The sequence below is a fragment of the Nocardia iowensis genome (assembly GCF_019222765.1).
Taxonomy (GTDB): Bacteria; Actinomycetota; Actinomycetes; order Mycobacteriales; family Mycobacteriaceae; genus Nocardia; species Nocardia iowensis.
The window spans coordinates 2064452-2121870 of record NZ_CP078145.1 but is presented as its reverse complement, the minus strand read 5'-3'; the positions used below and the strand labels follow the sequence as shown (position 1 = coordinate 2121870).

53 protein-coding genes (2 of these 53 running past the window's edge) are annotated in these 57419 nt (G+C 67.5%); 23 read left to right on the top strand and 30 right to left on the bottom strand.

Annotated elements, in window-relative coordinates; genetic code table 11:
- Together KV110_RS09610 and KV110_RS09605 are read right to left on the bottom strand one after the other, a co-directional pair.
- Positions 1-1119, bottom strand: partial view of an AMP-binding protein gene (locus tag KV110_RS09610; protein ID WP_218475239.1) — the beginning only. Its footprint begins 2364 nt before the window's first position; only the first 1119 of its 3483 coding nucleotides appear in the window; its start codon is at positions 1117-1119; the stop codon falls past the left edge of the window.
- Positions 1109-3808 carry a phosphoenolpyruvate synthase gene (locus KV110_RS09605; protein WP_246634431.1) on the bottom strand — a complete coding sequence of 900 codons (2700 nt, stop codon included), beginning with the start codon at positions 3806-3808 and terminating at the stop codon, positions 1109-1111. The genes KV110_RS09610 and KV110_RS09605 overlap by 11 nt, the downstream gene beginning before the upstream one ends.
- Before the next feature lie 215 nt (positions 3809-4023).
- Between KV110_RS09605 and KV110_RS09600 the strand changes: the two genes are divergently transcribed.
- The 3 genes from KV110_RS09600 (at position 4024) to KV110_RS09590 (ending at position 6313) form a co-directional block, all read left to right on the top strand.
- A complete protein-coding gene (locus KV110_RS09600; protein WP_218475237.1) occupies positions 4024-4728 on the top strand; it encodes an ESX secretion-associated protein EspG in 705 nt (234 codons plus the stop codon).
- 92 nt (positions 4729-4820) lie between these two features.
- Complete coding sequence (locus KV110_RS09595; protein WP_218475235.1) at positions 4821-5195, top strand: hypothetical protein; 375 nt, start codon at positions 4821-4823, stop codon at positions 5193-5195.
- On the top strand, positions 5192-6313 hold the full coding sequence (locus KV110_RS09590) for a hypothetical protein (RefSeq protein WP_218475233.1): 1122 nt from the start codon (positions 5192-5194) through the stop codon (positions 6311-6313). Before KV110_RS09595 ends, KV110_RS09590 begins: the two co-directional genes overlap by 4 nt.
- Positions 6314-6419: 106 nt before the next feature.
- Here the strand turns inward: KV110_RS09590 and proB are convergent, their stop codons facing one another.
- The 11 genes from proB to KV110_RS09535 all read right to left on the bottom strand — a co-directional run bounded on the left by proB (position 6420) and on the right by KV110_RS09535 (position 20474).
- Positions 6420-7517 carry a glutamate 5-kinase gene (gene proB, locus KV110_RS09585; RefSeq protein WP_218478300.1) on the bottom strand — a complete coding sequence of 366 codons (1098 nt, stop codon included), beginning with the start codon at positions 7515-7517 and terminating at the stop codon, positions 6420-6422.
- A gap of 195 nt (positions 7518-7712) precedes the next feature.
- Entirely contained in the window at positions 7713-9167 is a 1455-nt protein-coding gene (obgE, locus tag KV110_RS09580; protein WP_218475231.1) for a GTPase ObgE, read from the bottom strand.
- A 158-nt stretch (positions 9168-9325) separates the two neighbouring features.
- A complete protein-coding gene (gene rpmA, locus KV110_RS09575) occupies positions 9326-9592 on the bottom strand; it encodes a 50S ribosomal protein L27 (RefSeq protein ID WP_040732806.1) in 267 nt (88 codons plus the stop codon).
- Between the two features lie 22 nt (positions 9593-9614).
- On the bottom strand, positions 9615-9926 hold the full coding sequence (gene rplU / locus KV110_RS09570) for a 50S ribosomal protein L21 (protein ID WP_218475229.1): 312 nt from the start codon (positions 9924-9926) through the stop codon (positions 9615-9617).
- 335 nt (positions 9927-10261) lie between these two features.
- Positions 10262-13315 carry a translation initiation factor IF-2 N-terminal domain-containing protein gene (locus KV110_RS09565; protein ID WP_218475228.1) on the bottom strand — a complete coding sequence of 1018 codons (3054 nt, stop codon included), beginning with the start codon at positions 13313-13315 and terminating at the stop codon, positions 10262-10264.
- A gap of 427 nt (positions 13316-13742) precedes the next feature.
- Positions 13743-14159 carry a nucleoside-diphosphate kinase gene (gene ndk / locus KV110_RS09560; protein ID WP_218475227.1) on the bottom strand — a complete coding sequence of 139 codons (417 nt, stop codon included), beginning with the start codon at positions 14157-14159 and terminating at the stop codon, positions 13743-13745.
- A 125-nt stretch (positions 14160-14284) separates the two neighbouring features.
- Positions 14285-14557 carry a hypothetical protein gene (locus tag KV110_RS09555; RefSeq protein ID WP_218475225.1) on the bottom strand — a complete coding sequence of 91 codons (273 nt, stop codon included), beginning with the start codon at positions 14555-14557 and terminating at the stop codon, positions 14285-14287.
- Positions 14558-14694: 137 nt separating this feature from the next.
- Entirely contained in the window at positions 14695-15036 is a 342-nt protein-coding gene (locus KV110_RS09550) for a DUF4233 domain-containing protein (RefSeq protein WP_246634708.1), read from the bottom strand.
- A 65-nt stretch (positions 15037-15101) separates the two neighbouring features.
- Complete coding sequence (folC, locus tag KV110_RS09545) at positions 15102-16571, bottom strand: bifunctional tetrahydrofolate synthase/dihydrofolate synthase (protein WP_423710193.1); 1470 nt, start codon at positions 16569-16571, stop codon at positions 15102-15104.
- Positions 16568-19243, bottom strand: a complete 2676-nt coding sequence (locus KV110_RS09540; protein ID WP_218475222.1) for a valine--tRNA ligase — start codon at positions 19241-19243, stop codon at positions 16568-16570. Before KV110_RS09540 ends, folC begins: the two co-directional genes overlap by 4 nt.
- A 307-nt stretch (positions 19244-19550) precedes the next feature.
- A complete protein-coding gene (locus tag KV110_RS09535) occupies positions 19551-20474 on the bottom strand; it encodes an NAD(P)/FAD-dependent oxidoreductase (RefSeq protein WP_218475220.1) in 924 nt (307 codons plus the stop codon).
- Positions 20475-20644: 170 nt separating this feature from the next.
- On the opposite strand from KV110_RS09535, the gene KV110_RS09530 reads away from it, so the two are divergent.
- Positions 20645-21238 carry a helix-turn-helix domain-containing protein gene (locus KV110_RS09530; protein ID WP_218478296.1) on the top strand — a complete coding sequence of 198 codons (594 nt, stop codon included), beginning with the start codon at positions 20645-20647 and terminating at the stop codon, positions 21236-21238.
- Positions 21239-21365: 127 nt separating this feature from the next.
- The gene (locus tag KV110_RS09525; protein WP_246634430.1) at positions 21366-22076 is read left to right on the top strand and encodes an AAA family ATPase; all 711 of its coding nucleotides are present in this window, start codon (positions 21366-21368) and stop codon (positions 22074-22076) included.
- Positions 22077-22087: 11 nt separating this feature from the next.
- Here the strand turns inward: KV110_RS09525 and KV110_RS09520 are convergent, their stop codons facing one another.
- Positions 22088-23035, bottom strand: a complete 948-nt coding sequence (locus KV110_RS09520) for a diacylglycerol kinase (RefSeq protein ID WP_218475216.1) — start codon at positions 23033-23035, stop codon at positions 22088-22090.
- A complete protein-coding gene (locus KV110_RS09515) occupies positions 23032-24609 on the bottom strand; it encodes an FAD-binding oxidoreductase (protein ID WP_218478294.1) in 1578 nt (525 codons plus the stop codon). Before KV110_RS09515 ends, KV110_RS09520 begins: the two co-directional genes overlap by 4 nt.
- Positions 24610-24748: 139 nt before the next feature.
- On the opposite strand from KV110_RS09515, the gene KV110_RS09510 reads away from it, so the two are divergent.
- Positions 24749-25378, top strand: a complete 630-nt coding sequence (locus tag KV110_RS09510) for a TetR/AcrR family transcriptional regulator (RefSeq protein WP_218475214.1) — start codon at positions 24749-24751, stop codon at positions 25376-25378.
- Positions 25375-26925, top strand: coding sequence for a glycerol-3-phosphate dehydrogenase/oxidase (locus KV110_RS09505; RefSeq protein WP_218475211.1), 1551 nt, complete (start codon positions 25375-25377; stop codon positions 26923-26925). Before KV110_RS09510 ends, KV110_RS09505 begins: the two co-directional genes overlap by 4 nt.
- Positions 26926-26945: 20 nt before the next feature.
- Here KV110_RS09505 and KV110_RS09500 read toward each other — a convergent pair whose 3' ends face one another.
- Together KV110_RS09500 and KV110_RS09495 are read right to left on the bottom strand one after the other, a co-directional pair.
- Positions 26946-27500, bottom strand: coding sequence for a GNAT family N-acetyltransferase (locus KV110_RS09500; protein WP_393539111.1), 555 nt, complete (start codon positions 27498-27500; stop codon positions 26946-26948).
- Between the two features lie 8 nt (positions 27501-27508).
- Positions 27509-28180, bottom strand: a complete 672-nt coding sequence (locus tag KV110_RS09495; protein WP_218475210.1) for a TetR/AcrR family transcriptional regulator — start codon at positions 28178-28180, stop codon at positions 27509-27511.
- Positions 28181-28343: 163 nt separating this feature from the next.
- On the opposite strand from KV110_RS09495, the gene KV110_RS09490 reads away from it, so the two are divergent.
- Both KV110_RS09490 and KV110_RS09485 read left to right on the top strand, forming a co-directional pair.
- Positions 28344-29174, top strand: a complete 831-nt coding sequence (locus KV110_RS09490; protein ID WP_218475208.1) for an NAD(P)H-binding protein — start codon at positions 28344-28346, stop codon at positions 29172-29174.
- A 305-nt stretch (positions 29175-29479) separates the two neighbouring features.
- Entirely contained in the window at positions 29480-30724 is a 1245-nt protein-coding gene (locus tag KV110_RS09485; RefSeq protein WP_218475206.1) for an FHA domain-containing protein, read from the top strand.
- Between the two features lie 107 nt (positions 30725-30831).
- Here KV110_RS09485 and KV110_RS09480 read toward each other — a convergent pair whose 3' ends face one another.
- From KV110_RS09480 to KV110_RS09470, 3 genes are read right to left on the bottom strand one after another with little or no spacing between them, the layout of a single operon-like run.
- Positions 30832-32967 (bottom strand): serine/threonine-protein kinase, encoded by a 2136-nt coding sequence (locus KV110_RS09480; RefSeq protein ID WP_218475204.1) that lies wholly within the window; start codon positions 32965-32967, stop codon positions 30832-30834.
- A complete protein-coding gene (locus KV110_RS09475; protein WP_218475203.1) occupies positions 32964-33800 on the bottom strand; it encodes a lamin tail domain-containing protein in 837 nt (278 codons plus the stop codon). Before KV110_RS09475 ends, KV110_RS09480 begins: the two co-directional genes overlap by 4 nt.
- On the bottom strand, positions 33797-34144 hold the full coding sequence (locus KV110_RS09470) for a hypothetical protein (RefSeq protein ID WP_218475201.1): 348 nt from the start codon (positions 34142-34144) through the stop codon (positions 33797-33799). Before KV110_RS09470 ends, KV110_RS09475 begins: the two co-directional genes overlap by 4 nt.
- Before the next feature lie 8 nt (positions 34145-34152).
- Here KV110_RS09470 and KV110_RS09465 point away from each other — a divergent pair, with 8 nt between their 5' ends.
- The 4 genes from KV110_RS09465 (at position 34153) to KV110_RS09450 (ending at position 38982) form a co-directional block, all read left to right on the top strand.
- A complete protein-coding gene (locus KV110_RS09465) occupies positions 34153-34359 on the top strand; it encodes a hypothetical protein (RefSeq protein WP_218475199.1) in 207 nt (68 codons plus the stop codon).
- A gap of 882 nt (positions 34360-35241) precedes the next feature.
- The gene (locus KV110_RS09460) at positions 35242-37536 is read left to right on the top strand and encodes an FdhF/YdeP family oxidoreductase (protein WP_218475197.1); all 2295 of its coding nucleotides are present in this window, start codon (positions 35242-35244) and stop codon (positions 37534-37536) included.
- Complete coding sequence (gene fdhD, locus KV110_RS09455) at positions 37533-38372, top strand: formate dehydrogenase accessory sulfurtransferase FdhD (protein WP_218475195.1); 840 nt, start codon at positions 37533-37535, stop codon at positions 38370-38372. The genes KV110_RS09460 and fdhD overlap by 4 nt, the downstream gene beginning before the upstream one ends.
- Before the next feature lie 79 nt (positions 38373-38451).
- Positions 38452-38982, top strand: a complete 531-nt coding sequence (locus KV110_RS09450) for a hypothetical protein (RefSeq protein ID WP_218475193.1) — start codon at positions 38452-38454, stop codon at positions 38980-38982.
- Between the two features lie 187 nt (positions 38983-39169).
- Here the strand turns inward: KV110_RS09450 and mihF are convergent, their stop codons facing one another.
- The gene (gene mihF, locus KV110_RS09445) at positions 39170-39484 is read right to left on the bottom strand and encodes an integration host factor, actinobacterial type (protein WP_029895202.1); all 315 of its coding nucleotides are present in this window, start codon (positions 39482-39484) and stop codon (positions 39170-39172) included.
- 552 nt (positions 39485-40036) lie between these two features.
- On the opposite strand from mihF, the gene KV110_RS09440 reads away from it, so the two are divergent.
- From KV110_RS09440 to KV110_RS09410, 7 genes are all read left to right on the top strand, one after another.
- Positions 40037-40414: a nuclear transport factor 2 family protein gene (locus KV110_RS09440; protein ID WP_218475191.1), complete on the top strand. Its 378-nt coding sequence runs from the start codon at positions 40037-40039 to the stop codon at positions 40412-40414.
- Between the two features lie 192 nt (positions 40415-40606).
- The gene (locus KV110_RS09435; RefSeq protein WP_218475189.1) at positions 40607-41422 is read left to right on the top strand and encodes a hypothetical protein; all 816 of its coding nucleotides are present in this window, start codon (positions 40607-40609) and stop codon (positions 41420-41422) included.
- 119 nt (positions 41423-41541) lie between these two features.
- On the top strand, positions 41542-42753 hold the full coding sequence (locus tag KV110_RS09430) for a hypothetical protein (protein WP_218475188.1): 1212 nt from the start codon (positions 41542-41544) through the stop codon (positions 42751-42753).
- The gene (locus KV110_RS09425) at positions 42684-43493 is read left to right on the top strand and encodes a DUF3558 domain-containing protein (RefSeq protein WP_343224173.1); all 810 of its coding nucleotides are present in this window, start codon (positions 42684-42686) and stop codon (positions 43491-43493) included. Before KV110_RS09430 ends, KV110_RS09425 begins: the two co-directional genes overlap by 70 nt.
- 84 nt (positions 43494-43577) lie before the next feature.
- Entirely contained in the window at positions 43578-43889 is a 312-nt protein-coding gene (locus KV110_RS09420) for a hypothetical protein (RefSeq protein ID WP_218475184.1), read from the top strand.
- Positions 43886-45187 (top strand): PPE domain-containing protein, encoded by a 1302-nt coding sequence (locus KV110_RS09415; protein WP_218475182.1) that lies wholly within the window; start codon positions 43886-43888, stop codon positions 45185-45187. The genes KV110_RS09420 and KV110_RS09415 overlap by 4 nt, the downstream gene beginning before the upstream one ends.
- A 2-nt stretch (positions 45188-45189) precedes the next feature.
- On the top strand, positions 45190-45969 hold the full coding sequence (locus tag KV110_RS09410; protein WP_218475180.1) for an ESX secretion-associated protein EspG: 780 nt from the start codon (positions 45190-45192) through the stop codon (positions 45967-45969).
- Positions 45970-46023: 54 nt separating this feature from the next.
- On the opposite strand, the gene KV110_RS09405 is transcribed toward KV110_RS09410, so the two are convergent.
- Positions 46024-46614: a DinB family protein gene (locus KV110_RS09405; RefSeq protein ID WP_218475179.1), complete on the bottom strand. Its 591-nt coding sequence runs from the start codon at positions 46612-46614 to the stop codon at positions 46024-46026.
- Positions 46615-46825: 211 nt separating this feature from the next.
- Here KV110_RS09405 and KV110_RS42040 point away from each other — a divergent pair, with 211 nt between their 5' ends.
- Positions 46826-47071 (top strand): alpha/beta hydrolase, encoded by a 246-nt coding sequence (locus KV110_RS42040; protein ID WP_218475177.1) that lies wholly within the window; start codon positions 46826-46828, stop codon positions 47069-47071.
- 70 nt (positions 47072-47141) lie between these two features.
- Here the strand turns inward: KV110_RS42040 and KV110_RS09395 are convergent, their stop codons facing one another.
- Positions 47142-47759 (bottom strand): LysE family translocator, encoded by a 618-nt coding sequence (locus KV110_RS09395; protein ID WP_218475176.1) that lies wholly within the window; start codon positions 47757-47759, stop codon positions 47142-47144.
- Between the two features lie 110 nt (positions 47760-47869).
- Here KV110_RS09395 and KV110_RS09390 point away from each other — a divergent pair, with 110 nt between their 5' ends.
- A complete protein-coding gene (locus KV110_RS09390) occupies positions 47870-48322 on the top strand; it encodes an Lrp/AsnC family transcriptional regulator (RefSeq protein ID WP_218475174.1) in 453 nt (150 codons plus the stop codon).
- A gap of 29 nt (positions 48323-48351) precedes the next feature.
- On the opposite strand, the gene KV110_RS09385 is transcribed toward KV110_RS09390, so the two are convergent.
- The 7 genes from KV110_RS09385 to KV110_RS09355 form a co-directional block, all read right to left on the bottom strand.
- On the bottom strand, positions 48352-48633 hold the full coding sequence (locus KV110_RS09385) for a ribosomal protein bL12 (protein WP_246634428.1): 282 nt from the start codon (positions 48631-48633) through the stop codon (positions 48352-48354).
- Positions 48634-48669: 36 nt separating this feature from the next.
- Positions 48670-49059, bottom strand: a complete 390-nt coding sequence (locus KV110_RS09380) for an STAS domain-containing protein (RefSeq protein WP_246634427.1) — start codon at positions 49057-49059, stop codon at positions 48670-48672.
- A 334-nt stretch (positions 49060-49393) separates the two neighbouring features.
- Positions 49394-50674 (bottom strand): ATP-dependent Clp protease ATP-binding subunit ClpX, encoded by a 1281-nt coding sequence (clpX, locus tag KV110_RS09375; protein ID WP_218475172.1) that lies wholly within the window; start codon positions 50672-50674, stop codon positions 49394-49396.
- A gap of 448 nt (positions 50675-51122) precedes the next feature.
- Positions 51123-51791 (bottom strand): ATP-dependent Clp protease proteolytic subunit, encoded by a 669-nt coding sequence (locus KV110_RS09370; RefSeq protein WP_218475171.1) that lies wholly within the window; start codon positions 51789-51791, stop codon positions 51123-51125.
- 67 nt (positions 51792-51858) lie between these two features.
- Complete coding sequence (locus KV110_RS09365) at positions 51859-52449, bottom strand: ATP-dependent Clp protease proteolytic subunit (RefSeq protein ID WP_218475169.1); 591 nt, start codon at positions 52447-52449, stop codon at positions 51859-51861.
- Between the two features lie 272 nt (positions 52450-52721).
- Positions 52722-54128: a trigger factor gene (tig, locus tag KV110_RS09360; RefSeq protein ID WP_357940301.1), complete on the bottom strand. Its 1407-nt coding sequence runs from the start codon at positions 54126-54128 to the stop codon at positions 52722-52724.
- Between the two features lie 172 nt (positions 54129-54300).
- On the bottom strand, positions 54301-54873 hold the full coding sequence (locus tag KV110_RS09355) for an FKBP-type peptidyl-prolyl cis-trans isomerase (protein WP_218475166.1): 573 nt from the start codon (positions 54871-54873) through the stop codon (positions 54301-54303).
- A 240-nt stretch (positions 54874-55113) separates the two neighbouring features.
- Between KV110_RS09355 and KV110_RS09350 the strand changes: the two genes are divergently transcribed.
- Positions 55114-57419, top strand: partial view of a phosphoketolase family protein gene (locus tag KV110_RS09350; protein WP_218475164.1) — the 5' portion only. 163 nt of this gene lie beyond the right edge of the window; the window shows 2306 of its 2469 coding nt (coding positions 1-2306); it begins with the start codon at positions 55114-55116; its stop codon lies beyond the right edge, outside the window.

Genomic DNA, 57419 nt, shown 5'->3' with positions numbered 1-57419 from the left:
GATCCATCCCGCGCCGTCGACGCGGTGGGTGTCATCGAGCAACTGCTCTTCGAGGACCGTGACGGGTTCGCCGAACCGCAGCGTCGCGGTGTCGAGGCGCAAGGCGGTGATGGGTCGGTGCCGCGCCGAGGAGGTCACCATCAGCGTCGCCTCCGCCAACCCGTAGGCCAGCGTGTAGGCGTCCATCGAAAATCCGCGCGGGCCGGTGAGTTTCGCGAACGACTGGAGATCGGCCACCTCCACGGGCTCGGATCCGACGGCGAGCGTGCGCCAACCGGACAGGTCGAGGTCGGCGATCTCCTCGGGCGAAACCCGGTGCGCCACATAGCCGAGCGCGAACGATGGCGACGGGGAGTGCTGAGCGTGCGCCATCGCCCGCAGCCAGCGCACGGGTTCGCGGACGAACTGGTCCGGGCGCATGAGGTACAGATCGCCCTGGTTGGTGACGGTGGTGAGGAACGCACCGACCAGACCCATGTCGTGATAGAGCGGCAGCCAGGAGACCATCGCCTCGCCGCGGCGCCACTCGACCAGCGCGGAGATCATCGCGATGTTGTTCGCCAGGTTGTGCCAGCTCACCCGCACGCCGCGCGGGGCGGCGGTGGACCCGGAGGTGAATTGCAGCAGCGCGCATTCGTCGGGCGCACCGAATACTCGCTCGGCGGGCGGGCACGGGTTCAGCGTCGCCGGGTCGATCACCAGTGGTTCGTCGGTGCGTCCGGCCGCCGTCGCCGCCTGCCGCACCAACTGCTCGAATTCGGTCGAGGTGACCACCAGCCGGGGATTCGCCTGGGTCAGGATCGCGGCGATGTGGGCGATGATCTGGTCCAGGTCACCGAACATCGGCGGTGCGACCGGCGTGAACACTCCGCCGCACGCCCATACCGCGTAGAACGCGGCGACGCAGGGGAAGCCGGTCGGCATGATGACGCAGGCGCCGTCGCCGCTGCCCATCCCGTGCTGCCGCATCAGTGCGGCGATGGACCAGGTCTGCTCGGCCAGTTCGGCGTAGCTCCGGTACTCCCAGCCGTCGGCCTCGTCGGCCAAGTGGATCCCGGCCTGTCCGGCCCGGCCGGCTAGCCAATCCCGGACGGCCGCAACGTCTTTGTCATGATCCATCGCGGACATCTCCTTCGGCCAGCACGGTAACGGTCCCATGGGTGCCATCGACCCGGATCCGCATACCGGTCCGGACCCGTTTGGTCACGTCTTTCACCTGCACCACCGTCGGCACCCCGAGTTCCCGCGCCACGATGGCGACGTGGGTGAGCGGGCTGCCGCGCTCGATGACCAGGGCCGACGCGGAGGGCAGCGCGGCCACCCAGCCGGGATCGGTCCGGTAAGCCACCAGGATGCCACCCGCGACGTCGCGCGGCTCGTCCACGACGACGGCCACCCCCTCGACGATCCCGGACGCCGACGGCGTACCCGCGAGCACGGTCCCCGCCTCGGCGGCCGGGGTGTCGGTGATCGGCACCCAGCCCTGGCTCGCCAGTTCGGCGCGGCCGAACGTCGACCCCGTGGTGACGAACCGGGCCGGAGCCACCAGCTCGGCGTCCTTGGCGCGCTGTGCCTTTCGCGCCGCGACGAGCTCGCGCAGCGCGGCGGTATCGGCGTCTTCGTAGCAGCCGCGCAGCTCCTGCACGGTCAGGTAGAAGACATCGGCGAACTCGTCGATGACGCCGCGCTCGGCCAGGTCGCGACCCATCACCCGGATCATCCGTTTGACCATGCCGAAGGCCCTGGTCCGGCAGAACCGCAGCCGTTCGCGGTGTGCGGCACACCGGGAAACCTTGCCGCGCAGCAGTTCATAGATCCGGCGCCGGAATCCGTGCAGGTGCGCGTCGAGATATTCCTCGGCTTCGTCACGGTGCCCGAGCGGCGCGTCCGGCATGGCGCTGCGCAGCATGACGAACAGGCTCGCCGGATCTTCGCGCAGGTCGGGTGTTTCCAGCTTGAGTTCGTCCAGGCTGCGGTAGCCGTAACGATCGACGTAGGCGTCGACCTCGGCGCGGAAGTCCGGCCGGTCCGCCAGCGCCGGGTAGATTTGTTCCGGCGCTGTCGAATTCACCAGTGCGGTCAGTTCGGGGTCGGCACGCACCTTGTCGGCGAGTGCCTTCATCGCGCGGGCGGGTTCGGCGGATTCGACATCGGCGCCGGGGCCGACCACCGCGTACAGGAACCACTCCGGCGCCTTCGGCAGCAGCAGTTTGGTCAGCAGGAACATCAATCCGGTGCAGGTCAGCAGGATCGCGTCGAGCACCATCAGCGGGCCCCAGCGCTCGACCAGGTCGCGGTCCACCTTCCGGTATGCCGCGTAGGCTTGCGCGCCGGTCAGCGTGGTGTAGTCGATGGCCTCGTATTCGTCGTAGACGCGATAGAAGTCGGTCATGAACTGTTCGACGATGTCATCGATGCCGAACAGGCGGCGCAGATAGGTCAGCGTGGTCACCGACCGTGACCGCAGCCTGCGCACTGGGTTGTCGAAGGTGAACGGGCGCAATGTCTTCGCGACGTCGTCGGGTAGCGGCTCGTCCACGCCGAGCGCGGCCTCGAGCACCTTGCGATTCAGCGGGTAGCCCGGCGCGATGCCCACCATCCGGTACCAGTGCAGCAGGTTGTAGTAGACGCGACCGTGAAAGTAGCCGAGCAGCACCGGAGTCCACTGCTCGGTCTGCCGCACCTGCTCGTCGGGTACCCGCAGAGATTTCGCGTAGCCGTGGTACACGCGGCCGTAGATGTCGGCGGCGGTGGTGTAGGTCAGCGGCGAGGTGAGGCCGTTGAAGCTCTCGATGATGTTGGAGTTGTCCCAGATTCGTTGTTCGCCATCCGGAACGACCTCGCCCGCGCCACGAATGAGCGCGCCGGGACGGACACCGAGCGCCGTGGTGATCGGCCGCGATTGCAGGAACCAGAGCCCGTCGTCATCGATGGCCCACTCCACGTCTTGCGGCGCATCGAATTCCGCCTCCACCTTGCGCCCGAGTTCGGCCACCTCGGCGATCTCGGCGTCGATCAGCACGGGCAGTTCCCGCCGCGCCGGATCGATTTCGCTGATGGCACAGCCCTGATCGCCCGCGACCACATACGAGCGGTCCTTGTCGCCCACCACGGTTTCCAGCACCACGCCGGAGGATTTGTCGACCACCACCGAGTCCGCATCCACCGCGCCGGACACCAGGCCCTCACCGAGCCCGTAGACCGCGCTGATCACCAGTTCGTCGCGCGCGCCGCTGATCGGATTCGCGGTGAACATGACGCCGCTGGCCCGCGCCACGATCAGGCGTTGCAGCACAACGGCGACCGCGGACGCCCGCGGCTGTTTGTTCGCGAAGGCATAGCGGAGCGATCGCTCGGAGAATGCCGACGCCCAGCAGTCGCGCACCCGGTCCAGCACCGCGTCGACGCCGTTGACGTTCAGGAAGGAATCGAACTGGCCCGCATACGAGTGCTCCGGCCCGTCCTCCGCGACGACGGACGAGCGCACCGCGATCGGTCCGCCGCCGAGCCGCTCGTAGGCGTCGACGATCAACTCGCGAATCTCCTGCGGCAGCGGTGTCGCGCGAATCCGGGCGCGCAATTCAGCACCTGCTCCGAGTGCCGCGTCGAGCTCGTCCAGCCCTGTGACCTCTATCACTGCCCGCTCGAGCTCGTCTTCGGCGGTGAACCGCGCGAAGACATCGGTGCCGAGCACGGTCCAGTCCGGGACCCGAAACCCGCACTGCCCCAGGCTGTGCAAGCCGCGCGCTTTACCGCCGCCAACGGCGGCGATCGTCGCGATATCGGTCCACGGTCCAAGCACCTGCACGGCATACTCCCATTCACCCCTTGGTCGTCGTCCGGAGCACAGCGCTCCGGCACGGGTGGGCCAGCAAACTAAAGGGGTTGTTTGGATATATCCGAGAATTCACCGCAGCGTTAGCCCACAATCCTAGGTGCTCGGTGCGGCGGCCGCCGTCGCCCGCGGCGGCCGTTAAGCTACGAAGCAGTTTCCGTGGGTTCGGTGAGGATGTGATTCGGGCGGTGAGTTGGACCTTAAGTCCGGACGAGTTCGCCCACGTCTGGCGCGAAACCGACCTCGATCGGCACCCGTATCCGCTCCGCATTCTGGAAACGCCGCGCACCGAGGACGAGGCCGATCGGCTGCGCGCCACCCTCGACGAACGGCTACCGCTCGGCGCCGACCCCGACCTGAGCGCCTGCCTGCGCATCCTGGCGGCACCACACACCAGGATCGTCGCGATCGGCGGCGCGCACACCGCGGGCAGCGAGATCCGGTTGCTGGCCGCGGCGATCTACGACCGGGCCGTACTCGCCGTGCAGGAACCGGGCTCGTCCCCGGATTTCGGTGGCCGGGTGCGCCTCACCATCGGGCACAGCGGCAAACTGGGCGCCCGGATCGCCGGTCTGCTGCCCGATACTCCGCCCGGCCGGGAACCGGCCAGGGTGGCGCCGACAGCGGCCGTCCGCGACGAGGAGGTCGTGGTCGCGCAACAGCCGACCGCGCCACGCATCCGCAAGCTGCTGCTGAAACCGCATAGCGCGGAAGGCCATATCCGGATCGAGTCCAGGCTGGACCAGCAGACACCGGCACCGCCGGTCCACTACACCTGGTTCGACGTCAAGGGCGACGGCCGCTACCTCATCAGGGCGGGCGCGGAAGTTCACCTCACCCCCGCCTCGACCGAACAGATCGCCGCGCAACTACAGAAACGCATTCAGGCGTGAACCCGTTCTTCGATGCCAACCGATAACCACTGCTGCCCGTTGGCTCCACTTCGGGCTAGTCTGAGGCTGACCGACCATCTCAGGGGTGTGCGATGACGATCGAGACCAGCCGAGCCGATATCGTCCGGTTCAAGCAAGCGGCCCAGGCAGGCACCGTCCAATTCGATCCGGCCGCGGCGCGACGATGCGCCGAGATGTACGACCGGCAGGCTGAGCGGTTGATCTACCTGCAACAACGTCTCGAAACCGCCGCAGAGCTCGGCGGATTCGGCGGATTCGTCTCGGCGCAGCAGTTACAGGCCGGGTTCAATCACAAAGCGCGGGATGCCGCAGCGTTGCTGGATCACTACATCGAGGCTGCCTACCGCCTGAAAGAGGCGTTTCTGATCAGCGGCGGGTTACTCGACGAGGCCGATGCCGCCAACGCCGCCGCCCTGCGCGCCGTCGCATCGAGGCTCCCCCGATGAGCGGCACCGATCCCGACTACATCAGCTCGATGGAGCACTTCGAGTCGATGCGGCACGAAGAGATCTACGCCAAGACCCAGCAGATCAACGCCGCCGAGGTGCTGCAGGCCTCGGTCGCCTGGCTGGAGGTGGCAGCCACGCTCAGCACCTCGTTCCCGCTTACCCGCGGCAGCGTGGACCGGGTGATGAACTCGATGGAGTGGAAGGGTGCGGCGGCCGAGGCGGCGTACGCGAGCACTCGCAGCTTCGCGTCCTCGGTGGATGAACTCGCCGCGATCATGGGCCAGGTCGGCGCGAGGCTCGGCGGCGTCGCCGCGGCGGCCGAAGCGGTCAAGATCGCGGTAGCACCGCCTGGCTCGTCCGGTCCGATCGGCGCGGTCGCGCGACTACTCGAGGCCGCGCACGTCATCGACGCGAAGATGGCCGAGGAGACGATGCGCCAAGAGGCGGTGCTGGCGATGAACATGGTGTACAAACCGGCCTACGGGATGGCGGGCAAAGCTGTTCCCGCGCTGCCGCCGCCGCCCGAGTTGCCCACCGACGTCAAGCCCGCGCCGTTCGTGCCACAGCAACGGACGGTGCCGCCGACGGAGTACACGCCGCAGCAGCCCAGTCAGCCGGACGGCAAGCAGCCGAACGTTCATCCGACCGTGCCCGCGCCCGCACCTTCGGCGCCGGAATCGCAAGCGCCACCGAGCACTACGACTCCGCCGCGGCCCGTGCCGGACCCGACGCCAACGCCGACGCCGACTCCAACTTCACCCCCGACGACTCAGCAGGCGCCACCTTCCGCGACGCCGACTCCGGAAGCGCCCCCGACTCAGCAGGCGCCTCCCCCACCGCCGACCACACAGGCACCACCGCCCCCACCCCCGACCACCCAGGCACCGCCTCCATCGCCGACCGAGCAGGCACCTCCCCTACCGGAGCCCCCTGCTCAGCCACCCCTGCCCGAACCGCCACCCCAACCGCCGATCCCCGGCCCAGCGGAACCGCCTGTGCCCCTTCCTGATCCGGGCGGTCAGCCAGGTGTCACCGGCCCGATCCCCGAGGAAGACGAACAGCCGCAACCTCCGTCGACCACCAACCAACCAGGCGTGGTCCCCTCACAGAAATAGGTGTCAGCGCGCCAACTTCCGTTGGCGCGCACTTCAACAAATCAGCAGCTGTGCGGCTACCGCTCGGACTCGTCACGCTGGAGCCGTACGGCGGGTATCGGTGCGGCTAGACCTTCACCAGGTCGTCGGCGTGAATCACCGGGCGCTGCATAGTGTCCGGCAGTTCCGCGGTGGAACGCCCGAGCATGCCGGACAGCTCGGTGCTGTCATAAGCGACTACGCCGCGTGCGACGACGATATTGTCGCTGCCAACGAGATCAACGACATCGCCGCCGTAGAACCGCCCACGCAATCCGGTGATACCCGCCGCGAGCAGCGAACGCCGGTCGGCGACAGCACGCACCGCGCCGTCATCGATGAGCAGCGCACCACGACTGTCGGCAGCGTGCCGGACCCAGAACTTGCGGGCGGACAGGCGAACCGGGCGCGCCGCGAATGCCGTACCCACCTTGCCGCTGGTCAATGCCTCAGCGGCGGAGGTGGCCGCGGCGAGCAGTACGGGAACGCCCGCATCGGCGGCGAGCCGCGCCGCGGACAACTTCGAGGCCATCCCCCCGGTGCCGAGCGCCCCACCGCTGCCCGCGATCACGCCGTCCAGGTCGGCGCTGCTGCGCACCTCGGGAATGAAGCTCGCCGCGCCCTTGCGCGGGTCGCCGTCGTAGAGTCCCTCGACATCGGACAGCAGCACCAGCGCGTCGGCCCCGACCAGGTGAGCGACCAGTGCGGCGAGCCGATCGTTGTCGCCGAACCGGATCTCTTCCGTTGCGACGGTGTCGTTTTCGTTCACTACGGCGATCGCGCCGAGCGACCGCAATCGATCCAGGGTGCGCTGCGCGTTGCGGTGGTGCTCACGGCGCGCGAAATCGTCCGCGCTCAACAGGACTTGGCCGACGGTGCGGCCGTAACGCGCGAACGAGGTGCCCCACGCGTGCGCCAACGCCAGCTGACCGACGCTCGCGGCGGCCTGCTTGGTGGCGAGGTCCCGGGGGCGGGTGCTCAGGCCGAGCGGCGCGATACCCGCGCCGATCGCGCCCGAAGACACCACCACCACATCGGATCCCGCGCGCATCCGCGCCTCTACCGCATCGGCGAGCCGATCGAGGCGCGCCGTATCGAGCCCACCCGCCAGGCTGGTGAGCGCCGACGATCCGATCTTCACGACCACCCGGCGCGCCGACGCGATCGCTCGCCGCGCCTCACTCAGCTCCGAATCCACCTCGGTAACACCCGAATTCACCGTCATAGCCCCTGAACTCCCTGCACAGCAATCGAATCCGCCGAACCAATCGTCCCGGCCGACGGTTCCCGTACCCCGGGCCGATTCGGCGGACCAGCTACCCGAAACGACGGGCGATCCAGGTCGGCCGCGATGATGGGCAATCCGGACCGGGCCACTGGCTTACTCCTCGTCGTCCTTGACCAGACCGCGGCGCACCCGCGAGGCGTGCTTGCGCTCGGCGGCGCTGATGCGCTCGTCCTGTTCCAACCGGATATCGGTGCCGCGGCCGGTGGGCACCCGTTCGATGCCCGCCGCGATCATCGGCTCCCATTCGAAGGTGACGTTGCCGATGGTCACCGGGGCACCCGGCTCCGCACCTTGCTTGACCAGCTCGTCTTCGACACCGAGGCGGGCAAGCCGGTCCGCGAGGTAACCGACGGCCTCGTCGTTGTCGAACTGCGTCTGCTTCACCCAGCGCTCGGGCTGCGAGCCGCGCACGATGAAGCCGCCCGGCTCCTGCGGGTCCGCGATCACGCTGAAGCCGGACTGGTTCACCGCGATCGGCCGGATCACCGGACGCGCCGGCGCCGCCTTGGGATGTGCCTCACGATACTGGAGCACCAGATCCGCGAGCGCGAAAGTCAAGGGCCGCAAGCCCTCTCGGCTCACCGCCGAGATCTCGAAGACCGGCCAGCCGCGCGCGGTGAATTCGGGGGTGACCATTTCGGCCAGCTCGGCGGCATCGGGTACGTCGATCTTGTTCAGGATCACCACGCGCGGGCGGTCGGCCAGGTCGCCCAGGGTCGCATCGGCGCTCAGCGCCGGTTTGTAGGCCGCGAGTTCCGCTTCGAGCGCGTCCACGTCGGAGACCGGGTCACGGCCGGGCTCGAGCGTGGCGCAGTCCACGACGTGCGCGAGTACCGCGCAGCGTTCGATGTGCCGCAGGAAGTCCAGCCCGAGACCACGGCCTTCGCTGGCACCCGGGATCAGGCCGGGCACATCGGCGACGGTGAAGGTGGTGTCGCCGCTGAGCACCACACCGAGGTTGGGCACCAGGGTGGTGAACGGGTAGTCCGCGATCTTCGGCTTGGCCGCCGACAGCACGGAAACCAGCGAGGACTTGCCCGCCGACGGGAAGCCGACCAGGCCGACATCGGCGACGGACTTGAGCTCGAGGATCAGGTCGCACTCTTCGCCGTCCTCGCCGAGCAGCGCGAAGCCGGGGGCCTTGCGCGCTTTCGAGGCGAGGGCGGCGTTGCCGAGTCCGCCGCGGCCGCCACGGGCGGCGATGAAGCGGTTGCCCGCGCCGACCAGGTCCATCAGGACCTTGCCGTTGCCGTCGAGCACCATGGTGCCGTCGGGCACCTTGAGCAGCAGGTCGGTGCCCTGCTTGCCGTCGCGGTTGCTGCCTTCGCCTGGCTTGCCGTTGCCTGCCTTGGCGTGCGGGTGGAAGTGGAAGTCCAGCAGGGTGTGCACGTTGGGGTCGACCTCGAGGATCACGTCCCCGCCGTTGCCGCCATTACCACCGTTGGGTCCGCCGAGCGGCATGAACTTCTCGCGAAGCACCGAAGCACAGCCGTGTCCGCCCTTGCCGGCACGCACGTGCAGTACGACACGGTCGATGAACTTGGACATATGCCGAATCATCCTCCTTCAGGACTGGTCGATCGCAGAGTGCGCCCAACTAGAGCGCGTGGTGGTTCGGAAAGCACGCTGGGTCTTCGGAAACACAAAAGCGGGCCAGGGTTTGCGACCCTGACCCGCTCGGTGTGTCTGGAGAGAGGTTTAGGCGGTCAGGCCTCAACCGGCTCCGGGACGACGATGTTGACGGTCTTGCGTCCACGCTTGGTGCCGAACTCGACCGCGCCCGCCGCGAGGGCGAATAGGGTGTCGTCACCGCCACGGCCGACGTTCACGCCGGGGTGGAAGTGGGTTCCGCGCTGACGCACCAGGATCTCGCCTGCGTTGACCTTCTGGCCGCCGAAGCGCTTGACGCCGAGTCGCTGGGCGTTGGAATCGCGACCGTTCCGGGAGCTGGACGCACCCTTCTTGTGTGCCATAGCTGAATCTCCTCGGGATGTCTTACTTGATGCCGGTGACCTTGATGACCGTCAGCGGCTGACGGTGACCCTGACGCTTGTGGTAGCCGGTCTTGTTCTTGAACTTGTGGATGCGGATCTTCGGGCCCTTGGTCTGCTCGACGACCTCTGCGGCCACGGAGACCTTGGCCAGCTTCGCGGCGTCGGTGGTCAGGTCGGCCCCGTCAACGACGAGAACCGGATCCAGGGCGACGGCAGTACCCGGCTTACCCTCGATCTTCTCGACCTTCACCAGGTCACCGACCGCGACCTTGTACTGCTTTCCGCCGGTCTTGACGATCGCGTACGTTGCCATCGGTCGGCTTCCTCCACTCGATTAAGTACAGTCATGTTTCTGCTCGCGTCACAACTGCGCGACGCGAGATGTTCTTGGCTGGCTTGCTGCGCGGGGCGTGGTATAACGCCCATCGCCAGGCAGCGACCGACCAAGGTTACCAGAGCACTCCGTCATCGACACAATCCGCCTGTAGGCAGCCTACGAGCAACCCTTTTGCCAGCGGAATTTCGGTGACTTTCCCGCGTCGAGTCCGAGTGCGGGGCACAGAAGCCCCTGTGTCGCCACCATGCAACGATTCGGCCGGTCGCCCCGTTGGGGTGCGACCGGCCGAAGCAAAGCTGTCAGCGCAGCTGCTACGCCTCCGCGGGCGGCGGACCAGCGGGACGACCGACGGCACGGCGGCGTGGCCGACGCTGCGGCACCTCCACCGGAACCTCGGCGGTGAAGTCGACAGCGGGGGCAGGAGCCTGCTCCGCGGTCGGCAGCACGAACACCGCACCACTGCTGTCCGCGGCCGGTGCGGCGGCCGAACGAGCGACCCTGCGACGCCGTCCGGTACGCGGGGCCGGTTCTGGCGCACCGTTGGTTACCGCGCGATCCGCAGCCGGCTCCGGCGCCGATTCCGCGCGGGCCGGTGCCTCGCGGGCCGGTGCCTCGGCGGCCGGGGTGGTCTCGGTGACCGTCTCGACGACCTCGACGACCTCGGCCGGTTCGGTCTCCACGTCCTCAGCGGGCACGGCGACCGCGGCTTCGGTCGTCACGACCTCGACATCCTCGGTCTCGAGCGGCTCGATGTCGTCGGTCGATTCGTCCTCGTCGGCGTCGCCGTGATGCGCGGCCATCGCCAGCGCGACCGGGTGGGCCCGCTTGACGGCGATATCCTCCTCGGCCTCGACCGGCACGGTGCCATTGCTCGCGGCCGCGGGTGCGGCGGCTGCCGCGCCCTTGTCGCGACCACGGCGGCGACGCGAACCGGTTTCCCGAGTTCCACGCCCGGCCCCACCGTCGTCGCCCGCGGACGGCTCCACCGGGTAGGCGTGCACCAGGATGCCGCGCCCATGGCAGTGCTCACAGGTCGTCGAGAACGCCTCGACCAGGCCGGTGCCCAGCTTCTTACGGGTCATCTGCACCAGGCCGAGCGAGGTCACCTCGGACACCTGGTGCCGAGTACGGTCCCGGCCGAGTGCCTCGGTGAGCCTGCGCAGCACCAGGTCTCGGTTCGACTCCAGCACCATGTCGATGAAGTCGACGACGATCATGCCGCCGATATCGCGCAGCCGCATCTGGCGCACGATCTCCTCGGCCGCCTCCAGATTGTTGCGGGTGACCGTCTCTTCCAGGTTGCTGCCGCCGGAACCGGTGAACTTGCCGGTGTTCACGTCGACCACCGTCATCGCCTCGGTGCGGTCGATCACCAGCGTGCCACCCGAGGGCAGCCACACCTTGCGATCCAGCGCCTTGGCCAGCTGTTCATCGATCCGGTAGGCCTCGAACACGTCGACGCCGTTGCTGTTGTCGTGCCGGGAGACCCTGGCGAGCATTTCCGGCGCGACGGTGCCGATGTACTTCTCGACCGTGCTCCAGGCCCGGTCACCTTCGATGACGAGCTTGGAGAAGTCCTCGTTGAACAGGTCGCGGATGACCTTGACCAGCAGGTCGGGCTCTTCGTACAGCGTCTTGGGCTGGCCGTCGTTCTTCCCTTCGGCCGCCTTCTCGATGGTGCGCCAGGTCGCCTGCAGTCGCTCCACGTCGCGGGCCAGTTCGTCCTCTGCCACGCCCTCGGATGCGGTACGGATGATCACACCGGCGTCGTTGGGGACGATGTCGCGCAGGATTTCCTTGAGCCGCTTGCGCTCGGTGTCGGGCAGCTTGCGGCTGATGCCGGTGGAGGTGCCGCCTGGCACGTACACCAGGAAGCGGCCCGCGAGGCTGATCTGTGTGGTCAGCCGGGCGCCCTTGTGCCCGACCGGATCCTTGGAGACCTGGACCAGCACCTGATCGCCGGGCTTGAGCGCCTGCTCGATCTTGCGTTCCTTGCCGCCGAGACCGGCGGCCTCCCAGTTCACCTCACCGGCGTAGAGCACGCCGTTGCGGCCGCGGCCGATGTCGACGAACGCCGCCTCCATGCTGGGCAGCACGTTCTGCACCTTGCCGAGGTAGACATTGCCGACCATCGACGCGGAACCGGTACTGGTGACGAAGTGCTCGACCAGGATGCTGTCCTCGAGCACGGCGACCTGGGTGGCGGTCGGGTGGTCGGGGAACGCCTTCTCGCGCACCACCATCACCCGGTCCACCGATTCGCGGCGGGCCAGGAACTCCGACTCGGTCAGGATCGGCGGCCTGCGGCGGCCCGCGTCGCGGCCGTCCCGCCTGCGCTGCCGCTTGGCTTCCAGCCGGGTAGAACCGGAGATGCCCTGCACCTCGTCGACGGTGGCGCGAGCGCGGCTCTTGTTCCGCGGTTCGCGCTCGTGTACGACGGTGTTCGGCGGGTCGTCCTCGGTGACCTCGGACTCGGCCGGCTCGCCCGCCACCTTGCGGCGACGGCGACGACGACGGCGACGGCTCGCGCCCTCGGGCTCGTTCTCGTCGTCCTCGGTGTCGGTGTTGTCGTCGGGCGACTCGGCGGACTCGGTCGAGTCGGCGGTCTCGCCGTGCTGCTCGTCCTCGTTGTCGTCCGAATCGTTCTCGTCATCGGCGTCGCTGTGTTGTTCGCCACGCCCGCGGCCACGACCACGGCGGCCACGGCGCCTGCGCCGCGGCTGACCGTCGGCATCGCCCTGCTGGTCGGCCGATTCCTGGTCGTCCTCGACCGCTTCGGGCTCTTCCTCGGGCTGTTGCTCGACCACCGGCTCTTCACGGCGGACGTCGCGCTCGGTGCGGCGCTTGCGCCGGGTCTGTTCGGCGGCCGCGGCATCCGGCGGCAGGAACAGCGGGGCCTGCACGACGGCGGCGGACTCGAAGACCACCGGCGCCGCGACGTGCGGCTCTTCCCGGACCGGATGGGTGAACAGCTGCACTGAGGGCTGGTGGGCGACCTCGTTCGGGTTCTCCGACTCGGAGTTGCCGATCAGCGGTTCGGGTGCGGAAAAGACCAGCCCGCCGTGACCTCTACTCGGCGCTTCCGGCTGCTGCTGTGCCTCGGCCTGTTGCTCGACCGGTGCCTCGGCAGCCGGGGCCGCGGGGGTGTCGCCTTCCGGCGGGCCGAGTGCGTCGCGGACGGATTCCGCGATCGCCCGGTCGACATTCGATTGCGCGCTGCGCGCGTCGGACCCCAACTCGGTGAGCTTGGCCAGGATGCGCTTGCTCGTTACCCCCAGCAGCTTGGCGAGTGCGTGAACTCGGATTCGCTCCGGCAATTGTTCGGCATCCTGTGGTGTTGTTTCCAATGGCTCTTTTTCGGCCACGAAGTCTCCTCGGACCCCCGGGCGCGTCCCTCCCGGTAAGGAGTGAAGCGGCCGACGCGGGGGCACTGTCCGTTCGCCTCACGCCGTTCAGCGCAAGGTCATCTGGTCTCGCCCCGCATGTCCGGTTATCACCAAATTGTTCGTCGGTTGAGCTAACTGGTCACGCGGCGCCTGGCTGTTGGCTGAACTCCACGGTGTGAGCGCTCATCCAGCGTGCCGACGCGAACAGCGGGCCCAGCAACCGGGCCGTTTGTCCGTGGCAGCGATGATCGGCATCGAACCGCGGTGTGTCATCCGGCTGCGATGGCCCCGATAGTCCACGTACCTGCGCGAACAGTCGGCATCAAAAGCAGCCGATGTCAGTATCCCACACCGCGCGCCGCGGGCTCACCGCGGCGCACGACCTTATCCAACTCGCAAACTATTTTCAGGCCGAGAACTCCGGGAACCACAGAGCAATCTCGCGCTTGGCCGATTCGGGCGAATCGGACCCGTGTACCAGGTTCTCTTGGGTTTCCAAGGCGAAGTCTCCGCGAACGCTGCCTGGCACGGCCTTCTCGACCGGGTCGGTGCCGCCGGCGATCTGCCGGAATGCCGCGATGGCGCGTGGACCCTCCAGGATGGCCGCGACGACCGGGCCGGAGGTGATGAAGTCGATCAGGGAGCCGAAGAACGGCTTCTCGGCGTGCTCGGCGTAGTGGCCCTTGGCCAGGTCCTCGGACACATGCTTCAGCTCGAGGGCCGCGATCTTCAGGCCCTTGCGCTCGATTCGTACCAGCACCTCGCCGACGAGGCCACGGGCCACACCGTCCGGCTTGATGAGTACCAACGTCTGCTCAGTCACGGCGCACACTCTAACCGGCACCCCCGGCAGGTACCGAACCAGCGGTTGGCTGCGTGACGCGGCGGTGCCCCGACACCCACCGGAGTGTCGGGGCACCTTCGTCGAATCGGATGGTTGCCTTCGGATCAGCAGACGATTTCGCTGCCCGTAGCCGGCTTGCCGCCCGGGCCGCAGGGCGCGTTACCGGACAGAGTCGCCAGGGTGGTGGCAAGCTTGGACAGGCCCTCCGCGGACCCGGTACCGGTCTCGCGTACCGGCGCCGCCGATGCGCCCGCGTCAGGGGCGGTGACGGCTGGTTCGAGAGGCAAGCCGTGCTGAGCCGCCGCTTGGCCCGCGCCGATCATCGTGCCCACCGCAATCGCGCCGACCACAACACTATTCGCCACTATCCGCTTCATAAACTGCTCCTCCGCTAGCCGTACGACGCCACGTTCGACGTCGTATCAGCGGCCACGGTAGGGATCCGCGGTGCCGCGGGGCAGACCGGAATTACCTCGACCCCAACACTTTCGACCCCGGTGGCGGGGTCATGCGCTCAGGACGAACGCTGGATGCGCTGACTCGGCAGCAGGCCCTTCTCCATCCGACCGCGCACATCGGCGCGCAGCACCAGGATGAACCCCCAGACCACGGCGAATACCACCCCGATGATCCCGATGGACAGGTGGATGAAGGTGCCGAGCAGTACCAGGACCTGTAGTCCCAGGTTGAACGGCATCGCCCACGATCTGCGCTGCAACCCCGCGCCGAGGAACATCACCACGGCCAGCGCCACCAGGTAGGTACCCGACGCCCAGGTCACCCCGCCACCGACCGAGCCGACGACCGGCAGCGCGAGCAGCACCACGATCGCCTCGAGCACCAGCGTGCCCGCCATGACGCCGCGGAAGCCCTTCCATGGATCGGTCGCGGGCGGTGGCACCTCGGGCTTGTCGGCGTCGTTCACGCTGGGTCCTTTCCGAAGAGCGCGCGCGTCGCGCCCGCCGTCACCACCGAGCCGGTCACCACGACCCCGGCACCGGACACCATCTCCCCTGCCTCGCCGACCTCCTCGGCGATGGCGATGGCGGTCTCCAGCGCGTCCGGCAGGGTCGGCGCGGTGATCACCCGTTCGTCGCCGAAGCGCTGTACCGCGAGATCGGCGAGCATGTCGACGTCCATCGCGCGCGGCGAACCATTGCCGGTGACGACGATTTCGTCGAGCACCGGTTCGAGCGCGGTGAGGATCCCGTCCGCGTCCTTGTCGGCCAGCACCGCGACCACCCCGACCAGCTTGCGGAAGTCGAACTCCGCGGTCAACGTCGAGGCAAGCGCCTGCGCGCCCGCCGGGTTATGCGCGGCGTCGATGAAGATGGTCGGCGCGCTGCGCATCCGCTCGAGCCGGCCCGGACTGGTCACGCTCGCGAAACCCGCACGGATGGCCTCGATGTCGAGCTGCCGGTCGGCACCGGCGCCGAAGAACGCCTCGACCGCCGCGAGGGCGAGCACCGCGTTGCGCGCCTGATGCTCGCCGTGCAGCGGCAGGAAGATCTCGTCGTATACCCCGCCGAGGCCCTGCAGTTCGAGCTGCTGGCCACCGATCGCGATCTGCCGGGCCAGCACCCGGAATTCGCCGCCTTCGCGCGCCACCGCCGCGTCTACTTCGACGGCGCGGCGCAGCAGCACCTCCATCGCCTCGGGGTCCTGTTCGGCGATGATCGCGACGGTGTCGCGCGGAATGAGGCTCTCCGGCGCGCGTTTGATGATGCCGGCCTTCTCGCCCGCGATGGCGGCGAGATCGGTGCCGAGGTAGTCGGTGTGGTCCAAGCCGATCGGGGTGATCACCGCGACCTGCCCGTCGATGACATTGGTCGCGTCCCAGGTGCCGCCCATGCCGGTCTCCACGACGGCGACGTCGACCGGCGCCTCGGCGAAGGCCGCGAAGGCCATGCCGGTAAGCACCTCGAACTTGCTCATCGCCGGACCGCCCGCCGCCGCCGACTGCGTGTCGATCATCTCGATGAACGGCTGCAGTTCGCGGTAGGTCTCGACATACCGGGCGGGCGTGATCGGCGCGTTGTCGATGCTGATCCGCTCGGTGGCCAGCTGCAGGTGCGGGCTGGTGATCCGGCCGGTGCGCCGGTGCAGTGCGGTGAGCAGTGCGTCGATCATCCTGGTCACCGAGGTCTTGCCGTTGGTGCCCGCAACATGGATCGCCGGGTAGCTCTGCTGCGGCGAGCCGAGCAGGTCCATCAGGGTGGCGATCCGGCTGAGCGAGGGCTCGATCTTGGTTTCCGGCCAGCGGGTATCGAGTTCGGCTTCCACCAAAGCCATTTCGGCCAGCTCGACCGGCGACGGCCCGGAACTCAGCCGCGGTCCCGCGGCCGGGTGCCGGAGGTCGTCGCCGTACTGCGGTTCGGGTTCGTGGTTCATTTGCCGCTCAATTCCGCGAGGCGGGCGCCGATGCGTGCCACTTCGGCGGCGGCGACCGTTTGCCGGTCCTTGATCTTCGCGACCACCGGCTCCGGCGCCTTGGCGAGGAACGCCTCGTTGCCGAGTTTAGCTGTGGTGCCCGCCAATTCCTTCTCGGCCGCGGCCAGGTCCTTCTCCAGTCGGCGGCGTTCGGCGTCCAGGTCGACGGCGCCGGAGGTGTCCAGCTCGACGGTCACGGTGGCGCCGCTCAACCGGACCTCCACCGTCGCGGTCGCCGCGAAGCCGTCGCCGGGCTCGGTGAGCCGGGCCAGGTTCGCGACCGAGTCGTGCAGTTCGGTCAGGCCCGCGACGTCGAGGCCGATGAGCTTGGCCGCCACCTTCTGTTTGTCGGCGAGGCCCTGATCACCGCGGAACCGGCGGATCTCGGTGATCAACCGCTGGGTGTCGGCGATCCGTTGGGCCGACACCTGATCGGTCGGCACCCCGGAGGACTGCGGCCAGGCGGCGATCACCAGGGACTCGCCGCCGGTCAGCGCCTGCCAGAGCGATTCGGTGACGAACGGGATGACCGGGTGCAGCAGGCGCAGCACCGCGTCGAGCACGGTGCCGAGCACCACCTGGGTGGTCTCGGCGCGGGCGCCCTCCTCGGCGAACTGCACCTTGGTCAATTCCAGGTACCAGTCACACAGTTCGTCCCAGGCGAAGTGGTACAGCGCCTCACAGGCCTTGCCGAACTCGTAGCCGTCGAACGCCGAATCCACTTCGGCGCGCACCTCTTCGAGCCGATCCAGGATCCACCGGTCGGCGTCGGTGAGCTGCGCGCGATCCGGCAGCTCGCCGGTCCGCGCGCCGTTCATCAGCGCGAACTTGGTGGCGTTGAACAGCTTCGTGACGAAGCTGCGCGAGGCGAGCGCGTGCTGTTCGCCGACGGACAGGTCGCCGCCGGGCTGCGCACCGCGGGCGAGGGTGAATCGCAGTGCGTCCGCGCCGTATTCGTTGATCCAGGACAGCGGGTCGATGCCGTTGCCGCGCGACTTCGACATCTTCTTGCCGTACTGATCGCGAATCAGGCCGTGCAGGAACACATCCTTGAACGGAACCCGCGGCCCTTCCTTGCCCGCGGCGAGCACCGGGTCGTCGGCGACGTAGGTGCCGAACATCATCATCCTGGCCACCCAGAAGAACAGGATGTCGTAGCCGGTGACGAGAACGCTTGTCGGATAGAACTTCTCGAGTTCAGGAGTGGCGTCGGGCCAGCCCATGGTGGAGAACGGCCACAGGCCCGAGGAGAACCAGGTGTCGAGCACGTCCGGGTCCTGCACGTAGCCCTCGGGCGCGGTCTCGTCGGGGCCTACGCAGATCACTTCGCCCTCGGGGCCGTACCAGATCGGGATGCGGTGGCCCCACCACAGCTGCCGGGAGATACACCAGTCGTGCATGTTGTCGACCCAGTCGAACCAGCGCGGCTCGGAGCTGGCCGGGTGAATCACGGTGTCGCCGTTGCGAACCGCGTCACCCGCCGCCTTGGCCAGCGTGTCCACCTTGACCCACCATTGCATGGACAGCCGCGGCTCGATCGGCTCGCCGCTGCGCTCGGAATGTCCGACGCTGTGCAGGTAGGGCCGCTTCTCGGCGACCACCCGGCCCTCGGCGGCCAGCCGTTCGCGCACCGCGACGCGCGCCTCGAACCGGTCCATGCCGTCGAATTCGGTTCCGGTGTCGATGATCCGGCCGTACTCGTCCATGATGTTGGGCATCGGCAGGTTGTGCCGCAGGCCCATCTCGAAGTCGTTCGGGTCGTGCGCGGGGGTGATCTTCACCGCGCCGGAACCAAATTCGGGGTCCACGTAGTCGTCGGCGATGATCGGGATCTGCCGACCGGTGATCGGGTGCTCCAGGGTGCTGCCGATCAGCGCCCGGTAGCGCGGGTCGTCCGGGTGCACGGCCACCGCGGTGTCGCCGAGCATCGTCTCGACCCGGGTGGTGGCCACGATCACGTGCGGTTCGTTGTCGTCGAGCGAGCCGTACCGCAGCGAGACGAGCTCGCCTTCGACGTCCTCGTACTTGACCTCGATGTCGGAGATGGCGGTGCGCAGCGCGGGCGACCAGTTGACCAGTCGCTCGGCGCGGTAGATCAGTCCGGCGTCGTAGAGCCGCTTGAAGATGGTCTGCACGGCGCGGGACAGGCCGTCGTCCATGGTGAACCGGTCCCGGCTCCAGTCGACGCCGTCGCCGAGGGCGCGCATCTGCCACTGGATGGCGCCGCCGGATTCGCGCTTCCAGTCCCACACCTTGTCGATGAACAGCTCGCGGCCGAAGTCTTCTTTGGTCTTGCCGTCGACGGCGAGCTGCTTTTCCACGATCGTCTGGGTCGCGATGCCCGCGTGGTCCATGCCGGGCAGCCACAACACCTCGTAGCCCTGCATGCGCTTGCGGCGGGTGAGGGCGTCCATGATCGTGTGGTCGAGGGCGTGGCCCATGTGCAGGTTGCCGGTGACGTTCGGCGGCGGCAGCACGATCGAGTACGGCGGCTTGTCGCTGGTCGCGTCCGCCGCGAAATAGCCAGCGGCTACCCAGCGCTCGTACATCGAGGCCTCTACCTCGCCGGGGTTCCAGCTCTTGGGGAGGGCATCGGCACGATTACGCGGTTTGTCAGGGGCTGCGCTGGTCACCCGACGATTCTAGTGGCCGGTCTCAACCGATTTCCGCAGGGTGCGGCCTCGGGCATTCGCCCTTGCAAGCGCTCCATGCGGCCTCAGGCATTCGCCCTCGCAAGCGCTCCATGCGGCCTCGGGCATTCGCCCTCGCAAGCGCTCCGTACGAGCCAACTGCCGGACATAAAGAAAGGCGGAGCCTTCGGTGGATGAGGGACACCGAACACTCCGCCTTACGTCTCAGAGCTTACCGTCCCAGGTGGAAGGGTTCCGGAATCCATAAGTAATTCTCAGCTTCCGGCGCTTTCCGCCCGAAAAATCCGCCCTAACCGGCCGAAACGGGCAGCTGAGCGGCCTCGAGCACCAGGTCGCCGTTGATCGCGACCGCGGCGTTGTAACCCGCGGCCGCGGCGACGATCACCTGGGCTGCGGCGCTCGAGACATTGCCCGCGGCCCAGACGCCGGGCACGCTGGTCCGCCCGGTGGGGTCGACGACCACCCAGCCCTTCTCGTCGAAGTCGCACCCCAAGCTGTGCAGCACGTCGGCGTTGGGCACGAAGGTGGGTGCGACGAACATGGCGGAACGCGGCACCGCCCGGCCGTCGGCCAGCTCCACGCCACGCAACGTTCCGTCGACGACCAATCGCGCGACCTCGCCCTCGACCACCCGGACGCCACGGGCGTCGAGCTGGGCGCGGTCGGTGTCGGAGAGCTCCATGGTGTGCTGGAACAAGATCACATCGGCCGACCATTGCGGCAACAGCAACGCCACGTGCAGCGTCCGCGGGTCGTCGCCACCGAGCAGACCGATCGGCTGGTCGCGTACCTCGTAGCCGTGGCAGTACGGGCAGTGCAGCACGTCGGCGCCCCACCGTTCGCGCAGGCCGGGCAGGTCGGGCAGTTCGTCGCGCAGTCCGGTCGCGATCAGCACCCGGCGCGCGGTGAGCGTGCGCCCGCTGGCCAGCTGAACCGTGAAGTCGTCCTGCCCATAAGACTTTTCGGCACTGCTCACGAAGTCATCGATCAGCTCACCGCCGTATCCGGCGACCTCCGCCGCACCGGTCGCGAGCAACTCGCCGGGTGGCATCCCGTCCCGGGAAAGGAATCCGTGCATGTGCTCGGCGGGCGCGTTGCGCGGCGCACCACCGCGCACCACCGCCACTTTGCGCCGAGACCTGGCCAGCACCAGCGCAGCGGACAGCCCCGCCGCACCCCCGCCGACTATCACTACGTCGTACATCTCGCTCATGCCTGCACCTCGCTGGCGCTCGGCTCCGGCATGCGCGATGCGCCCTGTGACACTATTCGCTCGCTACGCTCGCTCATCTGGCGATCACCTCCGCCGACCAGGGTGCCGGGTCTGTCGCGATAATGGCAACTAATATTGCTGTTTCCGGGAAATCGAGGTGAACTGGTGTGATGCAGAATCAGCCGACCATCGCCGCCGCCCTGGCCGACATCGGACCACGGCTCAAGGCGGTGCGCACGCATCGCGACATCACGCTGACCGCGTTGGCGGAGACGACCGGGATCTCCAAAAGCACGCTGTCCAGGCTGGAGTCCGGCCAGCGCCGCGCCAGCCTGGAACTACTGTTGCCGATCGCGCTGGCCCTGGGCGTGCCGCTGGACGAGCTCGTCGCGGCACCGAAGATCGCGGACCCGAGGGTGCATGCTCCGGCGCGAAAGGTCGACGGTATCACCGTGTTTCCGCTCACCCGCCAGCCCGGACCGCTGCAAGCCTTCAAGATGGTGCTGCCCGCCGACCGCACCGAACCGGATCTGCGCGTGCACGACGGGTTCGAGTGGTTGTACGTCCTGTCCGGGCGGCTCCGGATGATGCTGGGCGAGCACGACATCGTGCTCGGGCCCGGCGAAGCCGCCGAATTCGATACCCGCCAACCACATTGGTTCGGCAGTACCGGGCGCGGTCCGGTCGAGATTCTCAGCCTTTTCGGCAGCCAGGGCGAGCGCATGCACGTCCGCGCGCGGTCTCGGGGCGGCCGGTCGGACTGATCACAATTCAAGGTGTCCGGATTGTCCGGCCTTGTCAGATCGGCCCAGGATGCGGACGCTGGAGTGTGTGAACGCATCCGCTAGTCCCCTTCAGGGAAATCTCAGTGAAAATCCAGGGTTTTCCCCGTTGCCGGAACGGCGGCGCATCAGGACGCTGGAAGAGGTGAACCCGCCGCTCGACACGCTGTCACCGCACTCCCCCGAGTCGCTGCTGCCCGTCCTCGCGCCGGACGCCGTGCACGATCTGCGGGGTCACAAGATCGACGAATTGCGGTACCCCGCAATGACTGCCCTGGTCGTTGCGGGCATCCCGGGGGCGGGCAAGAGCACCGTGCTGCGTCGATTCTTCGGCGCGACCACCGAGTCCGAGGACCCATCGTGCGGTCCGGCCGGTTCGGTGGTGCTGGACTCGCTACAGGCCCGCAATAGGTGGCGGCACCGGCTCGATTGGCTGCCCTATACGCTGTGGCGGCCGGTCGTGCATGTCGCGCATTTCGCGGGAATTCGCGCGGCACTGCGGGATACCGACGGGCCGGTGGTAATCCACGACTGCGCCACCTTCGGCTGGGCGCGGCGGATGATCTCCCGGTGGGCGGCCGAGTACGGCAGGGAACTGCACGTGGTCCTCGTCGATGTCCCGGCCGTGGTGGCCCGCGCCGGTCAGCACGCACGCGGGCGGCGGTCCAATCGAATGACCTTCACACTGCACTGTTTTCGCTGGCAGCGGCTGATGGAGCGGCTGGCTGCCGGTGGCAATCTGCGGCCCGCTCCGGCGTCGCTGGTGATCGTCGACCGGAGCAACGTCAACCAGCTGAGCCGAATCACCTTCGCCGCGTAGGCAACAGGCGGTCAGGGAACCAATACGGTCAGTGCCGCGGGGACAGCACGGATGGTGATCGGCAGGGTGCCCGCCGGTTCGCCATCGGCGGTCGCGGAGGCGCCGGGCGCAATCAGTGTGATTTCCGCGGCCCGATACTGCTTGACCTCCGGATGATTCTGCCGTTTCCCCGCGGACAAGGCGGGCAGCAGGCGCAGCATCTCCAGCCGCGACAGCGCGCCGACGACGGTGAGGTCGAGCAGGCCGTCGTCCATCGACGCGTCCGGGCAGATCAGCATGCCGCCGCCGTAGGTGCGGGTGTTGCCGACCGCGACCATCACGGCGTTCGTTTCCAGCACCGAACCCGCGCCGGGGTTGGTCAGGCCGTCGGTGACCGCACCCGACAGCTCCACCCGATAGGGCACGGTGAACCGGCCGGAGATCTCGGCCAGCGCCGCGACGGTGTACCGCAGCCTGCCCCTCGGCCAGCGCATAGCATTGGCGCGCAGGGTTACTCGGGCATCGAACCCGGTGCCGGTCACCGTGGCGAACCACATCGGCGAACCCGGTGCGTCGATCCGGCCGAGGTCGATATCGCGGGTGCGCCCGGCGAGCACGACATCGGCCGCCGCGACCGCGTCCTCCGTGGGTACGCCGAGCTCCCTGGCCAGGTCGTTGCCGGTGCCCGCCGGGACCATGCCGAGCGGCACGCCCGTCTGCGCGACCGCGGCAAGGGTCACGTTGATCAGACCGTCGCCACCGATGCAGACCACCGCATCGGGCTTGCCCTGTTCGATCGAATCCCGCACCAGCCGAACCGTTTCGGCGGCCGATGGGGCCCGCACCTCGATGACCTCGACCCCACGTTCCCGGAACCGTGCCATGGCCGCGCCCGCGACCTCGTGCCCTTTGCCGAGCCCGGCGAGCGGATTGGTCACCACGGTGACCGCACGCACGGCGCGGGTGGAATCCTGTGTCACGGGACCAGCTTTCCAGGGTTGAGGATGCCCGCAGGGTCCAATTCGGCTTTTACCGCACGCAATACGCGCACGCCGAGGTCGCCGATCTCGGCGGGCAGCCACGGCCGGTGGTCGGTGCCGACGGCGTGGTGATGGGTGATGGTGCCGTCCGCCGCCACGATCGCGTCACCGGCGGCCCGTTTCGCGGTGTACCACTGGGCAATCGGATCGTCGAGCTGCTTGGCGACGACGGTGAAGTACAGCGACGCACCGGTCGGGTAGGTGTGCGAGATGTGGCACATGACCAACGGCGGGGTACCCAGCCCAGCGAGCGAGTCGGTCAGTGCCGCAGTTACTTTCGCCTTCAGGTTGGCTAGGTTTGCCCAGGTGGTCGCGGTCTCCAGCGTCTCGCACAGCACGCCGACGTCCAACAGGGCATCGCGCATATATGGTGCGCCGAAGCGGCCGTGCTCCCATTCCCGAGCCGGTGTTTCCCCGAGGGCGGTCCCACCCGCCGCGGCGAACAGCGCACTTGCTTCGGCGCTGCGGGCCGCGACGTGCGCCTCGCTGCCTTCGAAGGTGGTGATGGCCAGGCAGCCGGACACCGCGTTGCCGCCGATATCGCTGGCGCGGGCCAAGTTGACACCGGTCTCCGCCTCGTCGGACAGGCGAAGCACCGTCGGTGCCGCACCTGCCTGCACGACCGAACGCAATGCGGCAGCGCCGGTTTCGAAGTCGGGGAACGACCAGCCTTGATAGGCAGTGGTTTCCGGTATCGGGTGCACGCGCACGGTGACCTCGGTGATCACGCCGAGTGCGCCCTCCGACCCGACGAACAGTTCGCGCAGGTCCGGGCCCGCCGCCGACGCGGGTGGGCGGCCGAGTTCCAGTGTGCCGGTGGGAGTGGCGATCTTCAGGCGCTGCACCATGTCGTCGAACCGCCCGTACCCGGCGGACGCCTGCCCCGACGACCGGGTGGCGGCAAAACCGCCGATGCTGGCGAATTCGAAGCTCTGCGGGAAGTGCCCGAGCGAAAGGCCGTGCGCGCCGAGCAGTTCCTCGGCGCGGGGGCCGGTGAGTCCAGCGCCGAGGGTGGCCATGCCGCTGACCGGGTCGATCCGCGACACGGTATCGAGCCTGCGCAGGTCCACCGCGATCACCGTGTCGAAGCGCCCGCGCACCGGATCGACGCCGCCGACCACGCTGGTGCCGCCGCCGAACGGCACGACCGCGATGGCGTGCTCGGCGCAGTAGGCCAGTACGGCGAGCACCTGGTCGTGATCGGCGGGGAAGACGATGGCGTCCGGCGCGTCCTGCGGTTCCGCTGCACGGCGGCGCAGCAGGTCGGGGGTGCTCTTGCCGCCCGCGTGCCGCAACCGGTGGCGGTGGTCGGCCGAGACGTTGTCCGCACCGACCACCTCGGCCAACCCGGCTCGCTTGGCAGGCGTGAGCGCCGACTCGCGCAGTGGCACGTCGCCCTCATCGCGGCGCGCCACCGGGTCGCCGGACACGCCGAACACCTGGGTCAGCAGGCCACGGACCTGCGCCGACAGCGGCTTGTGTCCGGCCGGAATGCCCCAGGCATCCCAGACCATACTCGCCGCGGCCCCGGTGACGTCCGGGTTTTCCGCCGGAGCCGATCCCTCGCCGGTGTACTTCTGCGTCTCGACCATGCGTTACAGTTTGACATAGAATGTCAAGCAGTAACGAACCCAACCTCCCCGAGGGGACCCTGTGACCGCTCCGGACGAGTCAGCCGACGACGCGCTCTCCGCCATTGATCTCGCGATCTTCGACGCCGCCCGGCGCTGCGTCGAAGAGTTCGGCGTGCGCCGCACCACCCTCACCGAGGTGGCGCGCCGCGCCGGGGTGAGCAGGCCGACCGTCTACCGGCGCTGGCCGGACACCGGCTCGCTGGTCGCCGAACTCCTGGTCCGCGAGTTGCGCGCGATCGTCGCCGCGACCATGCCCACCGCGGGCATCGGCCGCACCCGGCTGGTCGACGGCATCGTCGCGGGCGCCGCAAAGATTCGCTCGAATCCGTTGTTCGGCAAAATCTTCCGTACCGACACCGACCTGATGCTCACCTACGTCTTCGGCCGCCTCGGCCGCAACCAGCGCGCACTGATCGAGCTATTCGCCGCGGGCATCCGGGAAGGCCAGCAGGACGGCTCCATCCGCGACGGCGACCCGGAGCAATTGGCCACCATGCTGCTGCTGATCGCACAGTCCGCGGTCCAGTCGGCGGGCACGGTCGCCCCGCTGCTCGCCGGAGCCGACCTGGACACGGAATTGTCCCGCGCGATCGACGGCTATCTCGTTCCCACCGCAGGAACGACTCACTCCGGAAAGGCATTGCGATGACAGCGAATTCGGTGTCGAGGGGAGATTCCGCACTGAACGCGGACCGCCGCACCCGTGAGCTGCGGCAACTCGGCGACGAGCCGCAGACCGATGTCCTGGTGATCGGTGGCGGTGTCACCGGCGTCGGCGCCGCGCTCGACGCGGCCACGCGCGGGCTCCGGACAGTGTTGGTGGAGCGGCACGACCTGGCGTTCGGGACCAGCCGGTGGAGTTCCAAGCTGGTGCACGGTGGCCTGCGGTATCTGGCCAGCGGCCAGGTCGGCATCGCGCACGAGAGTGCTGTCGAGCGGGGCATTCTGATCCGCACCACCGCGCCGCATCTCGTGCGCCCGCTGCCGCAGCTGGTACCGCTGCTGCCCGGCATCGGCGCCGCGCAGAGCGCGCTCGTCCGGGTGGGTTTCCTGGCGGGCGATGTGCTCCGGCGCGGCGCGGGCACCCCCGCGGCGATCCTGCCCCGTTCCCGCCGGGTGGCGGCCGCCGAAGCGCTGCGGCTCGCCCCGACCGTGCGCCGAGACGGGCTGCGCGGCGGACTCCAGTCCTGGGACGGACAGCTCGTCGACGACGCTCGCCTGGTGGTCGCCCTTGCCCGCACCGCGGCCGCGGCGGGCGCGACCGTCCTGACCCGCGTGGAAGCCCTTGCCGTCACCGGCAATTCAGCCACCCTGCGGGACACCCTGACCGGCGAAACGATGACTATCCGAGCCCGCGCCGTCATCAACGCCACCGGCGTCTGGGCCGACGAGGTCGATCCCAGCATCGAATTGCGCCCGAGCCGCGGCACCCACCTGGTGTTCGCCGCCGAGTCGTTCGGCGGCCTCAGCGCCTCGCTGACCGTCCCGGTTCCGGGCAGCACCAGCCGTTTCGTCTTCGCCTTCCCCGCCGCGCACGGCCGCGTTTACCTCGGCCTGACCGACGAGGATGCCCCCGGCCCGGTGCCGGACAAACCGATACCCACCGACGGCGAGATCGACTTCCTGCTCGACACCATCAACACCGCCCTGCGAGAGCCATTGACCCGCGCCGACATTCGCGGCACCTACGCGGGCCTGCGCCCCCTGCTGAAGACCGCCGAAGACAGCACCGCCGACATCTCCCGCAAACACGCGGTCCTACCCTCCCCCTCTGGCGTCATCACCATCGTGGGCGGCAAACTCACCACCTATCGGCAGATGGCCGAGGACGTCATCGACGCCGCCGTCACCCGCGCCGGTCTCACCGCGGGCCCCTGCCGCACGAAGCGACTTCCGCTGGTGGGCGCGGTGTCCGGAGCCGCCCGCGACCGCATCGACGCCCCACCGGTCTTGATCGACCGTTACGGCAGCGAAGCGGCCACCATTCTTGCCGCCGCCCAACACAATCCAGCGCTCACCCAACCCGTGGCGCCCGGAATAGACGTCACCGCAGCGGAATTCCAGTTCGCCGTCACCCACGAAGCCGCCCTCGACGCCGACGACCTGCTCGACCGCCGCACTCGCATCGGCCTGATCGCCGAAGACCGCGTGGCCGCCACCCCCGCCGCGCTAGCCGCACTGGCCCCGGTCACCTAGCCGTCGAGCCCACGCCGGGCTCAGGTCTCCGAGACGCTTCCGTCGAAGGACCAGGAAGCCACCTCGGCGCGCATGGAGGCCCGCCGCCAGTCCTGCAGACCGTGGGCGGCTTCCGCGGCGCGAATCGCCTGCAGACCTGGCGTTTGCTCTTCGGCGGTCAGGTAGCGGAAGCCGAGGCGCTCGTAGTACGGCCCGTTCCAGGCCACGTCGGTGAAGGTGGTCAGGGTGATCGACGGCATCCCGTGGTCTTTCGCCCAGAACACCGCGTGGTCGATCAAGCGCTTGCCGATCCGTCGTCCCCGATGGTCGGGATGCACCGACACCTGGTCGATGTGGGCGACGCCGTCGACGACGCCAAGGACCAGGTAACCGATCGGATAATCGTCGTCATCGACCCAGACCCACGCGCGCCCGTCGCGCTGGTACTCGCGCAGCGTTTCCAACGAGGGTGGCTCATCCTCGGCTACGGCTGTCATACCGATTTCAGCGAACGGTTTTCCCGCCGCGATCTCGATATCCTGAAGGACTGGCAAATCGTCCTCGGTCGCCGGTCGGATCACGGACACGTCTTGCATCATAGAGTTCACCGGACCGGCGTGGCGAGAATGCCCTCGATCAGCACGCGAAGCGCCCATTGGGCGCGCGCGTCGCCGTCGCCCGCCATCAGGCTTTCCCGCATCGTCACGATCATCGGATAACGGTCGGCGGGTAACCCGGCGAACCGCTTCTCGACCTCGGCGAGGTGGGCTTCGGCGCGCATGCCCTTGGTGTTGTAGGCGCTCTGTTCGGCGGCGGCCGCGGTGATGTACAGGAACAGCAGGTCGACCGCCCACGAGTTGGTGCGCTCGTCCACCCCGCCCTCGGCCAGCAAGGCCAGCAGCCGGTCGATCAGCACGAGGGCGTTCGTCCCGGTCGGGATCGCACCGAGCGCGACGACCGCCAGCCCCTCGTGGCGGCTCATCGCCGCCACCGATGCCTGCACCAGCGCTACCAGCCGTTCCCGCCAGCTGCCGCCGGTCGGTTGCTCGATCGTGCCGAGTACGTGGTCGAGCATCGCGGCCATCAGGTCGTCGCGGTTGGCGACGTAGACGTAGAGCGAGGCCGCGCCCGTATCGAGGTCCTGCGCCACGCGACGCATCGTCAGTGCGGCCAGGCCCTCCTGATCCAGGATGCGCAGGCCGGTTTCGATGATCACCTCGCGACTGAGAGGTGCCTTCGCCGGGCGGGCTCGCCGACTGACTGGCGCTTCACTCATGGGCCGAGCATACGCGGTGACGAACATCGTTTGACACGAACGTCGTTCGTCTCGTAGGTTTTAGTTCACCGAACAACGTTCGTAACAAATGCGGTTCGGCGCCGGACTCTGTCTCCGACGATCGCCGTGCCGCAACCAATTCACCACTTCCAGAGGACTTCCCATGATTCTCATCACCGGCGGCCACGGCTCGGTCGGCACCAACCTGCTGGCCATGCTCCGAGCCGACGATCTCGCCGTCCGCGTCGGCTCCCGCCGACCCGAGCAGCTGCCCGCGGACGTTTCCGCGGTGACCTGCGATCTGACCGACCCGAGCACCTTCCCCGCGGCCCTCGCCGGCGTCACCTCGGTATTCCTGTACGCCGAGCCCAGCACGATCACCGAATTCGTCTCCGCCGCAACCGAAGCGGGCGTCGAACACATCGTGCTGCTGTCCTCGACGGCCGCGCTCAGCCCCGACGCCGCCACCAATCCGCTCGGAAAATTACATCTGGACACCGAGGTCGGACTCGCGGCCGCGCCGATGACCACGACCGTGCTGCGCCCTGGCACCTTCGCAGGCAATGCCCGTGCGTGGGCCGACTCGATCAAGGCAGGCAGTCCCGTCAGCCTCCCCTACCCGGACGCCTACATCGATCCGATCCACGAGCTCGATATCGCCGCGGCCGCCCACGCCGTGCTCACCAAGCCGGACCATCGCGGCGCCCAGCACGACCTGACGGGCCCCGAGGCGCTCACCTTCCGTCAGCAACTCGACCGCATCGCCGGAGTCACCGGGCAACCCGTTGTCATCGACCACGTCACCCCCGAGGCGTGGAAAGAGCAGATGCAGGCACACCTCCCCGCCGCCGTCGCCGACGCCCTCCTCGACCACTGGCGCCGCCACGACGGTGTCCCCACACCGCTCACCGACACCGTCGCCACCCTCACCGGCCACCCGCCCCGCACCTTCACCAACTGGATCGAGGACAACGCCGCAGAATTCACCGCCTGACCAGGGCATGGCCCCCACAGGTGCGCTACGCGGCGGCGGGGAGCGGCGAGATGGTGGCCACACTTGTGGACCTGGGCGAATGGGGCGAACACCGCATCGCCGGTTCGCGCGGCTGGTAGCCCGTTGCCGAGGCCGCGACCAAAACCTCGGCGGCACTTTTCAATTCGGCGCTCCACCGTTCGTACCGGGCAGGCACGACATGGCTTCCGTGCGCGTGCTGCCGCCCTTCGGCACGCCGGTCCCCCCGACGCACACGCTCTATGCTGGCTTCGAATGTCGGTAGTGCGCCGGGAAGGAGGGCGCGGGTGCGCAGCAAATCTTCCACCGTTGGTATCGCGCCGGGCCACGGCCATGTCGCACGCTTCGGTGGTGTCGTCGTCTATCTGGCTGGTGAAACCGCTTCCACCGACCGGATACTCGGCGCGATCGAGGCCGTCGCGGATACCGAACATCCTGGTGCCGCGCTCGCCCAGCGGCTGGCCGCGATCGTTTTCGGCAGCACCTCCGAACCGCCCCCGTTCGGCGTGGTGGCACCGACCGCCGACGGCACCCTGATCCTGCTGCGCGGACCGGTGTTCGCCGAGCTCAATGGCGCCGAAGGCACCAGACGACTGGACGGCGCACGCGCATTCACCTGGGTGGACGAGATCGTGCGCGAACCGCTGCGCCGCATCACCGTCGGCACGGACACCGGAACACCGCTGAAGGCACTGCCGCGCACCGACCTGCGCGCGGGCGTGGTTCCCGGCGGCGGCTTCGTCCTGCACGCCGCCGTGCGCCGTTCGGGCAAAGCAGCCAAGAGTTCCACCTCGCCGCGCCCTTCCGCCGCGTCGGTAGCGGAGCCGGAGCCCACCGCCGCCGCCGGTTTCGCCGCCACCCCCGAATCCACCGGCGCCGCCGACGCCGTAGCGGCACCGACCTCGGCCACCTCGTCGTCCGCGCGCTCATCCGCCCCAGCCCGGTCCTCTTCGACGGCGTCGCCCGCGGCAACCCGATCCGCCACGGCCGCGGTCCAACCCGCAGAATCGGCGAGGCCGCGGGTAAGACCGCGACCACCGGTCGGCAACGGGCCCGCCGACCGTCCGCTCGCCTGGTCCCAGGCCCGTCAGCCCCTCGGTCGCCCCGAACCCGTTGCGCTGCTGAAGCCTTCGGTGGACCGCATCATCCGCCCCGCCGCGCCCGAGCAGGGCAAGGCCGTCGGCATATTGACTCTCGAGGACGGCGCGGCCTATCCACTGGACCGCCCCTACGTCATCGGCCGCGGCCCGCAGGCCGACGACACCGTTCGGGCCGCCAAAGCCGCCCCCATCGTGATCCAGCGCGACCGTCACGTTTCCCGTGTGCACGCCTACGTCTCGGTCGACCGCGGCAAGGTCTTCGTCCGCGACGCCCCCGCCACCTCCGGCACCTTCATCGCCCCACCGAGCGCCGACAAGTGGACCCGAATCGGCTCGGCCCCAACAGAACTCCTCCCCGGCTGGAGCATCCGCATCAGCGATCGGGTATTCACCTACCGCAGCCCAGACGAGTCCGACGCCGACCACTCCTGACCAGAGCGAAGGTTCAGGCGGCGGGCAGCGGTGTCCTGCTGAGGAGTCCGACGCCGATCGCTTTGACCAAGGCGAAGGTTCCGTCAGCGGGTAGCCGTGGCCCCTGTTCAGGATTGTGGGCGTCGGCGAGCGCGGCGAAGGTAGCGGTGGCGCTTACCGATTCGGCGCGCACCGAGGGACGCGGCCAGTCCCGCGGCTGCGGCGAAAGCGGCGGACCCTGCGGTAGTAACCGTCGTGGGCGGATGCTCGAGCAAGATCCATGCCGCACCGACAAGCGCCACAGCGAGCAAGCTCGCGCTCACCGCGAGGCCGATACTGTTGGCGAATCCCCCACGCCCCCTGCGCAACCGGCGCATATTCGACTCGAGGTAGGCCAGGGAGAACAAGGCGAGGAGAACGACACCGGCAGCGGTCGCGGTGGTTGTCGGCCGCTGCGCGGTCTGCAACTCGACTCGCTCGGCGGCGATCGCACTGCCGTTCCGAAGCAATACCAGCTCTCCGGTAAGCGTCCCCGCCATCACGTATTGGTTGATCGGCGCGGGCAGCACGGCACCTTGATCTCCCGGTACGAACGGGACGGTTTCCCCACCGACCGGCACCCCGAGCACCGTCACCTTCAGCGAAGCGGCGTCGGCGTCTATTCCGTTCACGCGCAACGGAATCGGCTTCGCCAGATCCACGTCGACGGGCGTAGTGGCCGGATCGACACCACCGAGCGTGACCGCCCCCGGTGACAGATCACCGCCGATCGTCGGCGCGCCCAGCCCCAGCACGGCCAGCACCACCGCCGCCAAAGCGAGCACACCAGCAACCGCGAACGGCACCCGCGGCGACTCGAAGCTCACGACCTCCTGGATAGGCACCAGGTCCCGCCGATCGATCTCGGCCAGCGGAACACCACTGTCCGGCATCGCGTGCAGCGGCCGCACCCGCGTCACCGGCCCACGAAACGGCATTGCCCCGTGACCCCGAGGCCGAGGCCCGGCAGGTGGCCGGACTCCAGCAGGAGGCGAAGCACCGCCTGAGGGCCGAGCCCCCGCCGCCGGACGACCGCCGACCGGCGAGTGCGAACCCGGATGCCACGGCACCGTAGGCGGGGCGTCACCCGATGACGGCGGCGGCCCGGTCGTCGACCATGGCGCACTCGGTAGCGCAGGCCCGAACGGAGGCGGCGTCTTCTCGGATGGCATCTCGCCTTCGTCAGGTGTGGTCGCGAACCACGGCGTAGTCGGCGGGTCGGCGCCGGACGGCGGATAGGGCGGGCGCGGCGCTGGTGTCACCGGCGGTGTTCGAAGTTGACCTGCCGCCCGGCTCGGCGTCCGCCCACCCCCGGTAGCCGCCGCAACAATGGTGTCCGCCCCGATCACCGGAATACCAACCGGCGTAAGCCAATCCTCGCCCCAGCAGTAGGCGGCGGGCTGCGCGAGGGCAACACCGAAGGACTCGGCCGTGTCGAAGCGCTGAGCGGGATCGGTGGCCAGCCCGCGCATTACCACTGCGGCAATAGGTTCCGGCACACTCGGCGCGACCTCGCTGAGTGGGATCGGTTCATCGAAGGCATGCGCGAACAGCATCGCCAGCGGGCCGTCTCCCGGCGGGAACGGCAGCACTCCCGACAGCAGCTGATAAAGCATCGTGGCCAACGCGTACACATCCGTGGCAGGCGAAAGTTGTTGTCCCCGTGCCTGCTCCGGCGCGATGTAGGACGGCGTACCGATGATGTCGCCCGCCTTGGTCACCCAGGTCTCGTCCCCGCCGACGATTTTGGCGATACCGAAGTCGGTGAGCTTGATCGCCCCACCCGCCGCGAACATCAGATTGGCCGGTTTCACGTCCCGGTGCAGCACCCGATGCCGGTGCGCCGCTTCCAGTCCCGCCGCGCAGGACAGCGCGATCGCGAGGGCGGTCGCGGCATCGTAACCGTCGGTGGCGAATCGGTCGCCCACCGTGCCACCGGGCAGATACTCCATCACCAGCAGGCATAGGTCGTCGTGCTCCAGGTAGTCGAAAACCCGCACCACGTGCGGATGGTCGATCGCCGCGAGCACCCGCGCCTCGGCGACGAACCGGCGGCGAACCTGCGCGTCGTGTGCGAATTGCGCCGGAATCTGCTTGATCGCCACCGGCCTGCGCAGCTTGCGATGCATACCCGCGAGCACCACTCCGCACCCACCGCGCCCGACTTCGGTGCCGATGTCGTAGGCGGGCAGGGCCGCCCGTACCCGTTCGCTCTGCTCGGTCACTGCGTCGGTCCCCCGGCCGGGAACCGATAGGTGTCGGCCTCGGCGATCTCGTCCGCGTCCTCGACGTCATCATCGCTGTCCTCGTCCGGTTCCGGCGTCGGCGACGCGTAGCCGAGCAAGAACGCGACAGCCGCGGTAACTCCCGCGAACGCCAGCCACAGACTGGTGTCCGGCACCCACCACCGCGCCACCGACGCGGTGAACGCGAACACCAACCCGATGCCGATCCCCGGCGCGAGCAACCGCAACCCGCGCTGCCACCGGTTGGCCGAAAGCCGGTGCCGCGCAATCGCCAACGCCGCATCGGCGATGGCGAGCGCGGTGAGCACGATCAACGCGATCCCGAACAGCCCGTACACCGACCACAGCGACCCGCGCACATCGGTGACCACCGGGATCCCCGCGACCGCCGCACCTTCCGCCCGGTAGACCGCCAGCTCACCACCGATGAACCCGGTCGCCTGCCCCGCCAGGCCGCGCAATTCCAGCCGATACCGCAACGACTCGGATTGCCCCGGCGGAATGGTCAATTCGACGGCGGTGGAATAGGAAAAGAAGCTCAGACCGAGCACCCGGCCCGCGAGATCGACGTGCCGGATCTCCAGCGGCGCACTCGTATTGTTGGTCAACTCGATCGCGACCCGGATGGTGCTGCCCGGCTCGAGCCGCAACGGATCGCCCACCGAGGTGTCCGCGATGTCACGCTCGTCGATGTTCGCGGACATGTCGACCCCCTCGGGTCGCGCGCCCGCCTGCGCCGCGGTCCAGCCCAGCATCATCAACAGCAGCACTGCCCAGACAACAAGCCGAATGCCATGGCGACGACCGCTCATTCGCCCCTCCGCGCCGGTAAATGCGAGACGAGGCGATGGCCGTAATACCAGCCGCCGAGCAAGAGGAAGAACAGAATCACCGTCAGCGTCGATGTGCCCGCCCCCACGCTGCTGACCAGCACCACATCCAGCGGCGCGACCAGGGTGCGCCCGCATTGCGCCGTAACCTGATGCCTGCCGACGTCCACCGCGCCGGTGGTCAGCGGCACCTCGAACGCGCCATCCGCCGTCGCAACGGTCTTACCGACGGCGACGCCCCCGATGGCGACATCGACCGCGGCTTGCGGAGCACAGCCGTGACCACTGGCCTTGACATCGGTACCCGGCCCTACCGCCGAGGGCATGAGATCGAATGCGGCGGCGGGTAATTCAGGTGGTGCTGGTGGCGGAGGCGGTGGAATCGGTCCAGGCTCCGGCGGCCCTACTTGCGGCGTGCTCACCGGATTCCGCGGTGGCGCAACAACATCCGGTGTCCTGGGCGGCGGCGGGGGCGGTGGCGCCACCACCTCCGGCTCCGGCGGGACCACATCGGGCGGCTTGTCAGGTGGCGGCGGCGTGACAATGTCGGGTGGCTTGTCGGGCGGCGGCGGGGTCGTAATATCCGGCGGTTTCGGAACACTCGGCGGTATCCGCGGGCAGGTCGGCCCGTCCGGCCCGCCACACGGCTCGTGCGGCCTACGCGGCTGCGGTGGTGCGGGCGGCCTCGGCACCACCGGCCCATCGTGGGTCCCACTCCCCTCCGGTCGCGGAGGCGCATCGCGCCCACCACTGCCATCCTGCGGTGGTGGCGGGGGTTGCTGCGCCGGAGCGGGCGACCCCGATCCATCCCGCGTCCCGCCCCCATCTCGAGGCGGCGGCTGCGGACTCGTCGGCTGCCGCGCCGGAGCAGGCGCCACCGGCCCAACGCGGCTCTCGGTGTTGTTCAGTCGCTCCTCCGGCACCGGCCGCTGCGGTTCCACCACGGCCGTCGTCGGTTCCGCCGCCCCCGGATCCCCGGCCGCCACTCCCGGAAACCCGGCCAGTGCAACCACACAGACGATTCCGATACCGCCCGCGAGCACGCGTCTCGCGCGATTTCGTCCCACCTGCCGCCGCGCTGCGCCGGCACGCGCAGCAGCTGATGCCAGCGTCCCCATCGGCCATGCCTTCGCTAGGCGTACCTCCGCCTTCGCTCCGGCCGTGCGCGGGGTGATGACGGACTTCGTCCGACCGCTTCCATCTTGCGTGCGATCACTAGCATCGTAATGGTCTGTGCGCCAATGCGGAGGCAACTCGAACGGTCCCGCCCTCGGCTATTCCCCAGTTAGATACCGCGCAGTACCCGGCTATGGTCAGCGCCGAACCGCCAGCGTGTTCCGCACCCGCGACGCCCCGAGTGCATACCATCGAAGTAGCTGGTCCGCTGCCGACTCAGACACTCGCGAAGAGGACAATACGAACTATGCACCGTAATGGGCCGATCCAGGACATCGATGAGTCCTCGCTAACCGTGACCCCGCCGAAAGAGCAGGCCGCGGGTGTCACCGCGGTTGCGGTGTCGCTGAAACGCGCGGTCGATGAGATGGGCGTCATCCGCACCGCCCGCACGCTGGCTCGGGTCAATCAGGTGCACGGTTTCGACTGCCCCGGCTGCGCGTGGCCGGAGCCGTCCGGTCATCGCCGTCCGGCCGAGTTCTGTGAGAACGGCGCGAAGGCGGTCGCCGAGGAGGCGACGCTGCGCACGGTCACACCGGAGTTCTTCGCCGCCCATTCGATCGACGAGCTGGCGGACAAGTCGGGCTACTGGCTCGGCCAGCAAGGCAGGTTGACCCATCCGATGGTGCTGCGTCCCGGCGACACCCATTACTCCTCTATCGCCTGGGACGACGCCTACCGGTTGATCGCGGATCACTTGGGCGCCTTGGCTTCTCCCGACGAGGCCGTCTTCTACACCTCCGGCCGCACCAGCAATGAGACGGCGTTCCTCTACCAGCTGCTCGTCCGCAGTTTCGGCACCAACAATCTGCCGGACTGCTCGAACATGTGCCACGAGTCCTCGGGCGCCGCGCTGGTCAGCTCGATCGGCATCGGCAAGGGTTCGGTGTCGATCGATGACTTCGCCGCCGCCGATCTGATCATCGTCGCAGGCCAGAACCCCGGCACCAATCATCCGCGGATGTTGAGCGCGCTGGCGGACGCTAAATCCAACGGCGCCAAGATCGTCGCGATCAACCCGCTGCCCGAGGCCGGGCTGCTCAATTTCCGTGATCCGCAGACGGTGCGGGGCTTCACCACCGGTGTTGCCATCGCCGACGACTTCCTGCAGATCCGCCTCGGCGGCGACCTGGCGTTGTTCCAGGGCCTCGGCAGGCTGCTGTTCGAGGCCGAGGACCGCGCACCGGGCACCGTGGTGGACCGGGAGTTCGTCGACGCCAACTGCGCGGGCTTCGACGAGTACGAAAAGCAGGTCCGCGCGGTAGATTTCGACGCGGTGCTGGTGGCGACCGGTCTGACCAAGGCCGAACTCGACCGCACGGCAAAGCAATTGGCCGAATCGAAGAACATCATCATCTGCTGGGCCATGGGCTTGACCCAGCAGGCGCACGGCGTCGCCACCATCGAGGAGGCGACGAACCTGCTGCTGTTGCGCGGCATGATCGGCAAGCCGGGCGCGGGCGTCTGCCCGGTGCGCGGGCATTCGAACGTGCAGGGCGACCGGACCATGGGTATCTGGGAGAAGATGCCGGATGCGTTCCTCGACGCGCTGGACCGGGAGTTCGGCATCACCAGCCCGCGCAAGCACGGCTTCGACACGGTCGACGCCATCCGGGCCATGCGAGACGGGCGCGCCTCGGTGTTCTTCGGGATGGGCGGCAACTTCGTCTCGGCTACCCCGGATACCGCGGTCACCGAGGCCGCGCTGCGCAATTGCGCGCTGACCGTGCAGGTTTCCACCAAACTCAACCGCAGCCACGTGGTGCACGGCAAGACCGCGCTGATCCTGCCCACCCTGGGCCGCACCGATCAAGATCTGCGAGATGGCATGAAACAGCAAGTGTCGGTAGAGGATTCGATGTCGATGGTGCACTTGTCGACCGGCCGACTCAAGCCGGTGAGCAAGCACCTGCGCAGCGAGGTCGCCATTGTCTGCGATCTCGCGCTGACCCTGTTCGGCGCGGACCACCCGGTCCCGTGGGCGCGCTTCCGCCGCGACTACGACACCATCCGCGACGCCATCGCCAGGGTCGTGCCGGGTTGCGCGGACTACAACAAGCGGGTGCGCGCCCGCAACGGGTTCGTCCTACCGCACCCGCCCCGGGACAGTCGCGAATTCCGCACCAGCACCGGCAAAGCCAACTTCGCGGTGAACGAGCTGACCTGGACTCCGGTCCCCGAGGGCAAGCTGGTCCTGCAGACGCTGCGCAGCCACGACCAGTACAACACCACCATCTACGGCCTGGACGACCGCTACCGCGGCGTGCACGGTGGTCGCAAGGTGGTGCTGGTGCACCCCGACGACATCACCGCCCTCGGTTTCGCGGAAGACGAACTCGTCGACGTGGTTTCGGAGTGGACCGACGGTATCGAGCGCAGGGTCAAGGGTTTCCGGCTGATCGGCTACCCGACCCCGCGCGGCAACGCGGCGGCCTACTATCCCGAGACGAATCCCCTTGTCCCGCTGGATCATGTCGCGGCGCGGTCGAACACCCCGGTGTCCAAGGCGGTCACCATCAGACTCGAGCGGGGCCAGCCATGAGTAGAGTCACTGCCCGTCGCAGGATGCGCCGGATCTCGCCGGCCGGCGAGGTCCAGCGGCCCGACACGCTGGCCGTCGAGGAGCCGTTGGAGATCCGGATCGGCGGGCAATCGCTCGCCATCACCATGCGCACGCCGGGCAACGATGTCGACCTGGTGCACGGATTCCTGTTGAGCGAGGACATGATCGGCGTCGCCGAGGAGATCATGGCCGCCCGCTACTGCGCGGGCACCGACGTCGAGGGACGGCAAACCTACAACGTCCTCGACCTCACGCTGCGCAACCCGGGCCCGGTATCGACCCGCAACTTCCTGACCACCGGCGCTTGCGGTCTGTGCGGCAAGACGGCGCTCGACGAAGTACGCACCCGCACCCGCTACCCGATCGCCGAGGGCGGCCTGCTGGTGGACACCCGGGTACTCACCGGTATGCCGGACACGTTGCGCACCAGGCAATCCCTGTTCGAGGCGACCGGCGGCCTGCACGCCGCGGGACTGTTCACCGCCGACGGCACGGCCCTCGCAGTGCGCGAGGACATCGGCAGGCACAACGCCGTGGACAAGGTGATCGGCTGGGCGCTGCGCGAAAACCGCGTTCCGGTACGGGATCTGGTACTCATCGTGAGCGGTCGCGCTTCCTTCGAGCTGGTCCAGAAGGCGGTGATGGCGGGCATTCCGATGCTCGGCGCCGTCTCGGCCCCCAGTTCGCTCGCGGTCGATCTCGCGGCCGAGGCGGGTTTGACGCTGGTCGGTTTCCTGCGCGGCGACACGATGAATGTCTACACGCACCCGGATCGGCTCGGCACGGAACCGAACCCGACATCGTTGCTGGCCTGATCGCCCCTTGCCCGGACCGGATGTCCGTTTTACCGTGACAGCACGTATTCGGCGAGGTTCGGCGAGAACGGAGGGACCGATGCGGTTTTCGGTGGAGGGCACGCAAGAGGGGCTACGCGTGCGGATGCGGTTCGAACAGCACCGCCGACGCCTGCTGCTCACCAGGATCGCCCTGGCGATCTTGGCCGTTCAGGGCGCCATCGTGGGCCTGTGGGCGACCTTCGCGCCGCACTCGTGGTACACCAGCTTCCCCGGTTTCGGGATGCAATGGATTTCGCCGGACGGCCCGTTCAACCACCACCTGGCAGGCGATGTCGGCGCGTTCTTCCTGGCGCTGACCGCGGTGACGATCACGGCACTGGTCCTCAACACCACCTCGGCGGCCCGCATGGCGGGCATCGGCTGGCTGACCTTCAGCGTGCCGCATTTCATCTACCACGTCTTTCACCGGCCCGAGGCAATGAGCGGGGTCAGTCTCACCCTCAGCCTCCTCGGCGCCGCGCTCCTGATCGTGCTCGGCCTCGCCTGCCTGCTCCTGCCGCCACGCGGCGATATCCCGATGACCGACCCCGCACCGCTCAACGTCCGATTCCCGCGCCGCCGACGCTGAGCGAACCGGTCGACCGACGACAACGCCCCACAGCCCTTGTCGGCGCTGTGGGGCGTTTGAACTGTCTGTGCGGCTGGGGGCTGAGCTACGTCGTCCGGACCGCGAGCAGGCGGTCCTTCGCGAGGCAGAGCCACGCCACCGACGCGAGTGTTCGGTCCCCGGTCGAACCTGCGGACTGGGGAGTCCGTCAGTCCTTCAGGGCGTCGAGCAGCGCCGCACGCTGACGTGCGCCGAGCCCGCCGATACGACGATCCTCCGGGATCTCCGCCTGATCCATCAGCTTGGCGGCCTTCACCGGACCGACACCCGGCAGAGCCTTGATCACCGCGGCGACCTTGGTCTTCTTGACCAGCTCATCAGAGTCGGCCTTCTTCAGCAGGTCGGCGACCGAAACCTTGCCCGCCTTCACCTTGCCGATCAGTTCGGAGCGCGCCTTGCGGACCGCTGCCGCTTTGGCCAACGCCTCAGTGCGCTGCTCCGCGGTCATGGTAGGCAGTGCCATGTCTCCTCCGCTTCCACTCGTCACTCGAACATCTGGTTGACCGGACCGAGTAAACAGCACTTCACCGGCAGCGCAAGGCCGACACACCGGGACCGGTACGGCGGAGTTAGCGATGAGTTTCCTGGCTGGACGCCGACGAACGCAGTAATCGGCGCGCACACAACGGGCAAAGCGGACAAAAAGACCCACCGGTCGGAACGCTGAAGAAGTCACACCGGCGCGGTAACGCCGCGGTTCGCCCGAGCGACAGAATCTACGAAAGCATCAGCGCGGGATGAAGGTTCAACGGCGAACCACGGGGGATCAAAGACGATCCCCGACACCGGGCGCGATCGAGTTTTCGGGTCGTCACCGTATCCCTCCACGCGGATGCCGACACCAGCACAGCGGCTGCGGGGGCATTCCAACTTTCGGGGGGATTCCCAACGGCTCGAGCCACATCGATCGCCGTGGACAGCGCAACGACAGCGCGGAACCGATCCTTGACCGCCCCCGCCGCTGTGCTGCTAATCTGCCGAATTAGAACAGGTTCCAATTCGGTAGGAGTTTTCGATGACCCAGCAGATCCGCGATGCGGTCGAGCAGTACGTCAAACTGGTCGGCTCCGGCCCGACCGAGGCCGTCGTCGACCTCTACGCCGCCGATGCGACCGTCGAAGACCCGGTGGGCACCCCGGCCCGGCACGGGCACGCCGCCATCCGGGAGTTCTACGACGTGATCGCCGCGCTCGACCGGGAGACCGAGCTGCGACCGGAGACCGTGCGCATCGTGGGCAACGAGGCCGCCTTCATGTTCACCATCGTCACCAAGGTCGGCGGACAGCGCTTCACGTTGTCGCCGATCGATGTGATGGAGTTCGACGACGCGGGCAAGATCACCCGCATGCGCGCGTACTGGAGTCAGGAAGACATGGCCATCGAACCCGAGTGACTCGCCGATATTTTCGGCGCAGTTGACGCTCCAGCGTGCTTTCGGCGCGCGGAATCGACTATGAAGAGTAGGTGTCGACGCCACCTGTCCGCTACCCTCGCAGCGAGCTACTACCCAGCTCCCGGTGAGCGGGCAGCCCGGCGTCTTCCGATTTGTCGAGTTCCGTTCAGCCCATCCACATTTGGAGCCCGCATGCCCGACGAACACCCCTTCGACGAAGTCGCGCAGTTGGCAAGGCGGGTCGAGCGGGCCCGCGGCCGCCTGGCCTACCAGTTCGATCCCGCGCTGACCGAGGCGCTGGCCGAAGACGAGCTGGAGGCCGAGCGCGAACTGGCCGAGCGCATCCGCACCCAGGACCGCGGCCAGCGCTGGAAGTACGCCGAGGCCGTGTCCGCCGCCGCCGACCGCGCCCGGCAGACCAAAGAAGCCATCGAAAAGGCCGACATCCGCGATCTGCTGATGGCACGCAAAGCCATTGCCGCGCAGCGCCGCGAATCCAGCCCGCACGCCCAGCTGGCCTCGCTGTACCGGCACCGCGCCTGGTCGCTGCGCGCGCTGGCCGGCGTCGTGATCGCGGGCATGCTGTGGTCGGCCGTCAACGTGCAGCACAACATCGCGCCGGACGGCATCACCGACCCGCTGTACTGGTTCAGCTACCTGGTCGAGGCGATGATCAGCGTGTGCCTGGTCATCATCATGATCGGCACCACCAAGCTGGCCGAATGGGGCGTGCTGAACAGTCGCACCCAGGTCGTCGCCGCCGAAATCGTCTTGCTCGCACTGACAATCGGGCTCAATACCTACCCGCACGTCAAGGACGCCCGCTGGTTCGACGCGGGCGTGCACGCCGTGGCACCGGCGATGATCGGCGTCGCGCTGCTCACGCACAATGCCGCGAGCGCGCGGTACAGCCAAGCGATTACCCGCGCCACGGAGCACATTCGGGAGAACCCGGACTTCCCGCGGCCACGGCAGGAAGGGCCGATGATGAGCACGGCGCGCGGGTGACCTGCGGGTTCTGATCATCGAATCCACGAACGTGCGCCATGGCCGAGCCTAGCCAGTAGTAGCCGCTCGATCTGAGTGGGTGGACGGGCAACGTCTCACATTTCAGGGGGCCTGTCGAAGTGAAAGATCAGCAGCCTCGGCCGTCCACCGGGGACTTGGTCACGGCCTGGCTCGTGTATGCCCTCGCGGTCGGGATCGGCGTGTTCGCGACCTGGATCGCCCCCTTTACCGTGATGTTCACCGACGGCTGTTCGTATCACGAGTGCCGAGAATGGTTGGTGCCCTGGTCACTTGGCGTGACCTTCGTCGGCGTCGGCAGCACGCTGCTCGTGGCCGGAGTGATGATCGTCGTCGCAGGACGCCGGGGTCGGCCCCCGTTCATGTGGGCAATGACCGCCCTGGGCGGCGTCCTCATTTCAGCCTGCGGCGGACTGGCTTTGATGAACGCCGCGGCCAGCGATCCGCGACCGGACCTCGGCCGGCAGTCGACGCAAATCGAAGCGGCCCTCGAGCGGATGCCCGGAGTCCAACACGCCTCCACCGGGACCGGATTGTCGTTCTCAGCCGTCATCGTGCTGACCCAGGAGGCCTCCGCCGAACAGGCGAAGGCGGTGGTGCAGACCTTCCGCGACCAAGTGGCGGGGCCGGAATTCCATTCGTGGGACATCGATATCCAAGTCCGTCGAGGTGACACCGGCGGCTCCTTCAGAGCGGGGAAGGCCGGGCTCGACTCCGCGGCGGAGCGCGTCGCGCGCTGGCTCGCGCTACGGGCCACCTTTCCCGGATACGAGGTGGACTGGATTTACCACACCGGATATCGCGGCAAAACGGGCGATATCGGAGTGGGCGATATTTCACTGAACCTGTTGAGCGAGAACGACTTCAACGCCGTCGGCGAGGCGTACGGACGCCTGGCACGCGAGTTCCCTGATCTATCAACCGCTCGGTGGGAGGTAAAGCCATCGGAGCGCGGGACCGGGTTTCTACAAGCCAATGGCAGGTACCCGAACGAGCTCGAACTCTCCGTCTGGAATCGACTCAATGTTGACCAGCACACGCCCCACTCCGTTCGGATGACCACCGGATCCGCGATCATCGAACAGCTCGACTCGTCGCGCCCCAACGACGCGGAGCTGCTGGCCGAGCAGCATCTCCCGATCGTCGCCGAACTGGGCGCACCCATCCGCTACACCGCCGCCCGCGACCTCAGCGGCACCTTCGGCGAAAACCCCACCGCGCCGCTCAACATCACGATCGGTGGATGCACGTCCCGTGCGTACCCGCCCAGCCCGGCCGAGCAGACACTCGCGGAACGTTACGAGAAGTGCTGATCGGTGGTGGAATGTTCCGGGTTGTTGCGGCGCGCGAGTGGTCGGCGGTACGGTTTGCCCAGGTAACGGGGGTGGGCACCGGGGCGCATCCACCTCGGATGGATTTTGGACACCGGCGGTTAGGGGAACGGATGGCCAGCAGGGGGAACAAGCTGCGAGGTATCGCCCTGGTAGTGGGTGTGGTGCTGGCGTTGGCGGGGTGTGGGGACTCGACTGATGGGTCGCCTACGGCGACTGGGGGGCCGAGTACGACAACGAGCGCCACTGGGAAGCCTTCGACCGCGACTTCCGTGGACGCGGCGATTTGGGATCCATGTACGGCACTGCCGGATGATGCGTTGCGGGCCGGTGAGCTCAACCCCGAGACCCGCACCAAGGATGTCGCAAAGATCGACCCGACAGGCTGGAAAGTCTGTGGCTGGCGGTCAGCCGCCAAGTGGTACGACCTGGGGGTTTACTCCGGTGAACCCACGCTGCAGGCGATCCGGGAGCGTCAGGACCTAGAGGGCTTCACACCAGTGACGGTCGGCGGACGTCCAGCATTACGCTTCTTGTTCGTCGATGACGCAAAGCGACTCGATTGCGGCGTAGCGGTCGAGGTCCCTCAGGGGACAGCCTCAGGGACAGTGGCGTTTCTGGTCACCACCAGGTACTCGGTCGGCAAGCTCGGGGAGCCCTGCGATCAAGCCACCCGGCATGCGAACGATTTTGCAAAGTACCTGCCCGGCGGAGGGAACTGAACCATGGACCCAGCTGCTCCACAATCGGACTGGGGTCAGCTCCTCGAGCGGGCTAACGCAGGCGAGCTGAGGCTGAGTCCAGATGTGGGCAAAGACCTGGACGCGAAATGCGAGGCATATCTAGAGGACCTCGATGATATTCGCAGCTCCACCCGCGGTGTTCAGTGGGCGACGGGCTTCGGCGGAATGCCGTCTGGTCCGATCTTGGAGCGAAAGTTCGCGCTGAAAGGCCGAGGCGGCGACACCTCGCTCGAATCGTCCCTCGAGACCCACATCGAAGAAGTCCAACTGATGCGTCAAGTGTTCGCCCAGGCCGTGGCGAACTACCAATCGGTAGATGAAAGCAACAGCCAGAAGATCGCGGCCATTGACGTCCCTGGGGAGGGCGGCTCATGAGTCAAGACGATTATCAAGCCCGAATCATCGCTGCTCAACAGCAGTGGAATGACGACCGCACCGCGATCTATTCGCACCGCAGCCGCCTAGCGCAAGAGATCGAGCAGGGCTACGACCCGCCGTCGATCACCAACCCCGGCGAGGACTTGTTCGTGATCGAGACCGGCACCTTGCAGGACCTCGTCAGCAAGGTCGAGGCAATGAAACCCGGCCAAGCGTGGGAAGCCTCGCAAATGTGGCAGAACATCAGCGCCGCATTCCGGGAGAAGTCGCATACCTTCGGTGACGCAATCAAGGCGACCGTCGCAAACGGCTGGGAGGGCCAAGCCGCGCAGCAGGCAGTCCAGTCCGTCAACCGGTACGTCGACCAGTCACAACAACTGACTCTCGCTACCGAGCTCATCTCGGTCAAGCTGAACGAGCTGTACACCGGCCTGCATCAAACGCAGGCCCTCATGCCACGCGCCTCAGAATCAGGCCCCGACCTGCGCGGTAAGACGCTGCCCACCGAGGGTGTGCTGAAGGTCGACGATCACAACCAGACCGAGGCGACCGCTGAGGCGCGCCGCGTGCTCCGCACGGTGTATTGGCAGGTCGCGAACCAGACCGACACCGGCGTACCCGTGGTGCCGAACAGCCCGACCCTGGTGAACAATCCGGATCAGCCGATGGCTCCGCCGTCCTCCTCCGCGGGCCCGCAGACTTCCTCGAGCACCGGCGATCCGTCGAAGCAGGAAACTCAGGCACCAGCCAACAATTCCGGAGATCCGAAGCAAGAGCAGAACCCCAGCACTCAACCGGCTGGTGAGAACCCGCAGACCACCGCGGCCGGTACGACGCAAACCACCACTCAAGCAACCAATCCCGCGACACCAAGCTCCACTCCCACCGGCACTTCGAGCCAAAACACCCCGGGCACAACACCGCTGGGTACCCAGGTGCCCAGTCGAAGCACGACTCCGGGCAGCCCGAACACGACTCGCTCCCCCGGAAGTCCCAGCGCCCGAACCGGTCCGGGCACCCCAGGCACTCCGGGCGCCCCCTCCCCTGGCCGCAGCATCCCCGGCACCCCGCAGCAGCCGGGAACCGCGGCACCGCTCGCTGCCCGCTCCGGCACCTCCACCACCGGCGCCGCGGGACGCCCTGGCATGAGTGGCATGCCGATGGCCGGTGGCGCGGGCGCGAAGAAGGATGACGAGGAGAACCACCAGATCCCGGACTACTTGATCATCGACAGGTCCGAGGAACTGCTCGGCACACCGAACCCGGCCGTACCCCCGGTGATCGGGGAAAACTGAGCGTGCGCAGTTGGCGATTCACCGGCCAGGAGTTCGACATCCTCTGGTCGGCCTACGGACGCGACCGCCTGCCTTACCCGTTGGCGTTCCGGCCGACGACGGCGATTGACTGGGAAGACCTTGTCCGGCAACGAGAGTCGGCTGTCGAGTCACTACTCGGCCGGTATTCCGAGAACCTGGAACTGGCACTGGCGACGCTGCTGGAACCCGAAACACGCGTCGAATCCAAAGGTTTCGGCGGTTCCGGGCTCGCCGCGGTGTTCCGGTTCCATGGTGCGGTCCGAAATGGTTCCGGCGCCACCCTCGTTCAGCTACCCGGCACGGCTGAAGACACCGGCGGTGACGTGATCATGGGCTTGTGCGCGCCGAGCGAGGTGGCCGCCGCGGCGGTGGCCGCACTGCCGAAGGCACCGGCGGGCACCCACCCGGCGGTCAGCTTCCGCAGGGACGAGATCGCCGCCGACCGCCAGCGCTATGTCCGCCGCCCCGACGAGGTCAGCATCAACGAACAGCTCAATCGCATATTCAAGCGCGACCGCACCGCCGTCGGCGAAATCACCGTATTCCCCGGTCCTTCCATCGATTCCAGGCCGACCACCGATGGTCGCGGCTTCCTCTGGACCGACTACGCCGACGACGGCCGCTACTACATCAAGTCCGGCGACCCCATTGTCGCCACCCCGATGAGCCCCACCTCGATGACCAACGAGATAGCCCGCCTCCTCGACCTCACCCGCCGCTACTACCGGATGGAAAACGAGCAGACCAAAGCCTCGTGGTAAAGGCCACAAGCCCTCGGATCTTTTCGTGAGATTGCCGAGGGCTTTGCACTACGGTCACCGATGACTGTCCGCCGCCCGCTGGACCCGCTCGACATAACGGGACCACCACTCCGCGTCGCCCATCTCGTCATGATCGCCACCCGCGCGCCCATCGATTATTTCGCGCAAGATGTCGGCATGTCCCGCATGCTGGGCGGTTTCGGCGACAACACGAACAAGCAGAGCCCCCAGCGTGGTCTTCCGCCGCTCCTCGGCCCACCACAACACCTCCGCCGGGGCATCCAAGCCGAGCTGTTCGATCGACTCATCTGCGTGCCGCCAAGCCGTTCGATACAACCCAACCAACTCATCCTTCGTTTCCTCGGCCGTGGCCCACATATCGGCGTTCTCCCAGATCGACCCGTCCTCGACCCACGGCAACCGCACCGGAGCAGGCCGACCCACACAGTCACCCAAGTACCCGAGCTCGATCCCGGCAAGGTGCTTGACCAGCCCGAGCAGATTGGTAGCACTAGGCGTCATCGGTCGTCGAATGTCGTACTCCCCCAAGCCTTCCAGCGAGGAAAGGACACTGTCTCGGGATTGCTGAAGGTAGCGGTGCAGATCGGCAGCGATATCAGCCCCGATCGGGTGTTGCGGGTTCATACCGGGAGGCTAGTGCCTCTGTCAGACAGGTTGCCGCAGCGATCGGAGCTGCGCAGCTCAGTAGTCGCCCGTTCGAGAGTCGACACTGACCGAACCATCGGTTAGATTGGCGCACAGCCTATTCGGGCGGAGGGGGAATCCGTGTGCCGGACACGACGAGCTGCCATCACAGTGCCGGTGCTCGGCGGACTACGACCGAATCGGCTCCGCGGTGCTGATCAGCAACGAGAAGGACCCCGTCACACCGATCTCGGGAGCTCGAGCAGTCCGCACGACGATCCCGAATTCACGGCTGATCACGGTCGTCCGCAAACCCGGGCATCTCGTCCTACCGCAAACCAAACCCAAGGGCCTCCCCGGCTCGATCCCCGGGACCAGCTCATGCGCCCGAGCCATCACGGTTGACTATCTCGTCCACGGAAGACTCCCTGAGGACACGGCTTGCCAGCCTAGCTGAGACCGGATGCGGCGTCGGTACTACTCGTCCGAATACCGACCCGCCAGTGCGGTTCTCGGCGGACAACCCCTCACACGAAGCGTTCCACCAAGAGCAGCGCACCGATGATCAGCATGGCGACGCCGGAAGTCCGGGTGACGATGCGGGCGGCGGTGGGGCGGGCGCGCAGGACGGTGCGGGCCAGCACGCCGACGCACAGGTAGATGGCCGCGCAGCTGGCGGTATGGATCAGGCCGAGGGCGCCGATCTGGGCGGCGAGGGGCCAGGAGCCGGTGCGGTCGGTGAACTGCGGGAGCAGGGCGAGGAACAGCAGGATGGCTTTGGGGTTCAGTCCGCTGATGCCGATGCCGCGCAGGACGCTGGCACCCCACGGGGACGGATTCGTCTCCTCCGGCATGGTGGCGGGGGCACTGGGCGCGGCCAGCGTCGTGCCGCCGAGCCACATCAGATAAAGCCCGCCGAACACCGTGAGTGCCGTCAGCACAACGGGATTCCGGTCGACAACGGCGGCGACCCCGGCCGCGACGACCGCGGTCAACGCGACATAACCCAGGAGCAGTCCCCCGACGGCGGGCAGCACCGAACGCTCACGCAGACCGGCGGCGATCGCGTACGCCCAGTCCGCGCCGGGCACCAGGATCAGCAGGATCGACACGGTCCAGAACGCGGCGATGTACCCGACAGCCATACGGAACTTCTCCCTTCGAATAGACACTCGAAGGAAGAATAGGCGGATCAAGCGGGGAGTTGATTCCAAGTATTCGCAGCTGAACGCGTATATGTGGAAGGATCTCCCCCATGGATCGCGTCGACCGGAAGATTCTTGCCGAGCTACAACACGACGGTCGTTTGACGATCACCGAACTCGCCGCCCGGGTGCGGTTGAGCCTGTCGCCGTGCCACCGTCGACTGCGGGAATTGGAACGGTCCGGCGTGATCCGCGGCTACCGCGCGCTGGTCGACGCCGCCGCCGTCGGATTGACGTTCGAGGCGCTGGTCTTCGTCACCATGCGCCAGGAAGATCGCCGCACCGTCGCGGCGTTCGAGCAGGCCGTCGCCGAGATCCCACACGTGCTACAGGCGCAGCGACTCTTCGGTGACCCCGATTTTCTGCTGCGCATCGTCGCGGCGGATCTGCCTGCGTTCCAACAGCTTTACGACGAAAAGCTGGCCACGCTACCCGGCGTTCAGCACTTGACGTCGACGTTGGTGATGAAGCATGTGGTGCACGAACGGCCGGTGCCGCTGTGACGCTGGTGCGTCAACACGGGTAACGGACGTCAATACGGGTAGCGGCGCTCGACGGCTTCCTTGGCCTCTTTGAGGCCGCAGCCGGTCAGCTCGCGGTAGCGCTTGATGGCGTGAATCTTCTTGCCCTGCGCCAAGAGATCGTCGATTTCGGCGAAGTTGCCGGAGCCGGGCCGTGTGGTGACCGGCGCCGCCCGGACCGGTTCGTCGGTGGGTAACGCGGGCGATTCTTGGATCCCCAGGTGCTCGAGAATCCGATCCATTTTGAAGTTGAGCGCGTCGATCTTCCGCTCGAGGCGGTGGCGGGCAAACATGATCGAATCGTAGTGACCGCCACCGCGTCCCGATAGTTACGCGGCGTCGAGCACCGCTTCGGCGAGGTTGGTCGCGGTGTCGAAGGCGACCACGTCACCGGCGACGGCTAGCAGTCGGTCGACGCAGCGGGGGCCGGTGACCAGACGGACCCGGCGATCGGTGTGTTCAGCCCAGGTGCGCGCCTCGATCAGCACGTGCAGACCGGCGACGCCGAAGAACGTCACCTGGGACAAATCGATGACCACCATTGGTGCGGCGGCGCTCAGTGAGCCGATCAGCCGGTCGCGGAACAGATCCGCAGTGTAGAAATCCACTTCACCCGCGACGGCGCACAGGGTGACCGCCTCACTCGGCGAGGTGAGGGAAACACGCAGTCGGGCCGCTGCTTCCGGAGCACTCGGCAACGTGGCTCGACTCGGTGCCACACCTCGTTCCTGACTGGGCGCGGGTCTCGACGTGGTCGCGAGGGATGCAGGAGTAGCAAGAGTTGTCGACATAAGGATCTCGGTCCTGTCGCGCACGGCAAATGACGTCCGTTGCCGGCAAAGCGTTGCGCCCCGGCCGCGTTGAGCGGTCCAGGACTAGGCTGTCTGCTCAACCCTGAATCAGGGGTACCCCAGCCGCCGAGCGGCTACACCTTTTTTATCGCAACTTCTTTCCTACTGGAAACAAAGACTTTCCCACGGAAAACAAAGAGGGAAGCGACCGCTGCGCGGTGGCTTCCCTCTTGTGTCTGTGGCGCTTGTCTGTGCTGCGTGGTTACGCGGACTTCTCCCGGCGTTCCGTGCGCTGCGCCTTGCGCGGCACGATGGTTGGCAGGACGTTCTCAGTGACGGTGTCGGAGTCGACGACCACCTTGGCGACGTCGTCGCGGCTGGGGATGTCGTACATCACCGGCAGCAGGACTTCCTCCATGATGGCACGCAGGCCACGAGCACCGGTGCCGCGCAGGATCGCCTGATCGGCGATCGCTTCGAGGGCGTCGGTGGTGAACTCCAGGTCGACGCCGTCCATCTCGAACAGCCGGATGTACTGCTTGACCAGCGCGTTCTTCGGCTCGGAGAGGATCTTGACCAACGATTCCTTGTCCAGGTTGGTCACCGAGGCAACCACCGGGAGGCGGCCGATGAACTCGGGGATCAGGCCGAACTTGATCAGATCTTCCGGCATCACCTCGGCGAAGTGATCGGCGGTGTCGATCTCCTGCTTGGAGCGCACCTCGGAGCCGAAGCCGATGCCACGGTGGCCGGTCCGGTCGGAGACGATCTTCTCCAGGCCCGCGAACGCGCCCGCCACGATGAACAGCACGTTGGTGGTGTCGATCTGGATGAACTCCTGGTGCGGGTGCTTACGTCCGCCCTGCGGCGGCACACTCGCCTGGGTGCCCTCCAAGATCTTCAGCAACGCCTGCTGCACGCCCTCACCGGAGACGTCGCGGGTGATCGACGGGTTCTCGCTCTTGCGGGCGATCTTGTCGACCTCATCGATGTAGATGATGCCGGTCTCGGCGCGCTTCACGTCGTAATCGGCGGCCTGGATCAGCTTCAGCAGGATGTTCTCGACGTCCTCGCCGACATACCCGGCCTCGGTCAACGCGGTCGCGTCTGCGATGGCGAACGGGACGTTGAGCATCTTGGCCAGCGTCTGCGCGAGGTAGGTCTTGCCGCAGCCGGTGGGGCCGAGCATGAGGATGTTCGACTTGGTCAGTTCGACGACCTCGCCGCGGCTGTCGCGGCCCTTGTCGCCGGCCTGAATGCGCTTGTAGTGGTTGTACACGGCCACCGCGAGAGTGCGCTTGGCGGTGTCCTGCCCGATCACGTAGTTCTCCAGGAAGTCCCGGATCTCGGCAGGCTTGGGCAGCTCATCGAGCTTGACCTCGCTGGACTCCGCGAGCTCTTCCTCGATGATCTCATTGCATAGATCGATGCACTCGTCGCAGATGTACACCCCTGGTCCCGCAATGAGCTTCTTGACCTGCTTCTGACTCTTTCCGCAGAACGAGCACTTGAGCAGATCGCCGCCATCTCCGATGCGCGCCATCTCGTGGGTCCCTACTTCCTTCGTCCGCGTGCAACCGTCTGTCCAGGTTGCCAGTTATCTGCCGCCGTGCTTCGCAACGCCACCGACGAAGTCGCAAACGCATCGACCGGTTCCGGTGGGTGGGGCAGTGCTGTCAACCGGGAGCAAAGGTCCCTAGGTTGACCGTACCTGGTGTGTGCGATGGAGGTCGACAACTCGAGCATGTTTCTCCGCCGGGTTGTGCGAGTTCTCACGGCACCGGAGCGCGTTGTATCCGTTCAGCAGCCTTTTCCCGCTTCGGCCGCTGGGTACATCGGTGCTGGTGACGGAAGCGTTTCCGGTCCGGCCTTGCGACTGAAGCAGTCCGGCCGGGCAGCATGCCACGTGGCACACATCCCGGCCGGAATTCCCTGGGGTACAGCAATTTACGGGCGAATCGCCGCCGGGGTCGGCGATTCGCCCGATCCGATCACTTCTTCTGCGCGCTGAGCTTGCGGTAGTCGAACACCTGGTCGATGATCCCGTACTCCTTGGCGTCTTCGGCTGTCAGGATCTTGTCGCGGTCGGTGTCCTTGCGGATCTGGTCCGCGTTCTTGCCGGTGTGCCGGGCCAGCGTGGTCTCCATCAGGCGACGCATGCGCTCGATCTCGGCGGCCTGGATCTCCAGGTCCGACACCTGACCTTGGATGCCACCCTCCAGCGACGGCTGGTGGATCAGGACGCGGGCGTTGGGCAGGCAGGCACGCTTGCCGGGGGTACCGGCGGCGAGCAGCACGGCCGCGGCGGAGGCGGCCTGGCCGAGGCAGACGGTCGCGACGTCGGCCCGCACGTACTGCATGGTGTCGTAGATGGCCATCAGCGAGGTGAACGAGCCACCGGGCGAGTTGATGTACATGGTGATGTCGCGGTCGGGATCCAGCGACTCGAGCACCAGCAGCTGTGCCATGACGTCGTTCGCCGAGGCGTCGTCGACCTGCACGCCGAGGAAGATGATGCGCTCCTCGAACAGCTTGTTGTACGGGTTGGATTCCTTGACGCCGAAGCTCGAATGCTCGATGAACGACGGCAGGATGTAGCGCGACTGCGGGCTCTGCGGTGCCATACCGCCGAGTGCGCGTGGGTCAAACTGGTTGGCCATCTTCGTCTCCAAAGTCTGTGTGTGTTAGCGGCTGCTGCGCTGAACGGACAAAGAGTCCGGATGGCGCCTAGTCGTTGCCTACGCCGTTGGCCTGGTTCGCGTGACCGATCACGTGATCGATGAAGCCGTACTCCAGCGCCTGCTTGGCGGTGAACCAGCGGTCACGGTCGGCGTCGATGGTGACCTGCTCCACGGACTTGCCGGTGTGCAGCGCTTGCAGCTCGTTGAGCTCCCGCTTGGTGTGCGCGAACTGCTCGGCCATGATCGCGATGTCGGCGGCGGAACCACCGATGCCGGCCGACGGCTGGTGCATCATGATCCGCGCGTGCGGCAGTGCGTAGCGCTTGCCCTTGGTGCCCGCGGTGAGCAGGAACTGACCCATCGACGCGGCCAGGCCCATGCCGAAGGTGGCGATATCGCACTCGACGAACTGCATGGTGTCGTAGATGGCCATACCGGCGGTCACCGAACCACCGGGCGAGTTGATGTAGAGCAAGATGTCCTTGGTCGGATCCTCCGCCGCAAGCAGCAAGATCTGCGCGCAGAGCTTGTTCGCGATGTCGTCGTCGACCTGGGTGCCGAGGAAGATGATGCGCTCACGGAGCAGGCGCTCGTACACCGAATCGCTGAGGTTGAGACCAGCAGTCGCGGATGTCATGACGACCCCTGCCTGATTGACTGTCACGGATACCTGCCTTTTCTTACCGGCTCGTTGGCCGACGGCCATCTCTGGTTCGTTGTCACAAACATTAACGAAGCAGGGCGGCACCGAACTCCCGGTACCGCCCTTTCTTCGCTCACAGCGCAACTTCGCTGGCGCTCAGCTGCACTGTTCGCGAGGGCGCGCTGTGTCTTTGGTTCACTCGCTTCGCTCGTTCACAGCGCAATCACAGCAGCCTGCCGCCACTTGTCACGCTGGCATTCCATAAATTATTCGGCCTTCGCCGCAGCGGTCTCGGTCGAGTCGCCGTCCACCGCCGACTCGGCGGGAGCGTCGGTCGCGGTGTCGGAATCTTCGGGGGCACCGAACATTTCGGCGGTGTCCACCGCGTTGCCCTCGGAGTCTGTCACCTTCACCTTGTTGACCACACCGGCGAGTGCCTTGCCACGACGGACGTCGGCGAAGATCGCGCCGAGCTGGCCCGCCTGCTGCACCTGCTGGATGAACTGCTCCGGCGCCATGCCGTAGCGCTGCGACTGGAACAGGATCCGCTCGGTGAGCTCGTCCTGGCCGACCTGGGTGTTGTCCGCCTCGGCGATGGCGTCCAGCAACAGCTGGGTCTTCACCGACTTCTCGGCCGATTCCTTGGCGTCCTTGTCGAACTCTTCGCGGCTGGAGCCCTGGGCCTCCAGCGCCTCGGCGAGCTTGGCCTCGTCGTGGTCGAAGCCGTGCACCGCGTCGTGGGTGACGGCGTCGATCTCGGCCTGCACGACCGCCTCGGGCAGCGGCACCTCGACCTGCTCCAGCAGAGTCTCCAGCACCTTGTCGCGGATCTCGCCCGCCTGCTGCACCTTCTTGTTGCGCTCGACCCGGTTCCGCAGGTCGGCCTTCAACTCTTCGAGGGTGTCGAATTCGCTTGCCAGCTGGGCGAAGTCGTCGTCGGCCGCGGGCAGCTCGCGCTCCTTGACCGACTGCACGGTGACGGTGATGACGGCTTCCTTGCCCGCGTGCTCACCGGCAACCAGGGTGGAGGTGAAGTCCTTCGACTCACCGGCGGACAGGCCGATCAGCGCCTCGTCGAGGCCCTCGATGAGCTGGCCGGAGCCGACCTCGTGGGACAGGCCGGTGGTGGAGGCCTCCGGCACGGCTTCGCCGTCCACGGTGGCCGACAGGTCGATGGAGACGAAGTCGCCGTCCTGGACCGGGCGCTCGACACCGGTGAGGGTGCCGAAACGCTGACGCAGCGACTGCAGCTGCTCCTCGATGTCCTCGTCGCCGATGGTGAAGGCGTCGACGGTCACGGCCAGGTTCTCGTACTCCGGCAGGGTGATCTCCGGGCGCACGTCGACCTCGGCCGTGAAGGCCAGCTGCTCGCCGTCCTCGATCTTGGTGATCTCGATCTCGGGCTGACCGATGACCTTCACCTCGGCGGCGGTAACGGCCTCGCTGTAGCGACCGGGCAGCACGTCGTTGACGACCTGCTCCAGCACCGCGCCGCGGCCGAGGCGGGCCTCGAGCAGCTTGGCCGGCGCCTTGCCTGGACGGAAGCCGGGGATCTTGACCTGCTTGGCCAGTGCCTTGTACGCGCGCTCGAAGTCCGGCTTCAGTTCCTCGAAGGGCACCTCGACATTGATCCGGACCCGGGTCGGGCTCAGCTGCTCGACGGTGCTCTTCACGGACATGCTCCTTGTTCGTCGTCTGTTCTGGTTGAGACGCGATCCCCCGTCGTCCCGGACTCGATCCGGGAACCCCGGCGCCCGCCGGGCTGGCGAGGGACGCGGCGTACGCATCCCGACCAGGTTAGTTGACCGGCCCCGGCGGGCTGCACTCGGCCGCTTTTCGCCGCCGCTACTTCCCCACCGACACCGCGTCGGTGACGAAGACCAGCGTCTCGTTCGGCGCGATGCCGCGACCGCCCGCGCCATAGCCGAGGTCCGGCGGCACGATCAGCAGCCTGCGGGTGCCCTGCTGCACGCCGACCAGACCCTTATCCCAGCCCTCGATGACCTGGCCGCCGCCGAGGGTGAGCTGGAACGGTGTGCCGCGGTCGAAGGAGCTGTCCTTCTTCTGCTTGTTGGACCAGGTGAACAGCGCGTAGTTCATGGTCAGCTCCTGACCGGAGGCCGCGCCGGGTCCGCTGCCCTGGACCAGGTCCTTGGTGATCAGGGTCTTGGGCGGGTCACAGTTGTCGGGAATGGTGACCTTCGGTGCGGTGCCGAAGTCGCCGCTCACGCTGATGTCCTCCGCGGTGCATTCGCGGCCCTTGCTCTGCGTGGGCCCGGCCTGCGCCGGTGCGGCGGACGTCGCGGCGGAGGTAGCGGAAGGAGTGGACGACGCCTTGTCGTCCGAGCCGCAGGCGACGAGGGTGAACGCCGCCGCGGTCATGGTGCCTATCCCGATGATCCTGCCGAATGTGTGCATGCGGCGGACCCTACCGCCCGATCCGGCCGCCTCGGCGCGCCACGCGCCATCCCCAGATCCCCTTGGCCGCGCCGAAGCCCCCTGGCCTGCGGACCTAACTACAGAACAAGTGATTGATCGGTAGGCTGACGGTGAATCCTCCATCTGGAGTTGCCGATTGATTCGGTGCGGCTGCCGGACCGACGCCGACGGCGCTCCAGGACCGCTTCCGTAGTCCCCGAGCGTGAGGAGAGTCGGCGCATGACCCACTTGGCCAGTGCGGGTGGCGACACCTCGGCCGACAATGTCGGCAGCACGGGCGGCGAGACCGTCGCCCCACAGCCCTATCGACTGACCGAGGCCGCGGGCCCACTGGACCGCGACGAACTGGTCTCGATGGACGCCTGGTGGCGAGCCGCGAACTACCTCTCGGTGGGGCAAATCTATCTGATGGCGAACCCGCTGCTGCGCGAGCCGCTGCGAGCCGAGCACATCAAGCCGCGGTTGCTCGGGCATTTCGGCACCGTTCCCGGGTTGAACCTGGTGTGGGTGCATGCCAATCGGGCGATCCGGCAGCGCGGGCTCAACGCCGTTTTCGTCGCCGGACCGGGGCACGGCGGGCCGGGGCCGAACGCGTGCGCCTGGCTGGAAGGCACGTACTCCGAGCTGTACAGCCATATTCCGCGGGACGCGGCGGGGATGGGCGCGCTGTTCGCGCAATTCTCCTTCCCTGGCGGGGTGCCCAGCCACTGTGCGCCGGAGACGCCCGGCTCGTTCCACGAGGGTGGCGAGCTCGGCTATTCCCTGTTGCACGCCTTCGGCGCCGCGCTGGATAACCCGGACCTGACGGTGTTCTGTGTGATCGGCGACGGCGAGGCGGAGACCGGCCCGCTGGCCACCAGCTGGCATGCCAACAAGTTCGTCAACCCGGCGCGCGACGGTGCGGTGCTGCCGATCCTGGCGTTGAACCAGTACAAGATCGCCAATCCGACCATTCTCGCGCGCATTCCGGAGGAGGAGCTGGTCGCGCTGATGCGCGGGTACGGCTACGAGGCGATCATCGTTTCCGGCAGCGATCCGACGGCGGTGCATCAGGCGATGGCCGTCGCGGTCGACACCTGCATGGAACGCATCGCGCAGATCCAGCGCGCCGCGCGGGGCGGCACCGACGGCGTGCGCCCGATCTGGCCGATGATCGTCTTGCGCACCCCGAAGGGCTGGACCTGTCCGCCGATGGTGGACGGCGATCAGGTGGAGGGCACGTTCCGGGCGCATCAGGTGCCGTTGCCCGCCGCGCGCTCCGACGCGAGCCACCGTGCGGTGCTGGAACAGTGGCTGCGCTCCTATCGGCCGGAGGAGTTGTTCGACGAGCAGGGCAGGCCGGTGTCGGAGCTGCTCGACCAGGTGCCCGACGGCGATCAGCGGCTGAGCGCGAACCCGATTGCCAACGGCGGCAAGCTCGTTCGTGATTTGAATCTGCCGGACTGGCGCGACTTCGGTGTCGAAGTGGCCGCGCCGGGCGGCAGCACGCACGAGGCGACCAAGGTGCTCGGCGGCTGGCTGCGCGAGGTCACCCGGACCAACCCGGACAACTTCATCACCTTCGCGCCGGACGAGCTGGCCAGCAATCGGTTGCAGGACATTCTGGCGGTGACCGGCCGCAACTGGCAGGCCGAAATCGGCGAGTACGACGAGAAACTCGACCGCACCGGCCGAGTGGTCGAGGTGCTGTCCGAGCACATGTGCCAGGGGCTGCTCGAGGGCTATCTGCTCACCGGCAGGCACGGGGTGTTCACCTGCTACGAGGCGTTCATCCACATCGTGGACGCCATGTTCAACCAGCATGCCAAGTGGCTCGACGCCAGTGCGGCGGTGCCGTGGCGGCGACCCATCGCGAGCCTCAATTACCTACTGTCGTCGCATGTTTGGCGGCAGGACCACAATGGGTTCACCCATCAGGACCCTGGCTTCCTTGACGTGGTGCTGAACAAGAAACCATCGATCGTCCGGGTCTATCTGCCGCCGGACGCCAACACGCTGTTGTCCACCTACGACCACTGTCTGCGGTCGCGGCACTACGTGAATGTGGTGGTCGCGGGCAAACAGCCGCAGGCGGACTGGCTTTCGGTGAACGACGCGGCCGAGCACTGCGCCCGCGGCATCGGCATCTGGGACTGGGCGGGTCACAACGACAAGCTCGGCACCGTCCCTGATGTCGTGCTGGCCTGTGCCGGGGACGTGCCGACGCTGGAAACCCTGGCGGCGGCGGCGATTCTGCGAGACCGGCTGCCGGAGTTGCGGGTACGGGTGGTGAACGTGGTCGACCTGATGCGGTTGCAACCGCAGGATGAGCACCCACATGGCTTGCCCGACAGCGAGTTCGACACCTTGTTCACCCACGACCGTCCGGTGATCTTCGCCTTCCACGGCTACCCGTGGCTGGTGCACCGACTGACCTACCGGCGCACCAATCATGCCGGGCTGCACGTGCGCGGCTACAAGGAGCGCGGCACCACCACCACGCCGTTCGACATGGTGATGCTCAACGACCTGGATCGCTACCACCT

What these genes read in the sequence shown, in the direction of transcription:
- KV110_RS09595 (WP_218475235.1), top strand. Translation starts at nt 4,821, where the DNA reads ATGACGATCGAGACCAGCCGAGCCGATATCGTCCGGTTCAAGCAAGCG.
- KV110_RS09590 (WP_218475233.1), top strand. Translation starts at nt 5,192, where the DNA reads ATGAGCGGCACCGATCCCGACTACATCAGCTCGATGGAGCACTTCGAG.
- obgE (WP_218475231.1), bottom strand. Translation starts at nt 9,167, where the DNA reads ATGTCCAAGTTCATCGACCGTGTCGTACTGCACGTGCGTGCCGGCAAG.
- rpmA (WP_040732806.1), bottom strand. Translation starts at nt 9,592, where the DNA reads ATGGCACACAAGAAGGGTGCGTCCAGCTCCCGGAACGGTCGCGATTCC.
- rplU (WP_218475229.1), bottom strand. Translation starts at nt 9,926, where the DNA reads ATGGCAACGTACGCGATCGTCAAGACCGGCGGAAAGCAGTACAAGGTC.
- KV110_RS09555 (WP_218475225.1), bottom strand. Translation starts at nt 14,557, where the DNA reads ATGAAGCGGATAGTGGCGAATAGTGTTGTGGTCGGCGCGATTGCGGTG.
- KV110_RS09550 (WP_246634708.1), bottom strand. Translation starts at nt 15,036, where the DNA reads ATGGCGGGCACGCTGGTGCTCGAGGCGATCGTGGTGCTGCTCGCGCTG.
- folC (WP_423710193.1), bottom strand. Translation starts at nt 16,571, where the DNA reads ATGAACCACGAACCCGAACCGCAGTACGGCGACGACCTCCGGCACCCG.
- KV110_RS09535 (WP_218475220.1), bottom strand. Translation starts at nt 20,474, where the DNA reads ATGAGCGAGATGTACGACGTAGTGATAGTCGGCGGGGGTGCGGCGGGG.
- KV110_RS09530 (WP_218478296.1), top strand. Translation starts at nt 20,645, where the DNA reads ATGCAGAATCAGCCGACCATCGCCGCCGCCCTGGCCGACATCGGACCA.
- KV110_RS09515 (WP_218478294.1), bottom strand. Translation starts at nt 24,609, where the DNA reads ATGGTCTGGGATGCCTGGGGCATTCCGGCCGGACACAAGCCGCTGTCG.
- KV110_RS09505 (WP_218475211.1), top strand. Translation starts at nt 25,375, where the DNA reads ATGACAGCGAATTCGGTGTCGAGGGGAGATTCCGCACTGAACGCGGAC.
- KV110_RS09500 (WP_393539111.1), bottom strand. Translation starts at nt 27,500, where the DNA reads ATGCAAGACGTGTCCGTGATCCGACCGGCGACCGAGGACGATTTGCCA.
- KV110_RS09495 (WP_218475210.1), bottom strand. Translation starts at nt 28,180, where the DNA reads ATGAGTGAAGCGCCAGTCAGTCGGCGAGCCCGCCCGGCGAAGGCACCT.
- KV110_RS09490 (WP_218475208.1), top strand. Translation starts at nt 28,344, where the DNA reads ATGATTCTCATCACCGGCGGCCACGGCTCGGTCGGCACCAACCTGCTG.
- KV110_RS09475 (WP_218475203.1), bottom strand. Translation starts at nt 33,800, where the DNA reads ATGAGCGGTCGTCGCCATGGCATTCGGCTTGTTGTCTGGGCAGTGCTG.
- KV110_RS09470 (WP_218475201.1), bottom strand. Translation starts at nt 34,144, where the DNA reads ATGCCCTCGGCGGTAGGGCCGGGTACCGATGTCAAGGCCAGTGGTCAC.
- KV110_RS09465 (WP_218475199.1), top strand. Translation starts at nt 34,153, where the DNA reads ATGCGGCGGCGGGTAATTCAGGTGGTGCTGGTGGCGGAGGCGGTGGAA.
- KV110_RS09460 (WP_218475197.1), top strand. Translation starts at nt 35,242, where the DNA reads ATGCACCGTAATGGGCCGATCCAGGACATCGATGAGTCCTCGCTAACC.
- fdhD (WP_218475195.1), top strand. Translation starts at nt 37,533, where the DNA reads ATGAGTAGAGTCACTGCCCGTCGCAGGATGCGCCGGATCTCGCCGGCC.
- KV110_RS09450 (WP_218475193.1), top strand. Translation starts at nt 38,452, where the DNA reads ATGCGGTTTTCGGTGGAGGGCACGCAAGAGGGGCTACGCGTGCGGATG.
- mihF (WP_029895202.1), bottom strand. Translation starts at nt 39,484, where the DNA reads ATGGCACTGCCTACCATGACCGCGGAGCAGCGCACTGAGGCGTTGGCC.
- KV110_RS09440 (WP_218475191.1), top strand. Translation starts at nt 40,037, where the DNA reads ATGACCCAGCAGATCCGCGATGCGGTCGAGCAGTACGTCAAACTGGTC.
- KV110_RS09435 (WP_218475189.1), top strand. Translation starts at nt 40,607, where the DNA reads ATGCCCGACGAACACCCCTTCGACGAAGTCGCGCAGTTGGCAAGGCGG.
- KV110_RS09425 (WP_343224173.1), top strand. Translation starts at nt 42,684, where the DNA reads ATGCACGTCCCGTGCGTACCCGCCCAGCCCGGCCGAGCAGACACTCGC.
- KV110_RS09415 (WP_218475182.1), top strand. Translation starts at nt 43,886, where the DNA reads ATGAGTCAAGACGATTATCAAGCCCGAATCATCGCTGCTCAACAGCAG.
- KV110_RS09405 (WP_218475179.1), bottom strand. Translation starts at nt 46,614, where the DNA reads ATGAACCCGCAACACCCGATCGGGGCTGATATCGCTGCCGATCTGCAC.
- KV110_RS09395 (WP_218475176.1), bottom strand. Translation starts at nt 47,759, where the DNA reads ATGGCTGTCGGGTACATCGCCGCGTTCTGGACCGTGTCGATCCTGCTG.
- KV110_RS09390 (WP_218475174.1), top strand. Translation starts at nt 47,870, where the DNA reads ATGGATCGCGTCGACCGGAAGATTCTTGCCGAGCTACAACACGACGGT.
- KV110_RS09385 (WP_246634428.1), bottom strand. Translation starts at nt 48,633, where the DNA reads ATGTTTGCCCGCCACCGCCTCGAGCGGAAGATCGACGCGCTCAACTTC.
- clpX (WP_218475172.1), bottom strand. Translation starts at nt 50,674, where the DNA reads ATGGCGCGCATCGGAGATGGCGGCGATCTGCTCAAGTGCTCGTTCTGC.
- KV110_RS09370 (WP_218475171.1), bottom strand. Translation starts at nt 51,791, where the DNA reads ATGGCCAACCAGTTTGACCCACGCGCACTCGGCGGTATGGCACCGCAG.
- KV110_RS09365 (WP_218475169.1), bottom strand. Translation starts at nt 52,449, where the DNA reads ATGACATCCGCGACTGCTGGTCTCAACCTCAGCGATTCGGTGTACGAG.
- KV110_RS09355 (WP_218475166.1), bottom strand. Translation starts at nt 54,873, where the DNA reads ATGCACACATTCGGCAGGATCATCGGGATAGGCACCATGACCGCGGCG.